At 59.6% G+C, this 57012-nt stretch carries 52 protein-coding genes, 2 tRNA genes and 3 pseudogenes (2 of these 57 running past the window's edge); 40 read left to right on the plus strand and 17 right to left on the minus strand.

Annotated elements, in window-relative coordinates; all coding sequences use genetic code 11:
- The 8 genes and pseudogenes from J5289_RS08870 to J5289_RS08905 form a co-directional block, all read right to left on the minus strand.
- Positions 1-71, minus strand: the beginning of a protein-coding gene (locus tag J5289_RS08870) for a sulfite exporter TauE/SafE family protein (protein ID WP_209183455.1). It extends 721 nt beyond the left edge of the window; the window shows 71 of its 792 coding nt (coding positions 1-71); it begins with the start codon at positions 69-71; its stop codon lies off the left edge, out of view.
- A 22-nt stretch (positions 72-93) separates the two neighbouring features.
- On the minus strand, positions 94-1026 hold the full coding sequence (argC, locus tag J5289_RS08875) for an N-acetyl-gamma-glutamyl-phosphate reductase (RefSeq protein ID WP_209183457.1): 933 nt from the start codon (positions 1024-1026) through the stop codon (positions 94-96).
- 82 nt (positions 1027-1108) lie between these two features.
- Positions 1109-2062: an agmatinase gene (gene speB, locus J5289_RS08880; RefSeq protein ID WP_209183459.1), complete on the minus strand. Its 954-nt coding sequence runs from the start codon at positions 2060-2062 to the stop codon at positions 1109-1111.
- Positions 2063-2185: 123 nt separating this feature from the next.
- Positions 2186-2482, minus strand: coding sequence for an addiction module antidote protein (locus J5289_RS08885; RefSeq protein ID WP_209183461.1), 297 nt, complete (start codon positions 2480-2482; stop codon positions 2186-2188).
- A pseudogene (locus J5289_RS08890) lies at positions 2483-2773 on the minus strand (type II toxin-antitoxin system RelE/ParE family toxin).
- A gap of 123 nt (positions 2774-2896) precedes the next feature.
- Positions 2897-3367, minus strand: coding sequence for a 30S ribosomal protein S9 (rpsI, locus tag J5289_RS08895; RefSeq protein ID WP_111220548.1), 471 nt, complete (start codon positions 3365-3367; stop codon positions 2897-2899).
- A 2-nt stretch (positions 3368-3369) separates the two neighbouring features.
- Positions 3370-3834, minus strand: a complete 465-nt coding sequence (gene rplM, locus J5289_RS08900) for a 50S ribosomal protein L13 (protein ID WP_111220549.1) — start codon at positions 3832-3834, stop codon at positions 3370-3372.
- Positions 3835-4427: 593 nt separating this feature from the next.
- On the minus strand, positions 4428-4754 hold the full coding sequence (locus J5289_RS08905) for a hypothetical protein (protein ID WP_142829518.1): 327 nt from the start codon (positions 4752-4754) through the stop codon (positions 4428-4430).
- Between the two features lie 109 nt (positions 4755-4863).
- Between J5289_RS08905 and J5289_RS08910 the strand changes: the two genes are divergently transcribed.
- Entirely contained in the window at positions 4864-5295 is a 432-nt protein-coding gene (locus J5289_RS08910; protein ID WP_209183463.1) for a CoA-binding protein, read from the plus strand.
- Between the two features lie 118 nt (positions 5296-5413).
- Entirely contained in the window at positions 5414-6697 is a 1284-nt protein-coding gene (locus J5289_RS08915) for an O-acetylhomoserine aminocarboxypropyltransferase (protein WP_209206585.1), read from the plus strand.
- Positions 6698-6732: 35 nt separating this feature from the next.
- Here the strand turns inward: J5289_RS08915 and drt5 are convergent.
- Positions 6733-8034, minus strand: a pseudogene (drt5, locus tag J5289_RS08920) (antiviral reverse transcriptase Drt5); the annotation flags it as partial.
- A gap of 482 nt (positions 8035-8516) precedes the next feature.
- On the opposite strand from drt5, the gene J5289_RS08925 reads away from it, so the two are divergent.
- The 5 genes from J5289_RS08925 to pstB all read left to right on the plus strand — a co-directional run bounded on the left by J5289_RS08925 (position 8517) and on the right by pstB (position 12965).
- Positions 8517-8861 (plus strand): cupin domain-containing protein, encoded by a 345-nt coding sequence (locus tag J5289_RS08925; RefSeq protein ID WP_209183469.1) that lies wholly within the window; start codon positions 8517-8519, stop codon positions 8859-8861.
- 301 nt (positions 8862-9162) lie between these two features.
- Positions 9163-10188, plus strand: coding sequence for a phosphate ABC transporter substrate-binding protein PstS (gene pstS, locus J5289_RS08930; protein ID WP_209183471.1), 1026 nt, complete (start codon positions 9163-9165; stop codon positions 10186-10188).
- A 76-nt stretch (positions 10189-10264) separates the two neighbouring features.
- Positions 10265-11236, plus strand: a complete 972-nt coding sequence (gene pstC, locus J5289_RS08935) for a phosphate ABC transporter permease subunit PstC (protein ID WP_142829508.1) — start codon at positions 10265-10267, stop codon at positions 11234-11236.
- An 11-nt stretch (positions 11237-11247) separates the two neighbouring features.
- Entirely contained in the window at positions 11248-12099 is an 852-nt protein-coding gene (pstA, locus tag J5289_RS08940) for a phosphate ABC transporter permease PstA (RefSeq protein ID WP_142829506.1), read from the plus strand.
- A 29-nt stretch (positions 12100-12128) separates the two neighbouring features.
- Positions 12129-12965: a phosphate ABC transporter ATP-binding protein PstB gene (gene pstB, locus J5289_RS08945; protein WP_142829504.1), complete on the plus strand. Its 837-nt coding sequence runs from the start codon at positions 12129-12131 to the stop codon at positions 12963-12965.
- A gap of 109 nt (positions 12966-13074) precedes the next feature.
- Here pstB and J5289_RS08950 read toward each other — a convergent pair whose 3' ends face one another.
- Genes J5289_RS08950 through J5289_RS08965 form a run of 4 tightly spaced genes read right to left on the minus strand, consistent with a single transcriptional unit; the run spans position 13075 to position 16284 of the window.
- Positions 13075-13461 carry a type II toxin-antitoxin system VapC family toxin gene (locus J5289_RS08950; RefSeq protein WP_209183474.1) on the minus strand — a complete coding sequence of 129 codons (387 nt, stop codon included), beginning with the start codon at positions 13459-13461 and terminating at the stop codon, positions 13075-13077.
- Positions 13458-13667 (minus strand): hypothetical protein, encoded by a 210-nt coding sequence (locus tag J5289_RS08955; RefSeq protein WP_209183476.1) that lies wholly within the window; start codon positions 13665-13667, stop codon positions 13458-13460. Before J5289_RS08955 ends, J5289_RS08950 begins: the two co-directional genes overlap by 4 nt.
- 60 nt (positions 13668-13727) lie before the next feature.
- Positions 13728-14972: a cytochrome P450 gene (locus J5289_RS08960; RefSeq protein ID WP_209187386.1), complete on the minus strand. Its 1245-nt coding sequence runs from the start codon at positions 14970-14972 to the stop codon at positions 13728-13730.
- Between the two features lie 58 nt (positions 14973-15030).
- Positions 15031-16284 carry a GGDEF domain-containing protein gene (locus tag J5289_RS08965; protein WP_209183480.1) on the minus strand — a complete coding sequence of 418 codons (1254 nt, stop codon included), beginning with the start codon at positions 16282-16284 and terminating at the stop codon, positions 15031-15033.
- Positions 16285-16658: 374 nt separating this feature from the next.
- On the opposite strand from J5289_RS08965, the gene clpP reads away from it, so the two are divergent.
- The 4 genes from clpP (at position 16659) to J5289_RS08985 (ending at position 22185) form a co-directional block, all read left to right on the plus strand.
- Complete coding sequence (gene clpP, locus J5289_RS08970; protein ID WP_111220561.1) at positions 16659-17291, plus strand: ATP-dependent Clp endopeptidase proteolytic subunit ClpP; 633 nt, start codon at positions 16659-16661, stop codon at positions 17289-17291.
- 303 nt (positions 17292-17594) lie between these two features.
- Entirely contained in the window at positions 17595-18872 is a 1278-nt protein-coding gene (clpX, locus tag J5289_RS08975; protein WP_111220562.1) for an ATP-dependent Clp protease ATP-binding subunit ClpX, read from the plus strand.
- 410 nt (positions 18873-19282) lie between these two features.
- Positions 19283-21703, plus strand: a complete 2421-nt coding sequence (gene lon / locus J5289_RS08980; RefSeq protein WP_209183482.1) for an endopeptidase La — start codon at positions 19283-19285, stop codon at positions 21701-21703.
- Positions 21704-21909: 206 nt separating this feature from the next.
- Positions 21910-22185, plus strand: a complete 276-nt coding sequence (locus J5289_RS08985) for an HU family DNA-binding protein (protein ID WP_111220564.1) — start codon at positions 21910-21912, stop codon at positions 22183-22185.
- A gap of 82 nt (positions 22186-22267) precedes the next feature.
- Here J5289_RS08985 and J5289_RS08990 read toward each other — a convergent pair whose 3' ends face one another.
- Positions 22268-23254 (minus strand): aldo/keto reductase, encoded by a 987-nt coding sequence (locus J5289_RS08990; protein WP_209183484.1) that lies wholly within the window; start codon positions 23252-23254, stop codon positions 22268-22270.
- Between the two features lie 209 nt (positions 23255-23463).
- Here J5289_RS08990 and J5289_RS08995 point away from each other — a divergent pair, with 209 nt between their 5' ends.
- The 3 genes from J5289_RS08995 to J5289_RS09005 all read left to right on the plus strand — a co-directional run bounded on the left by J5289_RS08995 (position 23464) and on the right by J5289_RS09005 (position 29152).
- On the plus strand, positions 23464-24333 hold the full coding sequence (locus J5289_RS08995; RefSeq protein ID WP_209183488.1) for an aldose 1-epimerase family protein: 870 nt from the start codon (positions 23464-23466) through the stop codon (positions 24331-24333).
- Positions 24334-24454: 121 nt separating this feature from the next.
- The gene (locus J5289_RS09000) at positions 24455-25699 is read left to right on the plus strand and encodes a DNA repair exonuclease (protein WP_209183490.1); all 1245 of its coding nucleotides are present in this window, start codon (positions 24455-24457) and stop codon (positions 25697-25699) included.
- Between the two features lie 3 nt (positions 25700-25702).
- Entirely contained in the window at positions 25703-29152 is a 3450-nt protein-coding gene (locus J5289_RS09005; RefSeq protein WP_209206583.1) for a YhaN family protein, read from the plus strand.
- 2 nt (positions 29153-29154) lie between these two features.
- Here J5289_RS09005 and J5289_RS09010 read toward each other — a convergent pair whose 3' ends face one another.
- On the minus strand, positions 29155-29658 hold the full coding sequence (locus J5289_RS09010) for a DUF3833 family protein (RefSeq protein WP_209206582.1): 504 nt from the start codon (positions 29656-29658) through the stop codon (positions 29155-29157).
- Positions 29659-30062: 404 nt separating this feature from the next.
- On the opposite strand from J5289_RS09010, the gene J5289_RS09015 reads away from it, so the two are divergent.
- From J5289_RS09015 to J5289_RS09135, 25 genes and pseudogenes are all read left to right on the plus strand, one after another.
- Positions 30063-30139: transfer RNA gene (locus J5289_RS09015), tRNA-Asp, on the plus strand.
- 76 nt (positions 30140-30215) lie between these two features.
- Positions 30216-30292 (plus strand) — tRNA-Asp (locus J5289_RS09020).
- Positions 30293-30668: 376 nt separating this feature from the next.
- The gene (locus tag J5289_RS09025; RefSeq protein ID WP_111220802.1) at positions 30669-31034 is read left to right on the plus strand and encodes an NADH-quinone oxidoreductase subunit A; all 366 of its coding nucleotides are present in this window, start codon (positions 30669-30671) and stop codon (positions 31032-31034) included.
- Complete coding sequence (locus J5289_RS09030; protein WP_142829058.1) at positions 31025-31609, plus strand: NADH-quinone oxidoreductase subunit B family protein; 585 nt, start codon at positions 31025-31027, stop codon at positions 31607-31609. The genes J5289_RS09025 and J5289_RS09030 overlap by 10 nt, the downstream gene beginning before the upstream one ends.
- Positions 31610-31627: 18 nt before the next feature.
- Positions 31628-32245 (plus strand): NADH-quinone oxidoreductase subunit C, encoded by a 618-nt coding sequence (locus J5289_RS09035; protein ID WP_209183498.1) that lies wholly within the window; start codon positions 31628-31630, stop codon positions 32243-32245.
- Between the two features lie 99 nt (positions 32246-32344).
- Positions 32345-32671 (plus strand): four helix bundle protein, encoded by a 327-nt coding sequence (locus J5289_RS09040; RefSeq protein ID WP_209183500.1) that lies wholly within the window; start codon positions 32345-32347, stop codon positions 32669-32671.
- 66 nt (positions 32672-32737) lie between these two features.
- Entirely contained in the window at positions 32738-33928 is a 1191-nt protein-coding gene (locus J5289_RS09045) for an NADH-quinone oxidoreductase subunit D (RefSeq protein WP_142829055.1), read from the plus strand.
- On the plus strand, positions 33928-34230 hold the full coding sequence (locus J5289_RS09050) for a hypothetical protein (protein WP_209183502.1): 303 nt from the start codon (positions 33928-33930) through the stop codon (positions 34228-34230). Before J5289_RS09045 ends, J5289_RS09050 begins: the two co-directional genes overlap by 1 nt.
- Positions 34231-34246: 16 nt before the next feature.
- A pseudogene (nuoE, locus tag J5289_RS09055) lies at positions 34247-35113 on the plus strand (NADH-quinone oxidoreductase subunit NuoE); the annotation flags it as partial.
- A gap of 285 nt (positions 35114-35398) precedes the next feature.
- Positions 35399-36703 carry an NADH-quinone oxidoreductase subunit NuoF gene (nuoF, locus tag J5289_RS09060; RefSeq protein ID WP_142829051.1) on the plus strand — a complete coding sequence of 435 codons (1305 nt, stop codon included), beginning with the start codon at positions 35399-35401 and terminating at the stop codon, positions 36701-36703.
- A gap of 325 nt (positions 36704-37028) precedes the next feature.
- A complete protein-coding gene (gene nuoG / locus J5289_RS09065; protein WP_209183506.1) occupies positions 37029-39110 on the plus strand; it encodes an NADH-quinone oxidoreductase subunit NuoG in 2082 nt (693 codons plus the stop codon).
- Between the two features lie 12 nt (positions 39111-39122).
- The gene (nuoH, locus tag J5289_RS09070) at positions 39123-40166 is read left to right on the plus strand and encodes an NADH-quinone oxidoreductase subunit NuoH (RefSeq protein WP_209183508.1); all 1044 of its coding nucleotides are present in this window, start codon (positions 39123-39125) and stop codon (positions 40164-40166) included.
- 39 nt (positions 40167-40205) lie between these two features.
- Positions 40206-40697 carry an NADH-quinone oxidoreductase subunit NuoI gene (gene nuoI, locus J5289_RS09075; protein WP_111220581.1) on the plus strand — a complete coding sequence of 164 codons (492 nt, stop codon included), beginning with the start codon at positions 40206-40208 and terminating at the stop codon, positions 40695-40697.
- A gap of 153 nt (positions 40698-40850) precedes the next feature.
- Positions 40851-41465, plus strand: a complete 615-nt coding sequence (locus J5289_RS09080; RefSeq protein ID WP_142829048.1) for an NADH-quinone oxidoreductase subunit J — start codon at positions 40851-40853, stop codon at positions 41463-41465.
- A 30-nt stretch (positions 41466-41495) separates the two neighbouring features.
- Positions 41496-41804, plus strand: a complete 309-nt coding sequence (nuoK, locus tag J5289_RS09085) for an NADH-quinone oxidoreductase subunit NuoK (protein ID WP_004122490.1) — start codon at positions 41496-41498, stop codon at positions 41802-41804.
- A gap of 7 nt (positions 41805-41811) precedes the next feature.
- Positions 41812-43797, plus strand: coding sequence for an NADH-quinone oxidoreductase subunit L (gene nuoL, locus J5289_RS09090; protein WP_209187387.1), 1986 nt, complete (start codon positions 41812-41814; stop codon positions 43795-43797).
- Positions 43797-45305, plus strand: coding sequence for an NADH-quinone oxidoreductase subunit M (locus J5289_RS09095; RefSeq protein WP_209206581.1), 1509 nt, complete (start codon positions 43797-43799; stop codon positions 45303-45305). The genes nuoL and J5289_RS09095 overlap by 1 nt, the downstream gene beginning before the upstream one ends.
- Before the next feature lie 17 nt (positions 45306-45322).
- The gene (nuoN, locus tag J5289_RS09100; protein ID WP_209183512.1) at positions 45323-46762 is read left to right on the plus strand and encodes an NADH-quinone oxidoreductase subunit NuoN; all 1440 of its coding nucleotides are present in this window, start codon (positions 45323-45325) and stop codon (positions 46760-46762) included.
- Positions 46759-47523, plus strand: a complete 765-nt coding sequence (locus J5289_RS09105; RefSeq protein ID WP_247750662.1) for a biotin--[acetyl-CoA-carboxylase] ligase — start codon at positions 46759-46761, stop codon at positions 47521-47523. The genes nuoN and J5289_RS09105 overlap by 4 nt, the downstream gene beginning before the upstream one ends.
- Before the next feature lie 16 nt (positions 47524-47539).
- Positions 47540-49210 carry a ribonuclease J gene (locus J5289_RS09110; RefSeq protein WP_209187388.1) on the plus strand — a complete coding sequence of 557 codons (1671 nt, stop codon included), beginning with the start codon at positions 47540-47542 and terminating at the stop codon, positions 49208-49210.
- Positions 49211-49232: 22 nt separating this feature from the next.
- Positions 49233-49637 carry a methylmalonyl-CoA epimerase gene (gene mce, locus J5289_RS09115; RefSeq protein WP_209183519.1) on the plus strand — a complete coding sequence of 135 codons (405 nt, stop codon included), beginning with the start codon at positions 49233-49235 and terminating at the stop codon, positions 49635-49637.
- A gap of 116 nt (positions 49638-49753) precedes the next feature.
- Positions 49754-50029, plus strand: a complete 276-nt coding sequence (locus tag J5289_RS09120; protein ID WP_111220589.1) for a DUF1467 family protein — start codon at positions 49754-49756, stop codon at positions 50027-50029.
- A 603-nt stretch (positions 50030-50632) separates the two neighbouring features.
- Positions 50633-51955, plus strand: a complete 1323-nt coding sequence (gene proS, locus J5289_RS09125; protein WP_209183521.1) for a proline--tRNA ligase — start codon at positions 50633-50635, stop codon at positions 51953-51955.
- 17 nt (positions 51956-51972) lie between these two features.
- Positions 51973-53286: a lipoprotein-releasing ABC transporter permease subunit gene (locus tag J5289_RS09130; RefSeq protein ID WP_209183523.1), complete on the plus strand. Its 1314-nt coding sequence runs from the start codon at positions 51973-51975 to the stop codon at positions 53284-53286.
- A gap of 16 nt (positions 53287-53302) precedes the next feature.
- On the plus strand, positions 53303-53986 hold the full coding sequence (locus J5289_RS09135) for an ABC transporter ATP-binding protein (RefSeq protein ID WP_209184097.1): 684 nt from the start codon (positions 53303-53305) through the stop codon (positions 53984-53986).
- Between the two features lie 12 nt (positions 53987-53998).
- Here J5289_RS09135 and J5289_RS09140 read toward each other — a convergent pair whose 3' ends face one another.
- Together J5289_RS09140 and J5289_RS09145 are read right to left on the minus strand one after the other, a co-directional pair.
- Positions 53999-54463, minus strand: coding sequence for a DUF5680 domain-containing protein (locus tag J5289_RS09140; RefSeq protein WP_209183525.1), 465 nt, complete (start codon positions 54461-54463; stop codon positions 53999-54001).
- A gap of 108 nt (positions 54464-54571) precedes the next feature.
- The gene (locus J5289_RS09145; protein ID WP_257623365.1) at positions 54572-55159 is read right to left on the minus strand and encodes a hypothetical protein; all 588 of its coding nucleotides are present in this window, start codon (positions 55157-55159) and stop codon (positions 54572-54574) included.
- A 358-nt stretch (positions 55160-55517) separates the two neighbouring features.
- Between J5289_RS09145 and dnaE the strand changes: the two genes are divergently transcribed.
- Positions 55518-57012, plus strand: partial view of a DNA polymerase III subunit alpha gene (gene dnaE, locus J5289_RS09150; RefSeq protein WP_209206579.1) — the beginning only. It continues 2000 nt past the right edge of the window; 1495 of the gene's 3495 nt are visible here — the first part of the coding sequence; the start codon lies at positions 55518-55520; the stop codon falls past the right edge of the window.

Consider the following 57012-nt stretch of genomic DNA (forward strand, 5'->3'; position numbering starts at 1 on the left):
ACCAGACCATGTGCAGGCAGGGATGCGATAAACCAGGCGTCAACGGCAGCCCGCAGCGCATCCAGAGACATTTCTTGGCTTACTCCCGGGATTTCAGGCGGACAGCATCAGGTCCATGTTCTGCACGGCAGCACCTGAAGCGCCCTTGCCGAGATTGTCGAGCAGCGCCACCAGATTGACCTGGCTGCCACCCGGCGTCCCGAACACAAATAGCTTCATCGTATCCTTGCCGGCCAGTTCGACCGCATCGACGCGGGGCTGGGCGCGGCTGGCATCAAGCGACACCACCTCGACGATATCCTGTCCGGCGTAGTAATCCGTGAGCGCCGCGTGGATGGTTTCCAGCGTCGTTCCTTGCGCCAAGGCATCCAGATGCAACGGGACCTGGACGATCATGCCCTGCGGAAACTTGCCGACCGACGGCGAGAAGAGCGGTGCGCGGTCGAGCAGTCCATGGGTGGTCATTTCAGGCACATGCTTGTGATTGAGCGGCAGGCCATACAGGAAGTGCGGCGAGGAGATCGAGTCAGGCCGGCTCGGGTCTTCCATCTGGGCGATCATCTGCTTGCCACCGCCGGTATAGCCGGAGACCGCATTGACGGTAACGGGATAGCCATCAGGCAGCATGCCGGCAGCCCTCAGCGGCCTTATCAGCGCGATGGCACCGGTAGGGTAGCAGCCAGGATTGGCGACGAGACGCGCCGCCGCGATCTTGGCGTCCTGGCCCTTGGCCATCTCGGCAAAGCCGTAGGCCCAGTTCGGGTCTATACGGTGAGCCGTCGAGGTGTCGATGATGCGGACATTGTTGTTGCCGGACACCATGGCCACCGCTTCGCTGGAAGCATCGTCCGGCAGGCAGAGAATAGCGATGTCGGCGCTGTTCAGCATATCTTCGCGAATTGCCGCATCGCGCCTCTGTGCTTCCGGGATCGACAGCAATTCGACATCGCGACGATCGGCCATGCGCGTGCGGATCTGCAGGCCCGTGGTGCCGTGTTCGCCATCGATGAAGATTTTCGGTGCCATGATCGTCCTGCACTTTCAAAGGGTTCGCGTGATTTACGGAATCAATATGCCATCAACTTGATTCAGAATGATAACAACCGCCTCAGCGGCCTGTCGCCAGTCGCCCGGCATACGATCCGAGCATATACATTGCCACCGTGGCGCCCGCAATGGCGGTGATATCGGCGTGGTCGTAGGCTGGCGCCACCTCGACGACATCCGCGCCCCGGATATCGAGCGATGACAACCGCTGCAACACCGATAGTATTTTGGCGCTCGACGGGCCCCCGGCGACAGGCGTTCCGGTGCCGGGTGCATAGGCAGGATCGAGGCAGTCGATGTCGAAGGTTAGATAGGCCGGCGCACCGGCGGTGCGGGCGAGGATCCGGGCGGCGATGTCGGATGCTGTCATGTCCTCTACTTCGTAGCCATGGATCATCTCTATGCCGCAATCCTCCGGCGCCTGGGTGCGGATGCCGATCTGGATCGAGCGGGAGGCATCGATCAACCCGTCGCGTACCGCCCGCCCGACAAAGGAACCATGATCGATGCGCCCGGCCTCGTCAGTCCAGGTGTCCTGATGGGCGTCGAACTGCACCATTGCCAGCGGCCCGTGCCGCGCGACATGGGCTTTCAAGAGCGGCCAGGTAATGAAGTGATCGCCGCCGAGTGTCAGCAGGAAGGCACCGCTGTCGAGCAGCGTGTTGGCCTGGCGTTCGATGGCAGCAGGCGTGGCTGCGTGGTTGCCATAGTCGAGCAGGCAGTCGCCGTAGTCGATGACAGACATTTCGGCAAAAAGGTCGCGGGCGAACGGATACTGTGGATCGTTGTCAAAAATCGCCGAAGCTCGCCGGATCGCCTGCGGCCCAAAGCGGGCGCCGGGGCGATTGGAGGTGGCCGCATCGAAGGGGATGCCCCAGACGACGGCATCAGCGCCCGTCGGGTCCTTGCTGAAACGCCGGCGCATGAAGGAAAGGGCGCCGGCGAAGGTCGGGTCGCTGGCGGCCGAGGTGGGGGAGGTTGCGGTGAAAGCATGGTCGATGGATTTATTGGCCAAGCTAAGCCCCTGAAGTTCTTGTCTTGATTGTGGCGGTTGGATTTAAACAGCTTCGGTGCTGTTTTCACGTCAAGTTCGGACTGTAAATCAGCAACAGGGCAGCGACCAGTCATCGCTTCGGTGTTAGGCGGCGTTCTGATCTGCGGAGACGGATACTTTCAACCCGAGCGCCTTGATAACGCCGAAGAAGGTCGACAAACGCGGATCACCGGCTTCGCTGAGTGACTTGTAGAGCGCTTCCCGGCTCACGCCTGCGTCTTTGGCAACAGCTGTCATGCCGACGGCCCGCGCGACATCTCCGAGCGCATGCGCAATCACCGCTGGATCGCCATCTTCAAAAGCTGCCTCCAGATACATCATGCGGTCGTCAGCTGTTTTCAGATGGTCGAGGACATCGAAACGAGTGGTTTCCAAGGGCATTCAGATCTCCTTTGCCAGTTGCTGGGCGAGGGCTATGTCACGGCTTTGCGATGATTTGTCGCCGCCGCAGAGAAGAATGACCAGTGTCTCGCCGGACCTTGCGAAATATATGCGATAGCCGGGACCATGGGGTACTCGCATTTCGCTGACACCATAGCCGACAGGCTTGACATCCCCCGGATTTCCAAGCTCGAGTCGTCAGATGCGGACGACGATACGCTTGCGGGCCTGGTCGTCGCGGAGCGCATCCAGCCATTTCGCGAACATCAGGGTCTGACGCACCTCGATCATGCGTGAACTATAGTTCACGAAATTATTTTGTCAAAATGCCATTCACTGCCGATACAAGCTCACCACAACGAAAAAAGGCGGCGCCGAAGCACCGCCTTTCCGAAGTCCGAAGACCACAAGCGATTAACGCTTGGAGAACTGGAACGAACGACGGGCCTTCGCCTTGCCGTACTTCTTACGTTCAACAACGCGGCTGTCGCGTGTCAGGAAGCCACCCTTCTTCAGAACGCCGCGCAGGCCGGGTTCGAAGTAGGTGAGGGCCTTGGAGATGCCGTGACGTACGGCACCGGCCTGGCCGGAGAGACCGCCGCCAGCAACCGTGGCGATGATGTCGAACTGGCCGTCGCGGGCAGCAGCGACGATCGGCTGGCGCAGGATCATCTGCAGAACCGGACGTGCGAAATATGTTGCGAATTCGCGGCCGTTGATGATGATCTTGCCGGAGCCTGGCTTGATCCAGACGCGGGCAACGGCGTTCTTGCGCTTGCCGGTGGCGTAGGAACGGCCGAGCGAGTCGACCTTGCGAACGTGAACCGGAGCAGAAGGCTGTTCCGAAACCGTGCCGAGATCCTTCAGGGAAGAGAGGTCAGCCATACTCAGGCGCTCCTTGTGTTCTTGCTGTTCAGCGCGGCGACGTCGAGAACGGTCGGCTGCTGCGCTTCATGGGGATGGTTGGAGCCGGTGTAGACGCGCAGGTTCTTCATCTGGCGACGGCCGAGCGGGCCGCGGGGAACCATGCGTTCGACAGCCTTTTCGAGAACGCGCTCAGGAAAGCGGCCTTCGATCAGCTGGCGAGCGGTACGCTCCTTGATGCCGCCGGCATAACCGGTGTGCCAGTAGTAAACCTTGTCTTCGTACTTCTTGCCGGTGAAGACGACCTTCTCGGCATTGATGACGATGACGTTGTCGCCGTCGTCGACGTGCGGAGTGAAGGTAGCCTTATGCTTGCCACGCAGACGCATTGCGATAACAGAAGCGAGACGACCAACGACGAGCCCTTCGGCGTCGATGATGATCCACTTCTTCTCCACCTCTGCAGGCTTCTGGGAGAAGGTTGCCATGTTGTATACTCTCTTTTAGGACCCAGAACCCGAAGGTCAGGGCGTTTCTTGTTGCTTGAATTGGAAAGGCTTGGCCCGGCCAAAAAGAAAGCAGCCCGGAAAGGCTGCGTTTCTGCTGCGGCTTTTAGGGGAAAGCCCATCTCAGGTCAAGATTGGCATTTCGAGAGGGGGTTAAAAATAGTCAATGATATCAACGCTCTAGAGATGTGGTATATCAATACCACAAAATTCTCTGCGTCTGATATTTTCTGTGACTGAAGGTAAAGGCAATCATTTCATCAAAAGTAAGCTTGAAAAGCTTCCACCTCGCGACAACAAGCGTCTACCAAAGAGGGTAAGCTCGAGTGCTCTTGTCGCTAGGCGAGCAACAAAGAAACCTACGTTCGTCCACTGTCACAATGTTGCAATGCACCAAAGGCGGTAGCGGAATATCTGTGGCAACTATAAGATGTTACTGATGGATACCAGAACAAAAGTAGTCCGAAACGGGACAATTGATAGAACCTTGTCCCGCTCCAATTTGGCTCGCTCTTTATCACTCTCAGCTGCGCTCGCTGGCGGTTTCGGAGCTCAAGATAGGCGGCGTACCAAAATCAACGGTCGGGTATGATCTCGTCGTCGTCCAGTTCGCTTGTCGAGTGACAGGTGTAGACCGGACAGTTTTTCGTGTCCTTCGTCGGCAGCGTGTCTTCGAAAGCATATTCGCCAAAATTGCAGGCCCCGCGGTCGCTGACGTAGCGGTCGTAAAGCGTCAGGTTTTTCGTTCGTTCCGCAGGGTGACGGAAAATCACGGCGCGTTCGCGGCCGATCAGCGCCTGCGCTGCCGAGCAACTGTATGACATGGAGTTGTAGCGATTGATCGCCAGTGCGGGCGTGGCCATAGATGCTGCCAAAACGCCGAGTAGGATGATTTTTTGCATGAGACTGTCCTCACAGGTTCGGTTCATGCCTATATACGCACAAGCGGCGGGCTAGTTTCCGCTGGATACGACAAAAACGTAACTGTGATCGAAGCTGGAGATGTCAGCAATGAACCACGACCGTTATGACGATTCCTATATCGCCGACATTCTGCACAGCGTGAAGACCATCGCACTGGTCGGCGCGTCCCCGAATGCTGCACGCCCGAGCAATGGGGTGATGGGCTATCTGCTGGCCAAGGGCTATCACGTGATCCCGGTCAATCCCGGCCTGGTCGGCAAGGAAATCCTCGGCCAGCCGGTGTTCGGCAAGCTTGCCGACATTCCAGAGCCTGTCGATATGGTCGATGTGTTTCGCGCGCCTGAATACCTGGATGCCGTTGTCGAGGACGCGTTGGCGCTTCCGGCCAAGCCGCAGGTTATCTGGTCGCAGCTCGACATCCGCGACGACGCCGCCGCAGAAAAGGCCGAGGCGGCCGGCGTCAAGGTGGTCATGAACCGCTGCCCGGCAATCGAGATCCCTAGGCTTGCTGCCGCCTGATTGATTGCGCCTCGAGTGGTAGGATTTTCTCCGCTTCAGGCGGGATTGAGAAAAGATCGCGATGAATTTGCATCGCTGTCGCGCTATGGTCGCCCTTGAGATTTGAGGGAGGACTACCATGGCGACCATCAACCCAGGCTTCGATACGCTGGCAATCCATGCCGGTGCACAGCCCGACCCGACGACCGGCGCGCGCGCGACGCCGATCTACCAGACGACGGCCTACGTCTTCAGCGACGCGGATGCCGCAGCTGCCTTGTTCGGGCTGCAGCAGTTCGGCAACATCTACACCCGCATCATGAACCCCACCCAGGCCGTGCTCGAGGAACGCGTCGCCGCGCTTGAGGGTGGCACGGCGGCGCTGGCGGTGGCATCCGGCCATGCGGCTCAGCTTCTGGTGTTCCACACCATCATGCAGCCGGGCGACAATTTCGTTGCGGCAAACAAGCTTTACGGCGGTTCGATCAACCAGTTCGGCCATGCCTTCAAGAACTACGGCTGGCAGGCGCGTTGGGCCGATCCGCTGGAGCCCGAGAGTTTCGAGAGCCAGATCGATGATCGCACCCGCGCAATCTTCATCGAGAGCCTTGCCAATCCGGCCGGAACCTTCATCGACATTGCAGCCATCGCCGCCGTCGCCCATCGCCACGGCCTGCCGCTGATCGTCGATAATACGCTGGCCAGCCCCTATCTGATCCGGCCGCTCGAACACGGCGCCGATATCGTCGTGCACTCGCTGACAAAATTCATGGGCGGGCATGGCAATTCGATGGGCGGCGTCATCGTCGATGGCGGCACCTTCGACTGGTCCGCATCCGGCAACTATCCGATGCTGTCGGCGCCGCGCCCGGAATATAACGGCATGGTGCTGCATGCGACCTTCGGTAATTTTGCCTTCGCCATAGCCTGCCGCGTTCTTGGCCTGCGCGATCTCGGTCCGTCCATCGCCCCGTTCAATGCCTTCCTGATCCTCACCGGCATCGAGACGCTGCCGCTCCGCATGCAGCGCCATTGCGACAACGCGCTTGAAGTCGCCAACTGGCTGAAGCGACACCCCAAGGTCGCATGGGTCAAGTATGCCGGTCTTGCCGACGATCCCAACCATGCCTTGCAGCAACGCTATTCGCCTAAGGGTGCCGGCGCCGTCTTCACCTTCGGCCTGAAGAACGGCTACGAGGCGGGAAAGACCTTCGTCGAAAGCCTGACGCTGTTCTCGCATCTCGCCAATGTCGGCGACACGCGCTCGCTTGTCATCCACCCCGCGTCTACCACCCACAAGCAACTGACCGACGAGCAGAAGATCGCCGCCGGTGCCGGTCCCGATGTGGTCCGGCTGTCGGTGGGTATCGAGGATGTGAAGGACATCATCGCCGATCTCGATCAGGCGCTGGGGAAGGTGTAGTGGGGAAGAAGGTATAGTCACCCAATTGTTTGCGACTATTCTTTTATCACGACCGTTGCAATCAAGTGGTTTAGTTGAGAACAGTTTCCAAAATACTTAATTGCATGATTTCGGCTGCCTGCCTTAAGAACCCTACTACCAACGGCAGCCGACCAGCCAAGCCAGTCCGATTGCCCCGTGGACAGTACATTATGTCTCAATTCAGTTAAGCCATATCGAGAATCTGGAATTTCTAAAATTTTTGCTCGCGATATTGGGGTTGCAGATAAATGATTGTATAGAAGATCAATCAACGCCGACGCCCTACTTGTATTCATGAGGTGGTCCTCAAGTATAGATGCGAACCAAAACAGCTGGAACTCCAAAAGTCTAGGTGAGGAGTGGGTGATTTCTTCAATGGATTTGGCAAGAAATTCTTTATCGGCAACTCCGGAGCAAAAACTATAAACACTTTTCGTCAAGTTAGGAAAGTTTCTAATTATATCAGGCAATCTGCCTTCGACTTTTTCTGCGTGGTCGCGCATAATGGTGAGAATAAGCTCGGCATCTTCTTCCTCAATATCTGGTTGAGCGAGTATGTCATTTACATATGCGAGTTCCGCGTCGGTCAGCGAGAATTTTAAAGTAAAAGAATCCTCTTCGCCCTCGCCATCGTAGCCGGTGGCAATTGCTATTCTTCGACGTTTAAGCAATTTTTCCTTCACGGCATCAATTTTATCTTCACGATTTAGATGTTGTGCAGATTTTCGGCTTGTTTTTTGCGGATTTACTGACAAACCCTTGTCTGCCAGCAAATTTTGAACCATTATAAAGTCATTCGTTATTGTATTCTTATTGTCTGAAAATAAATATATGTCGTCCATAAATCTTATTATTTTACTCGATTTAAGCCCATGGTAATTTTCTACAAATCGCAGAAAGTCGTTTCCTATCATTTTGGCCGGATAAAGCCCCTGTGGAAGGCAATCAACTGATCGTCCTGAGTTGATTTCGCGGAGCATCTGTCCGAAGCCATTGACCTCGTTCTCTGGCGCTTGCAACTCCCTGAACCAATTTACGACGTCATGGTGATAGATATTGTTAAAATAGGAAGCTACGTCGATGCTGATAAAGTGCTTGTAGCTTTTTGAGTACTCAGAAATGGCGCCTTTGAAAGCTTTATATGCCACTGTAGCGCTAATAGGCGCTCCCTCGTCGAACCTATAGCCGAAATGCTCTCTATCTTTTGAAAAAGGCTTTCGAAAGCGCGATCTGTTTTTGTAGACAGTGTCGTATAGAAAGTATTCGCTTACGGCATCGAGCTTTACAGTTCGGCGGAGATGGTGACCCGGTTTTGCGGCGTAAACTCGACGTTGTGGGAGAAATGAAAAAGCTTTCTCTTTGTCATCGAGGCATTTTTAGATAAACTCTGATAGTTCCTGTTGCCCGTTCTCTATTAAAAAGAGATTTGTCTTCAATGGAAACAGTGTTTTAGGAAAATCATTTCTATAGAAGTCCGCCGTGGAATTCACCGTCGTGGCCGAAGTAGTTGTTGGTTTTGGCATTGTTTTCGACGGCGGAAAAAAAGACGGTCTTGTTGGTAATTTGGGCATTTAGCGCCTTCCAGACTGATCCTGATAAGGTTCCAGCAATACAGGTTTTCCTGCTTTATTCAATCATAAAGAGAATAATAGTTGCGTTGGCTACTTGAGGTGGCCAGTGGGCGTGGGTTGCGCGCGTGTCAATGGCACTGCTTGGGCACAGATTTCGGGAAGTGCAGTTACGATCATTTCGGACTACGCTATAGTAACGAGGCGACCCATCCATTTGCGAGATGCCCATGCCCAACGCCCTCCGCTTCGATCCCGAAACCGTCGCTCCCGAAGAGGGGGCGCCCGCCGCAGACCGCGTGCTTTCCGGCAACCCCCAGTTTCGGACATGGAGCCTCGACGAGGCCGAGGGTGGCATTTACGCCGGCATATGGGAGGCGACTCCCGGATCGTGGCGCATCGTCTACGAGGAGTGGGAATACTTTTCCATTCTGTCGGGGTACTCCATCGTGACAGAGGATGGCGGCGAGGCGCATCATCTTCGCGCCGGCGACCGCATGGTCTTGAAACCCGGCTTCAGCGGAAGCTGGGAAGTGATTGAAACGACTCGCAAGGATTATGTCGTGCGGCTTTAGGATAGGGCGCAGGCTCCCGCCTGGCCGTTGCACTCGACGACGATGGCCTAGCTTCCGTGACGAGCGGCAGTCGCTGTCTGCCCAGCCCCATTGGCGCGGTCTGCATTCTCGATCCACGCGGCCGCACACGCCCTGAAAACCGTGTCATTTGGCCATCATCAAACTGTCATCAAACTGAAACATTGCAACTATAGAGCCATCCATGTCGCCGGAAGTGGCGGCCGTGATGGATCGATGGACGGTCCGTTTGTGGCTCCCTTCCGCCCGCCATCCGATCATCACTCAAGGAAGTGAGACCCTTATGTTGAATTTGAAAATCCGCACCCTCTGCCTGAGCGCAGGCCTGGTCGTCACCATGACGGCTTCGGCCATGGCTGCCGACATCACCGGCGCTGGTTCGAGCTTCATCGCTCCGGTTCTGTCCAAGTGGGCCGAGGGTTACAAGGCTGCAACCAACAACTCCGTCAACTACCAGTCGGTTGGTTCGGGCGCCGGCATCAAGCAGCTCCTCGACAAGACCATCATCTTCGGCGCTTCGGACAAGCCGATGAGCGACGCCGATCTCGAGAAGAACGGCATTGCCCAGTTCCCGATGATCTCCGGCGGCATCGTCGTTTCCTATAACGTCGAAGGCGTAAAGCCGGGCGAACTCATTCTCGACGGCACGACGCTCGCCGACATCTTCCTCGGCAAGATTGCCAAGTGGGACGATGCTGCGATCAAGGCTCTCAACCCCAACGTAAAGCTACCTTCCACGGCGATCTCCGTCGTTTACCGCGCTGACAGCTCTGGCACGACCTTCAACTTCACTGACTACCTCTCGAAGGTTTCGCCGGATTGGAAGTCGAAAGTTGGTTCCAACACGGCTGTTGAATGGCCGGTCGGTTTCGGCGCCAAGGGTTCGGAAGGCGTTTCCACAACCGTCAACCAGACGGCTGGTTCGATCTCCTACGTTGAATACTCTTACGTCGTCGCCAACCACATCGGTTTCGCGAAGATGAAGAATTCCGCCGGCAAGGTTATCGAGCCTAGCCTCGAAACCTTCAAGGCTGCTGCTTCGAACGCCGATTGGGCACATGCCAAGAACTTCAACCTGATCCTCACAAACCAGCCGGGCGAAAACAGCTGGCCGATTGCAGCGTCTACCTGGGTCATGCTTTACAAGAAGCCTGCCGATCCTGCCGCAAACGCAGAAGCCCTGAAGTTCTTCAAGTGGGCCTACGAGAAGGGCCAGAAGTCGGCGACCGACATGTCCTACCTTGCTGTTCCGGAATCAGTCGCCAAGGTCGTGGAAGAGTCCTGGAAGAAAGACTTCGGCACCAAGTAATCTGTGCTGACTGAAAAACGAGCGGCGGACAGGGTATTGCCCTGTCCGCCTTTAATGACAGGACAAGGAGAAAGCGATGGCTGATGCGACTCAGACGGCTGGATTCCAGACCATGGAAACCTCCGCCGTCACCAGAAAATTCCGGACGCAGGATCGGATTTTCTATTTCATGACGCTCAGCTCGGCTTCTTTTGTCGTGCTTCTGCTGCTGGCAATCCTGACCGTTCTGGTCGTGGATGCCTTGCCAACATTCCAGGCCTTCGGTTTCTCGTTCCTCTGGGGCACAAGGTGGAGCGCTCCCCTGGAGATTTACGGAGCGGTGCCCGCCCTGGTCGGCACGCTGGTGAGTTCGCTCATCGCGATGCTGATTGCAGTTCCGCTGGGCATTGGTATCGCCATCTTCCTGACCGAGCTTTGCCCCGGCAGCCTGCGGCGCCCGATCAGCACCGCCATTGAGCTCTTGGCCGGCGTTCCCTCGATCATCTACGGCATCGTCGGTCTGTTCATGATCGTGCCGCTGATGCAGACTTATGTCCTCCCATTCCTCATGAACACCGTTGGCCAGGTGCCGCTGATCGGGTCGCTCTTCCAGCCACCTGCACCGGGCGTCGGCCTTTTGACGGCAAGCCTCGTGCTGGCCATCATGATCCTGCCGTTCATCACGGCGATTGCCCGCGACGTCTTCACCACCGTGCCGCCGATGCTGCGTGAATCCGCGTACGGCATGGGCATGAGCACCTGGGAAGTGGCGCGCAACATCCTGATACCCTACACACGCCGCGGTCTCGTCGGCGGCATCATGCTCGGCCTTGGGCGTGCGCTCGGCGAAACCATGGCCGTCACCTTCGTTGTCGGCTCCGTCAGCCGCCTGCAGTCGTCGATCATCTCGCCGTCGACCACCATTTCCGCCCAGATCGCCAATAATTTCGGCGACGCCGACGGTCTGCAATTTTCGAGCCTGATGGCACTCGGTCTGCTCCTGTTCGTCCTTTCCTTCTGCGTGCTTGCAGTGGCGAGATGGATGATCGGCCGCGTCGACTCGTTTTGAGGAAGAAAGCCATGGAAAACGCAATTCGTCAGAGGATCATCTCGCGCCGCCATATGACGAACCAGGTCATGATGGCCTTGTCGTTTCTCGCTGCCATCCTCGGCATACTGTTCCTGAGCGTCATCCTCGTGACCTTGGTTTATCGAGGTGTCACGGCACTCAGCCTCGACGTGTTTACGATGTCGATCCCGGCCCAGGGCTCGCGCGGCGGCCTGCTGAACGCCATATACGGTACCTTCATCGTGACCGGTCTGGCGACCCTGCTGGCAGCACCGATCGGCATTCTTGCCGGCACCTACCTGGTAGAATTCGCCAACGGCAGCAAGCTTGCCGAGGTCGCCAAGTTCATCAACGACATCCTGCTCTCCGCACCCTCGATCATCATCGGCGTGTTCGTCTACGGTGTCGTGGTCGTGCCCATGCATGGGAACTCCGCCATCGCCGGCATCCTTGCATTGGCGCTCATCGCCCTCCCGGTCATCAACCGCACGACGCAGGACATGCTTCTCCTGGTGCCGAACTCGCTTCGTGAAGCAACGGCTGCCCTTGGCGCGCCGCGCTGGAAAGCGATGACGACTGTGATATACAAGTCTGCCTGGTCGGGCATCCTGACGGGTATCCTGCTGGCCGTTGCCCGTATCAGTGGCGAGACCGCGCCGTTGCTGTTTACGGCCGGCTATAGCAAGTTCATGCAGGGGGGGCTAACCGGTCCGATCGCCACGCTGCCGGTTGCCATCAACACGCTGGCCGCTGATGCCGGTGAGGATCTGAAGCAATTGGCCTGGGCAGGCGCGCTGATCATCACTGTCGCCATTCTGGCCCTCAATATCATTGCCCGTTTTCTGAGTGGGCGCCGCCAGTGACGCAGCCGCCGAACGATAGGAATAAGACCATGAACATGAGCGACAACAATTTCCTGAGCGTTAACGCACAGTCGGGCAAGGGCGCAGTCTCCGCTTCGGATATTGGTGACCTTCCGAAGCTCGATGTGAAGAACCTCGATTTCACCTATCAGAACGGCCATCGCGTTCTGAAGGGTGTGAACATGAGCATCAGTAAGAATGCCGTGACGGCGTTCATCGGTCCTTCCGGCTGCGGAAAGTCCACGCTGCTGCGCACCTTCAACCGCATGTATGATCTTTATCCGGGCCAGACGGCTTCTGGGGAGATCCTGCTGGACGGTCGCAACATCCTCAGCAAGGACGTCGATCTGAACGATCTGCGTGCCAAGGTTGGCATGGTGTTCCAGAAGCCGACGCCGTTCCCGATGTCGATCTATGAAAACGTCGCTTTTGGCATTCGTCTCTATGAGAAGATTTCCAAGGCGGAGATGGATGCGCGCGTCGAACAGGCGCTGACCGTCACGGCGCTGTGGGGCGAAGTGAAGGACAAGCTGCACCAGAGCGGCCTCGGACTCTCCGGCGGCCAGCAGCAGCGTCTCTGCATCGCCCGCGCCATCGCTGTGAAACCATCCGTCCTGCTGTTGGACGAACCCACATCGGCACTCGACCCGATCTCGACCGCCAAGATCGAGGAACTGGTTGCGCAATTGAAGGGCGATTTCACCATCGTCATCGTCACGCACAACATGCAGCAGGCCAGCCGTATCTCCGACAAGACCGCCTTCATGTATCTCGGCGACCTGATCGAATACGGCGCCACCGACCAGATCTTCCAGGCGCCGAAGAACAAGCGTACCGAAGACTACATCACCGGCCGCTACGGCTGATATCTGCCTGTATCGTATTGCAGATGGCGCTCCGCAAGGGGCGCCATTTTTGTTTGCGGCTTGATAGCGGACAGTTAGGAGTGTGTTCGGAGGGGTCGGAAGGTGGAGTTTACCAGCGCGTTACAACGCCAAACAACGGGATTTTCTCGTCGAGGGTGATCAGCGCCATGTTTTCAAGAATCGCTTGGGCACTGAGAATGCGATCGAAAGGATCGCGATGCGCGCCCGGAAGAAGGGCGCTTCTGACCATGTGTGTACTGGTGATCGGCAAGTTGATAAAGCCGCCGTCTTCGACAGATTTTGAGAAATCCGGCAGCAAACTCAACGCAGTGTCCAGCTGGCCCTTTTGATATTTTGTGACTATCTCCCACGCGGAAGCTGCGCTGACGAAGATGTCGTTTTGCCCGTCAGTGATAAGTTCTCGGGCAGTAACTGAGAGCTTTTTGCTTCCGTTCAGCCACCAAATGAGCGTGTGCGTGTCGAGGAGATACCTCATCCGCCGGTTAACTCGTCAATCTCCTGGTCTGAAAGCGGATGGAAAAATTCCGGGCCGATCTTTAGTTTCCCTTTAAACCGACCTGGCTTGCGCTTCTTCGCACGTTCTGCCCGGGCTATTTCCTCGGATATCTGAGAGCGCTTCAAGAGAGCATTGAGCGTTTCTGTTTCTTGTGCGGTAAGTCTGAGACTGAAATCGTCGGTCATAGTCTCCTCCTCAAACGTCCAAGATTCAGGTCAACTTCTCAAAAATTATAGCTTGTTTTACTACCAGCGCAAATCCAGCCGCTCCAGCCCATGGAAATGGTAGACGTCCTTGACCACCGGCGTCTTTGCCAGCCGCAATCCCGGCAGCCGCTCGAACAGTATCGGCAGTGCGATATTAAGCTCGAGGCGGGCAAGCGGTGCACCGATGCAGAAATGGATACCGGCGCCGAAGGAGAGGTTGGGCGCTTCGCGGCGGTCGGGCTTGAATGTCAGCGGGTCGGAGAACTTTTTCGGGTCAAGGTTGGCGGCAGCAAGGATCATTGCCACCTTCTCGCCGCGCTGGAAGGTGACGCCATCGATGTCGACAGTCTCCAGTGCCCAGCGCTGGAAGATGTGCACCGGCGCGCAGAGCCTGAGTGTTTCCTCGACCGTGCGCTCGGTCGCGGCTTCGTCGGCAAACAGCGTCTTCGGGGACAGCCCGCTTTCGAGGATGACGCGAACCGAATTGCCGATCTGGTGGACGGTTGCCTCGTGGCCGGCGTTGAGCAACACGATCGTCGTCGACACCAGTTCCTCGTCGGTGAGATACTGGCCTTTATGCTCGGTGGTGATCATGTGGCTCAGCAGGTCGTCGCGAGGCTCCACGCGCCGCTCCCGGATCACCGATCTGACATAGTCGGCAAATTCCTTTGCGGCCGTGTCTGCGGCATCCTCGTCGGCACGCGTCCTGCCGAACATGTACATCCGCACATAGGCATGCGACCACTTCAGCAGCTGCGGCCCCATCTCGTCGGGAATGCCGATCATCCGGGCGATCATCGTCACCGGAATGATATCGGCAAAAGCCGTGAGCAACTCGACTTCGCCGTTCCTTGCAAAATTGTCGATCAGCCGGTTTGCCAGTTCTGCAATTTCCGGCTTCATCTTCTCGACGTGGCGCGACACGAAGGCCCGGTTGATCAGCGTCCGCAGTCGCGTGTGCTCCGGCGGCTCTATCTCCAGCAGCGAATGCAGCTCGGCGGCATCGAAGTTGCGCAGATGGGGCAACGGTTCGGCAAGGCCAATCTCGGCCCGGCTGGCGACGTGCAGGATCTGGCGGCCGAAGCGACGGTCCCGCAAAAGAGCGTTCACGTGGTCGTACCCGGTGACCGTCCAGAGCTTCTGCTCCTCCCAGTAGAAGGTCGGACACTGCTCGTGCAGCGCCGCGTAGACGGCATTCGGGTTGCCGTAGAATGCGGGATCTTTGCCATCGAGGGAAACGTGGCGGGTGGCAGGATCGATATGGAGCATGGGAGGGATCTTCATGATACTGGCATTAGCCCAAACCGGCCGGCCCGGGAAGCGTGTCGGAGCCCCTTTTATACTAGCTTCGCGCCAGCGTGCCGATCCGTTGCAGCGCCTGGATCTGGTCGTCGACCGTCGGCACCAGTTCGCCGGCTTCCTGTTCGCTGGACGCATTATTTGCGCTTTCGGTAGCAGCCTCGCTGAATACCACCGTGCAATTGCGTCCTGCTCGCTTGGCAGCGTAAAGCGCCCGGTCCGCAGCCCCGGTGAGCTTGTCCCAGTCTGCAGCCTCGGCAGTCGCAAGTGCCACGCCGACGCTGACGCTGGCACTGACGGCAGCACCCTCGATCTGCAATGGCGCACGGCAAAATTCGCTGCGGATCGTTTCCGCCACTGCTTCGGCTTCCGTCTGATCTGTCACGGTGATGAAAGCCATGAATTCCTCGCCGCCCATTCGACCCAGGGCACCGCCGCGTGGAAGGCACTTTCGCGTGATGGTGACGAATTCGCAAAGCACCTGGTCGCCTGTCTGGTGGCCATAGCGATCGTTGATGCTCTTGAAGTGATCGAGATCGAACAGAAGGGCGGCAATCCGCCGAGACGGCGATGTCGTCTCGCGTCTCAGAAGCCCGAAGAATTCAAGCAACCCGCGCCGGTTGAAGGCCGAGGTCAGCGAATCGTTCAGCGACAATGCGCGCCAGCGGCGCTGCGACCGCTGGACCAGCACATGGCCGGTCAGCACGACACCGATCGTGATCAGCAAAGCATTCACGAGTACCGTGACGGTGCGGTAGGTGAGGGCGGCCTCTGGCGAGGGGCGGAAAATGACTGCCGAGAGTGCGATGACGAAGCAAAGGGAGGCGAGTGTCATCAGGACGAAAGCCAGCGGCATGCGGGCCGCCTCGGGACGGCTGGTTGCTGGACGGACGGCCGCCGCAAGGAGGGTTGCGCTGGCAGCACTTGCCAGCAGGAAAAGGACAACGCGGTTGGCGAGATCGTCATGCACCCAGGGAAGACTGATGCCGATCAGCCAGATGGCCGGCGGCAACAGCGCAGTCCACTCCGGCCGGCGTTTGTCGAACAGGCTGAAGCCGGCGATCCAGGCGCTCTGGCCGAGGAAGGTGAGTACGTTGCCGAGATCGATTGTGAGAATATTAGGCATCAGGCCCTGGAGGCTGATCAGCACATAGCCGACGGCGCGCAAGGCGAAGCCCACCGACCAGAGCAGGTAGAAGGACGATCTGCGGTCGCTGCGCCAGGCGAAGAACAAGACGACGGCAAGCGTCGTCGCTTCCGAACACCAGATCGTCAATCCCGTCGTGATATTGAACACAGGCTGCGCAACTCCATCTCGCGCAGCACCATGCCGCAAGAAACTGGCCAGCCGGTTAACGTGGACCTCAAATAACGCCCATCGCTCGTCAAATCGCGGCACGGTTGCGTCAATACGGAGGGCCGCGATCAAACATTCATCGTTTCTTCACTCTGCCATGTCGAAAAGCTGTGAGCGCCCTCTGGCGTAACGCCGCATTAATAGCCATCTGTGACAAACAGCCGTAACTGCAGCGTGAACTTCATTCGCATCCGCTTCTTGACGTTATCCTCTGGCGCGTCTTGAAGTACAGGGCGGTGACACTCTATGTAGGGGTGACGATTTTATTCGATTCCCGGTATTTCGCCGCCGGGCAAGTTTGACAGAGGACGCACATGAGAAATCCAGTCGATACCGCAATGGCTCTGGTCCCCATGGTTGTGGAGCAGACCAATCGGGGCGAACGGTCCTACGACATTTATTCGCGCCTTCTGAAAGAGCGCATCATCTTCATGACGGGTCAGGTCGAAGATCACATGGCGACGCTTGTCTGCGCGCAGCTGTTGTTCCTTGAGGCTGAGAACCCGAAGAAGGAGATTGCGATCTATATCAATTCTCCGGGCGGCGTCGTGACTGCCGGCATGGCCATCTATGACACCATGCAGTTCATCAAGCCGGCCGTATCGACCCTGTGCATCGGTCAGGCGGCCTCGATGGGCTCGCTGCTGCTGGCGGCCGGGCATAAGGACATGCGCTTCACCACGCCGAATTCCCGCATCATGGTTCACCAGCCCTCCGGCGGTTTCCAAGGGCAGGCATCGGACATCGAGCGCCACGCCCGCGACATCATCAAGATGAAGCGCCGCCTGAACGAGATCTATGAAAAGCATTGCGGCCGCACCTATGAGGAAGTCGAGCAGACACTCGATCGCGACCACTTCATGACCGCCGAAGAGGCAAAGGACTGGGGTCTGGTCGACAAAGTCCTGACGTCGCGCGCCGAAATGGAATCAGACGCCGAAGCGTGATTATTCGCGGGGCGGTGTCTTCTAAGCCACAGTTCTATCCCATTTGTGATCAACGAGGGGGTTTCAACTGCGGTAGAAGAAGCTAATAGTAGGCTTTAACGCTATGTTTTGATTTTATGACATAGCGTTCGGATTCGACGGGGAATTCGTTGCCGCCGTGGCCCGTGCAGTGTGCGGACCACGTTCAGTACCCCTAGGAGCGCCTGAACCGGCTAAGCTCCAGTCCATGGAGTGGCGCAGGCGAGCGCAGAGAGTGGACCGCCATTTCGATTTGGAAATGCGGCGTGCTGGAAGGAAAGTGATATGAGCAAAGTCAGCGGCAGCAACGGCGGTGACTCCAAGAACACCCTGTATTGTTCTTTCTGCGGCAAGAGCCAGCACGAAGTCCGGAAGCTTATCGCCGGACCGACCGTCTTCATCTGCGATGAATGCGTCGAGTTGTGCATGGACATCATCCGCGAGGAAAACAAATCCTCGATGGTCAAGTCCCGCGACGGCGTTCCCACGCCCCAGGACATCATCAAGGTCCTCGATGAATACGTGATCGGCCAGCGCCAGGCAAAGAAGATCCTTTCGGTCGCCGTCCACAACCATTACAAGCGTCTGGCGCATTCTTCGAAGAATGGCGACATCGAATTGGCGAAGTCGAACATCCTGCTCGTTGGCCCGACCGGTTGCGGCAAGACCTACCTTGCCCAGACGCTCGCCCGGATCATCGACGTGCCCTTCACCATGGCCGATGCCACGACGCTGACGGAAGCCGGCTATGTCGGTGAAGACGTCGAAAACATCATCCTGAAGCTTCTGCAGGCTGCCGACTACAACGTCGAGCGCGCCCAGCGCGGCATCGTCTATATCGACGAAGTCGACAAGATCTCGCGCAAGTCCGACAACCCCTCGATCACCCGCGATGTCTCAGGCGAGGGCGTGCAGCAGGCGCTGCTGAAGATCATGGAAGGCACAGTCGCTTCCGTGCCTCCCCAGGGCGGTCGCAAGCATCCCCAGCAGGAGTTCCTGCAGGTCGACACGACCAACATCCTGTTCATCTGCGGCGGTGCGTTTGCCGGTCTCGACAAGATCATCTCTGCGCGTGGCGAGAAGACGTCTATCGGCTTCGGTGCTTCCGTCAAGTCGCAGGACGATCGTCGCGTCGGTGAAGTGCTCCGCGAACTCGAGCCGGAAGACCTGGTCAAGTTCGGCCTGATCCCGGAATTCATCGGCCGCCTGCCTGTCTTGGCGACGCTGGAAGACCTAGACGCCGATGCCCTGATCCAGATCCTGTCCGAGCCTAAGAACGCGCTGGTGAAGCAGTATCAGCGGCTGTTCGAGATGGAAGACGTGGAACTCAACTTCCACGAGGACGCTCTTCGCGAAATCGCCCGCCGGGCAATCACGCGAAAGACCGGCGCTCGTGGCCTGCGGTCGATCATGGAGAAGATCCTTCTCGACACGATGTTCGATCTGCCGGCACTCGAAGGTGTTCGCGAAGTTGTGATTTCGGACGAAGTCGTGCGAGGCTCCGCTCGGCCGTTGTACATCTATGCTGATCGGCCCGATGAGAAGGCCAATGTGTCGGCCTGATGTCTGACGCAATAGTGTAGCAATCTTGAGGGGCTCGTCGATGACGAGCCCCTTTCTGTTTGAAATACCATGCAGTTTGCTGTTAGACTTTCGAATATGGTGGTCACTGATCCGGCGTAGCCGTTGCACTTGAGATCACCGGCGGCCATGATGGCGTGATTCTTCGAGCGTTCTCGCATCAGCCATTCCGTTCCGTACCGGTGGACATGGCAGGGAGGCGAGGCGCCGGACGAGCCCGATTTGTTTTGCGTTGATCGTTGTAATAAGCCTGTCACATCTGCCACGGCCGGCAGGCGGCATGGCTTGAAATTGCCAAGGTGAAACTCCACTTCTACATCAAGTGAGAGAGGCCGGCGCACTGAATACTGCCGGCGCTTATCCCGGAAACGGGACGATGGAAAGGAATTGAAATGTCGAAGAAAACGTCTGCTGCACACGAGAGCACCGCCTATCCGGTACTTCCGTTGCGCGATATCGTGGTCTTCCCGCACATGATCGTGCCGCTGTTCGTCGGTCGCGAAAAGTCGATCCGCGCTCTGGAAGAAGTCATGGGTTCCGACAAGCAGATCATGCTCGTCACCCAGATCAATGCCAGCGACGACGACCCCGCGCCGGAAGCCATTCATAAGATCGGTACGATCGCCAACGTGCTGCAGCTGCTGAAGTTGCCAGACGGAACCGTCAAGGTTCTCGTCGAAGGCCGCTCGCGCGCCGAGATTGATAACTACACCAATCGCGAAGACTTCTACGAGGCCATGGGCCACGCTCTCGAAGAGCCGGTCGAAGATCAGGTAGAGCTTGAAGCGCTGAGCCGCTCGGTCGTTTCCGAGTTCGAAAGCTACGTGAAGCTCAACAAGAAGATCTCCCCGGAAGTCGTTGGCGCGGCTAGCCAGATCGAGGATTACTCGAAGCTGGCCGACACCGTTGCCTCGCATCTTTCGATCAAGATCACCGAAAAGCAGGAGATGCTGGAAACCACCAGCGTCAAAGGTCGCCTCGAAAAGGCGCTCGGCTTCATGGAAGGCGAGATTTCGGTCCTGCAGGTCGAAAAGCGTATCCGCTCGCGCGTCAAGCGCCAGATGGAGAAGACCCAGCGCGAGTACTATCTGAACGAACAGATGAAGGCGATCCAGAAGGAACTCGGCGACGGCGAGGAAGGCCGCGACGAGATGGCCGAGCTGGAAGAGCGCATCAACAAGACCAAGCTTTCCAAGGAAGGCAGGGAAAAGGCCGATGCCGAGCTGAAGAAGCTGCGGCAGATGAGCCCGATGTCGGCGGAAGCCACCGTCGTGCGCAACTATCTCGACTGGCTGCTTGGTATTCCGTGGAACAAGAAGTCCAAGGTCAAGACCGATCTCGCCGCTGCCGAGAAGATCCTTGAGGACGACCACTTCGGTCTCGACAAGGTCAAGGAGCGCATCGTCGAATATCTCGCCGTGCAAGCGCGTTCGTCGAAGCTGAAGGGCCCGATCCTGTGCCTCGTCGGTCCTCCCGGCGTCGGCAAGACATCGCTTGCCCAGTCGATCGCCAAGGCGACCGGCCGCGAGTATGTCCGTATGGCACTCGGCGGCGTGCGCGACGAGGCCGAGATCCGCGGTCACCGCCGCACCTACATCGGCTCGATGCCCGGCAAGGTCATCCAGTCGATGAAGAAGGCCAAGAAGTCCAACCCGCTCTTCCTGCTCGACGAAATCGACAAGATGGGCCAGGATTTCCGTGGCGATCCCTCTTCCGCCCTGCTGGAGGTGCTCGATCCGGCGCAGAACGGCACATTCCAGGACCACTATCTGGAAGTCGAATACGATCTTTCGGACGTGATGTTCATCACCACGGCCAATACGCTGAACATCCCTGCACCTTTGATGGACCGCATGGAAGTGATCCGTATTGCCGGCTACACCGAGGATGAAAAGCGCGAAATTGCCAAGCGGCACCTGCTGCCGAAGGCTATCAAGGAACATGCGTTGCAGCCGCACGAATTCTCGGTCAGCGACGATGCCCTGATGGCGATCAGCCAGCAGTACACCCGCGAGGCCGGCGTCCGCAGCTTCGAGCGTGAATTGATGAAGCTCGCCCGCAAGGCGGTCACCGAGATCATCAAGGGCAAGGCAACCTCTGTTGCCGTGACCGCAGACAATATCGACCAGTATCTGGGCGTTCCCCGGTTCCGCCATGGTGAAGCCGAGCGCGAGGATCAGGTTGGCGTTGTGACCGGTCTGGCATGGACGGAAGTCGGTGGCGAGTTGCTGACGATTGAAGGCGTGATGATGCCGGGCAAGGGCCGCATGACGGTCACCGGCAATCTGAAGGAAGTGATGAAGGAATCGATCTCGGCAGCGGCGTCCTACGTCCGTTCGCGAGCCGTCGATTTCGGTATCGAGCCGCCGCGCTTCGACAAGTCGGACATCCACGTCCACGTTCCGGAAGCGGCAACGCCGAAGGACGGTCCGTCTGCAGGCGTCGCTATGGCCACCGCCATCGTGTCGATCATGACCGGCATCCCCGTCAACAAGGATGTGGCCATGACCGGTGAGATCACGCTGCGCGGTCGCGTTCTGCCGATTGGCGGCCTGAAGGAAAAGCTGCTCGCTGCCCTTCGCGGCGGTATCAAGACGGTGCTTATCCCGGAAGAAAACGCCAAGGACCTGGCGGAGATCCCGGACAACGTCAAGAACGGCATGGAGATCATTCCGGTGTCGCGCATGGGCGAGGTGATCAAGCATGCGCTGATCCGCCAGCCTGTGGCTATCGAGTGGGATGGATCGATCGAAACGCCGCTAATTGCGACCGTCGAAGGCGTCGATGACTTCGGCAATGCGATTGCGCATTGATGTTGGCTTTTGCCATACTTGTGCCGAATTGACATAATTCACCAAAAAGGCCGGCTTAATCGCCGGCCTTTTCTGTGAAAACAACGCAGGAATGCTTGCTTTTCCTTGCTTTGCAGGGCTTTTGGGTTGCGACGGGCCAGAGCTTACGTATTCTGCGCCCGGCTTAAACGATTGAGTCGTTTCATACCGAAGAAAGGGTTGGAAACATGAACAAGAATGAACTCGTGTCTGCTGTGTCCGAGAAAGCCGGCATCACCAAGGCTGATGCAGCATCCGCTGTTGACGCTGTTTTTGAGGTTGTGCAGGGCGCACTGAAGAGCGGTGGCGACGTTCGTCTCGCCGGTTTCGGTAGCTTCACCGTTTCTCACCGTGCAGCGTCCAAGGGTCGTAACCCGTCGACCGGCGCTGAAGTCGACATTCCGGCTCGCAACGTGCCGAAGTTCACGCCCGGCAAGGGCCTGAAGGAATCCGTTAACAGCTGATTTCGCTTTGCCGGCCGGATCACGGCGATCCATGCTGGCGGCGCTTATAAGAGGGTCCGGTTTTTGCCGGACCCTTTTTCGTTTACCAGCGCTGATGCACGTGCGGTGCGACGAGCCTGTCGTAGACGTCGCGCGTGGCCGCCATGACATCGGCCGATAGCGGCGCCAGATCGGCTGCGGCGGCATTTGCCTTCGCCTGCTCGCCGTTTCTAGCCCCCGGAATGACCACCGTCACGGCGTCGCTCATGAGGATCCAGCGCAGTGCGAAGGCCGCCATGGTCGTCCCCTCCGGCACCAGCTTGCGGACCTCCTCTACGGCCTGCAGCCCGACTTCGAACGGCACGCCGGCAAAGGTCTCGCCGACATCGAAGGCCTCGCCGTTGCGGTTGAACTTGCGGTGGTCGTCGTCAGCGAATGCCGTGGCGGAGTTGATCTTGCCGGAGAGCAGGCCGCTTGCCAGCGGCACGCGGGCGATGACGGCAACATTCCGGCGTCGTGCCTCTGCGAAAAACAGGTCGGACGGACGCTGGCGGAAAATGTTGTAGATGATCTGGATGCTGACGACGCCCGGGAATTCGATAGCCTTCAGCGCTTCTTCGACCTTTTCGACGCTGACGCCATATCCCTTGATCTTGCCCGCCGTCTGCATCTCGCTCAGAGCCTCGAAAACCTCAGGCCGATAGAGGACTTCCGTCGGCGGGCAATGGAGTTGCACCAGATCGAGGCTGTCGACGCCAAGGTTCTTCAGGCTCCGGTCGACAAAGGCCTCGATGTTGGCCTTGGTGTAGCCGTCTGCGACATGTGGATCGAGCCGCCGGCCGGCCTTGGTGGCGACCATCGGCCGCTCGCCGCCACGTGTCTTCAGCACTTCGGCGATGATTTTTTCCGAGCGACCGTCGCCATAGACGTCGGCAGTATCGATGAAGCTCATGCCGGCATCGAGCGCTGCGTTTAATGCGGCCCGCCCATCGGCCTCGCTGACGTCGCCCCAGGCGCCGCCGATCTGCCAGGCGCCGAAACCGACGTCGCTGACGATGAATGGTGTGCGTCCAAATGGATGGTATCTCATGGTATTCCTCCTCCGGTGGATGGGTGTCGGCGTAGCAGGCGGCTTCGTGTGCAGCAAGCGGATCTCGTGTACGACCGAGACGCAGATAGAGGCGGGGTGCGGCGCGGCAACCAACGTCGTGGTCGGCGCCGGTAAATTCGTCTCCTCGCTGGAAATCCCGAGGTCGCCCCGGTAAGCTCCATCTCGACTCGAAGTCATGAGTATCCGCCATGCCGACGCCCATTCGCCTCTCCAACGAATTCCTCACCGTCGACATTTCGTCTCTCGGCGCTGAAATGCAGGCACTGACATCAGACGATGGGCGTTCCTATCTCTGGAATGGCGATGCCGCGTTCTGGACCGGTCGCTCGCCGATCCTGTTTCCCATCGTCGGCAGGGCTCCTGACGACCAGCTGACGATCGATGGCAAGACCTATCCCATGGGGCAGCACGGCTTTGCCCGGCGCAGCGAGTTTGTCCTCGCAGCATCGACCGCGACCATGAGCCGGCACGAACTTGCAGCCTCGGCAGAAACGCGGGCGGTATACCCCTTTGAATTCCGGCTCGCCGTCGAGCATCGGATCGCGGGGCGGGCGGTGACGGTTTCTGCCGAAGTCAGTAATCTCGGCAACACGCCGATGCCGTTCGGCCTTGGCTTCCACTCAGCCTTCGTCTGGCCGCTGCCGGGATGCGAAGGGCAGCCACACGGCGTTACCCTCGATAATGGCGCCGAACCGGCGCTGGTGAGGCTCCAGGGCGGTCTCGTAAAGCCCGGCACCCTTCCATCGCCGTTCAAGGCCGGCCATCTGCAGCTCGATCATGCAATGTTCGATGCGGATGCGATGATCTTTCCGGAGGGTGCAGGGCAGGGGCTTACCTATGGCGCGGAGGGCGGGCCACATCTTCGTTTCGCTTTCGAAAATCTCCCGAACCTCGCGCTGTGGTCCAAACCCGGTGCCCCGTTCCTGTGCGTCGAACCCTGGCATGGCACGGCAGCGAAGATCGATGGCTCGAAGGAACTGGCCGACAGGCCATACTCAGAGATCCTCGCCCCTGCGGCAACCGCACGCTTTTCGTTGACTGTCGAAATCCCGGCATAGGCAGCGTGCCGGCGGCAAGCCGTTAACGCTGGATAACCCCGGGACGAGCGACCTGTCGCCATAGCATTCGCTGCCGAAGACGCTTAAAAAAGGTGCTCGACGCCTTTGCTGTCTGGAGAGCATGTCCTCATTCACCTTTATCCACGCCGCCGACCTCCATCTTGGCAGTCCCTTCCAGGGGCTGGCACTGAAGGATGCCGACATTGCAGCTGTGTTCGTCGATGCCAGCCGCAAGGCCTTCTCGACGCTGGTCGATCGAGCGGTCGAGCGCAGGGTGGATTTCTTCGTCATCGCCGGTGACGTCTACGACGGCGACTGGAAGGACAACAAGATCGGGTTGTTCTTCAACCGCGAGATGGCGCGGCTGGAGCGGGCTGGTATCCCCGTCTATCTGCTGAAGGGCAACCACGACGCCGAAAGTGTCATCACCCGGACGATCACGCTGCCCGATAACGTCCACCAGTTTCCGACTGGCAAACCCGGCACGTTCAAGCTGGAGGCCCTGAAAGTCGCGCTGCACGGGCAGGGCTTTGCCGACCGCTCGGCGACCGACAACCTGGCGCTCGGCTATCCGGCCGCGGTCCCCGGCTGGTTCAACATCGGCGTGCTGCACACCTCGCTGACCGGCCGCGAGCCGCATGCCAACTATGCCCCCTGTTCGCTCGACGACCTGCGCTCGCGCGGTTACGACTACTGGGCGCTCGGCCATGTTCACGAATACGAGTTGCTGGCTGAAAACCCGGCGATCCTGTTTCCCGGCAACCTGCAGGGACGAAGCATCCGCGAATGCGGCCCAAAGGGCGCGCTGCTGGTGAGTGTCGAGGATGGTATCGTCACCCACACCCGGATCATCGTCGACGAGGCACGCTTCGGCGAACTCGCCGTCCTTGTCGATGTCGATGACGATCAGCAGGCGATCCTGCGTCGTATCCAGCAGGCAGTCGAGCCGCTGGTCGAGGCTATGGAGGAACGCATCCTGGCTCTACGCATCCGGCTTTCCGGCGAAAGCCACGTCCGCAAGGCGATCATTGCCCGCCGCCGGGATTTTCACGATGAAGTACAGGCAGCCTGCCATCGTGCGCACGCCGACATCTGGCTGGAGAAGCTTGAGATCAGGCTTGAGGATCCGGCAGGTCGCGCTGTCACCGCCAGCGCGACTGCCGGGCTGGACCTGGACGCCTTGATCCCGCCGGCGTCAGACTTGCCGCCGGCCGTGATCTCGGAGGCTGAGGCCCGTCTATCGGAAATCGTCGCCAAGCTGCCGGGCGGTCTCGGCGCCCAGGAACAGCCGCTGGACGTCGATCTGCAATCGCTGCTGGCCGAAGCCCGCGACCTGCTGGTTGCCCGGTCCGGAGGGGCGGTCTAGCCGATGCGTTTCAAGAGCCTGGAAATCCTGCGTTACGGCGCACTCACAGACCGCACCCTGAAATTCCGGCCGGACGCGCGGCTGCACATCATCTACGGGCCCAATGAGGCCGGAAAGTCGTCGGCTCTGGCTGCGATTTCCGATTTGATGTTCGGTTTCCCGACGGCTGCCGAGTACAGTTTCCTGCACGAGGCCAACACATTGCGGGTCGGCGCCGAAATTGTCAGCCAAGGCGGCCAGAGCCTTGCCTTCCGCCGCCGTCGTGGCCGCAAGAACACGCTGCTGTCGGCAGACGCCGCGGAAACCGCATTGCCGGAGGATGCGCTTGCAGCCTTTATCGGGAGTCTCAACCGCGATGTTTTCGAGCGTGCCTTCGGGCTGAATTCCGATCGCCTGCGCCTTGGTGCTGCCGCGATGCTGAAAGGTGGCGGCGAGATCGGCAGCCTGCTGTTTTCGGCGGCCTCCGGTCTGCTCGGCCTGACGCAGCTGAAGCAGTCGCTGGAGAATGAGGCCGATCTCATCTTCGGGCCGCGAAAATCCAAGGATCGGTCGTTCTACCAAGTGCTCGAGCGCCATGACGAGGCCAAGCGCGCCGAGCGGGACAGCGAGCTGAAATCCGGCGACTGGAAACGGCTTTTGGCCGATGCTGCCGATATCGAGGCCCAGCTGGCAGCGCTTCAGGCGGAGCGACAGGAGACCAGGCACACCCTCGATCGCCTCACCATGCTGAAAACGCTGGAGCCGGTGCTGGCGGAAATCGATGCGGAGCAGGATCGGCTAGCCGAGTTCGTCGACCTTGCCGCCCTGCCGCAGCCTTTTGCAACGGAGCTGGCGCAAGCGCTGGCGCGTCGTCAGGCGGTAGAGGCTGCGATCCGCGTTGCCGATGCCGAGATGGGCCGCATTGCCGACGACATCAGCGCCACCCCTGTAGATGAGGCGATACGGGCAGCGGCGCCGGCGATCATGGCCCGCTACGCCGAGACAGCCGATTATCGTTCCAAGACCAAGGACATGCAGCGCGTATCGGGCGAGATCGATGAGTTCGACGCCCGTCTGGTGCAGTTCGCCCGCAGGCTTGGCCTCAGCGATGTGGCCGAGGTCGAACGCGTTCAGCCAAGCGACGCGGAACTCGCGCGCATCCGCAGGCTCACCAGCGAGGGCATGGCCCTGCAGCGCGATCATTCGGATGTCGGCCAGAGACTGGCCGAGGCGCGTGACCAGTTGCGGCGCCTTGAGGAGACGGCGGCGAGCGGCAGGCTCATCGACCCCAAGCCCTATCAGGAGCAGATGACCGTTCTGCAGCCCGATCTGTCTGAACTGTCGCGTCTGGATGCCGTTGCTGTTCAGGTGGAGCGTCTGGAGAGAGACCTCGAGGCGGCCACCGCCCGAATGTCGCCTGCGATAGACGACCTCGAGCGGCTGCTGTCCGTTCCCCTGCCGGATATCGCAGCACTCGCCAAGCAGGGCGACACCCTGGCAGAGGCCGAGGCCGATAGCCGCGATGCTGCCAACCGACTGGCGGCGCTGGAGAACGAGGCCAGCGAGATCGTCGCAAAGATCGCCGGTATGCAGCACGAGGGCTCGATCGTCACCCGCGAAGAGATCGCCGAGGCGCGCATCCTGAGAGACGGGGTTTGGCAATCCTTCGCTGCCGCACCGAAATCTACCAAGGATAATGCAGAAGTGGTGTCGCAAGCCATCCGCGAAGCCGACAGGTTGGCCGACCTGGCGCTGGCCAACGCCGACCGTGTCTCGCGTCACACGCAGCTCCGTCTGCGGCAGGCCGAACTCGACCCGCAACTGGAGGCCGCACGGTCCGAGAGCTTTACCAAAGACAAGGCGCTCGAGGCTGCGCGTAAAACATACCGGCAGCTGTTCGAGCCGGCCGGTGTCAAACCGTTGTCGCCGGACCGCATGATCGACTGGCGCCGCGCCGTCGACGCTCTCTCCAGGCAGCGTGAAACCCTCGACGACATCAGGGACGAACTGGCTGAACTGAAACGCAAGGAAGCGCGGCTCGGACCGGTGCTTGCAGACCTCGCCGATGCGACCGGATACAGCGCCGCCGCCTCCCTTGCGCCATCGGCGCTGGCTCGTGGCCTGTCGCGACACATCGAGACGATAGCCGAGCGCTGGACCGATAGCCGGTCGCTCGAGGGCAAGCGCGCTGCGGCGCGGGAAAACATCGCCAGTCTCGAACAGCGCCAGTCGGATATCAACGTCTCCATCGCCAAATTCGAGGCAGCCTTTGCCAACGCCGCGCTGGCGATAGGGCTACCGGAAGGCACCACCGTCGATATGGCGGAGGCGGCGATCGAGATATGGAAGTCGCTGCCGGAAACGCTGACGGAGCGGGAAAACCGCCGCCGCCGCGTCCGTGGCATGCAGCGCGATACGACAGCCTTCGAGCACGCCGTACGGGATCTCGTGAACGCCATCGCGCCGGACCTGAAGCCGCTGGCGCCCGATGCCGCCGCAGAAGCGCTGCACGAGCGGGCCGTGTCGGCCAATGCCGGCGACCAGCGCCGCGCGGCTCTGGAAAAGGCCCGCCAGCAGGCCGGGTTACGGCTGGCACGATGCCGGTCGGATATGGAGGAGGTCGAGGCCGAACTCGCCGCACTTTCAATACAGGTGCCGGGTGAGCATGACCTCGATGCGCTTCTGGCGCGGCTTGAGGAGCGCCGCCGCCTGCAAAGCCGGCTCGCTGAAAGCCGGGCGCGATTTGCACTGCAGGCAAACGGACAGGATGAGGCACATGTCCGGGCCGGCCTATCGGGTTTCGACCGGGTTGTAGCGGAGCTCGAAATCGAGCAGCTGGCTGCCCGAGACCAGACCCAGCTGAGCCGGTTTGCGGACTTGAACGTGCGGCTCGCGGAAAACCAGCGGCAACGCCAGCTGCTCGAGAACGGTGCGGGCGCGGAATTGGCCGTCTTCCAGAAAAACGCGGCGGAGGCGGAGGCCAAGGCGCTCGCCCGCGAATGGCTGGTCCTCAAGCTGGCATCGAGCCTGCTGGCGTCATCCATGGAAACCTACCGAGAGCGGCAGGCAGATCCTGTGATGCGCCGGGCAGGGGAGTTGTTCTCTGTGCTGACCGGTGGCCGTTTTTCGCGCCTGGTGCAGCTGTACGACGACAGGGACGAGCTGCAGCTGCAGGCGGAGCGGACGGGTGGCGAGAAAGTGCCGCTCGACGGCCTCAGCGAAGGCACCGGCGACCAGCTGTACCTTGCTCTGCGGCTTGCCTTCCTCGAGGACTATTCAGCGCGCAACGAGCCAGCGCCGCTGATTGTCGACGACATTTTCCAGACGTTCGACGATGATCGCACCGCATCGGGCCTCAAAGCTCTCTGCGGTACGGCTGATCGGTTCCAGACGATTCTCTTCACCCATGAAATGAGTGTCGTCGATATCGCCACCCGCGAGATCGGCAAGGAGCTCGATCTCATCAGGCTTTAGGCTCAGGGGCGCGTGAAGACCACATGCGTGCGCGCAACGGGGAAGCCATATTTCGTTACCCAGGCGTTGTTGATAATGCTGCCATCCGGTTGGACGACCATCGAATCATGGAACCGGACGATGTTGGGTTTGCCCTTCGGTTCGAGGTTGACCAGGTACGTGAATCTCGCGGTCTGGCCGGTAATCTTCACCTCGGTGTCGCCGACCACATCCTCTCGCGTACCGCGATAAGTGTTGGGTCCGGTGCGCGTGAAGCGCCAGGTCTTGCGGTCGGTCTCGCCGTCCGCATAGCGAAAGTCCTCGCGCAGGGAAAAATGCTTGCCCGACGATGTGCCCGTAAGCTTGACCTTGAAATCGCGGCTGACGCCGTTGATTGCGCCAAAATGCCCGGTCGCCACGGTGTGCCCCGCAAAGTACTGTTCAAGCCGCAGATCGGCGGCGGATGCTCCGGCCACGCCCACCAGCTGCAGCAGGGCGGCGGCGATAAGGGTTCGTCCAAAACGCATCTATTCTCTCCCGTGATTGCCGGCGTCACCCGTTGGCACGCCGTTGCAAGACATACGCCGGCATCCCGGGCATGGATCATAGCAAGGGCTCCGCACACGAGGTGCCGCGAGCCTGCGGGGAGGGCTGTATTCGAACCAACCAATGCGGCGAGCACGAATCGGCTCCGGATTTCGGCCGAGGGCAAAGGCAACGCTGCTTCGGGCTCGATGGTTTTGGCGGCAAACGGCGGCTCCAACGTGCTTTGCGGGAAGCCCCGGATGGTCATCCAAAACAAATCACCGGCGGTCATGGAATTGTCTTCAAAGCTGCTTGACACCAAAAGGCGAACCTCGTAGTTAGCCGCTCATCGAACGGCGAGCCGCTCGGTTGGATACGCAAGTGTCCGGAATGCTTGAAATGAATTGCGGGTGTAGCTCAGTTGGTTAGAGTGCCGGCCTGTCACGCCGGAGGTCGCGGGTTCGAGCCCCGTCACTCGCGCCATTTCAAGTTAAGCAGATCTTCTGAAGATCGCCTTTCCGGTTGTTTGGGGTCACGGCTTTAGGGCCACATAATATGCGCGGGTGTAGCTCAGTTGGTTAGAGTGCCGGCCTGTCACGCCGGAGGTCGCGGGTTCGAGCCCCGTCACTCGCGCCATTAGCCAACGCTGATGACCCCTCCCAGAAAACCTTCGAAAGTGCGGCATAGTGGCATCGAAGCCATGCGGTTTCTCCTGCTACGTGATCCGATGTCTGGTCGCGCAAGACATTGCAGCTTCCGATAAGTCGTTATTTTCAATGATAATTCAGTAGCCTGCCGACCTGTGCTGCCCCGTCGTTTGCTCTGTCTGCGCGCATAGGTATTATGCTTTGCAGCCGACGTGTCCTGACGCGCGTCCAAATCCCCCGTCAAAGCTCTTGCACCGGCGCGTCGCCTGCGCTAACCACGGCGTGTTGCAATGCTCTTTCGCTTGCTGGGCAATCGCCCCGAGGTGCCGCCCCGGCGCTTCCCCCCGCAGGCAGGGATGGACACCATGACTGGACTTCTGAGCGCCTATATTCCGATCGCAATCTTCATCGGAATTGCCCTGATCATCGGCCTTGCGCTGCTGGTCACGCCTTTTGCCGTCGCCTTCAAGGCACCGGATCCGGAAAAGCTTTCGGCCTTCGAATGCGGCTTCAACGCCTTCGACGATGCCCGCATGAAATTCGACATTCGCTTCTACCTTGTGTCGATTCTCTTTATCATCTTCGATCTGGAAGTTGCCTTCCTGTTTCCGTGGGCAGTGTCGTTCTCATCGATCGGCTGGTTCGGGCTGTGGTCCATGATGGTATTTCTCGGCGTGCTGACCATCGGATTCGTCTATGAATGGAAAAAGGGAGCCCTGGAATGGGAGTAGGCAATAGCAACGCGACGCTGATCGCGCCGCAGCCGAAGGGCCTTGTCGATCCGTCGACCGGCCGTCCCATCGGCAGCAACGATCCGTTTTTCGGCGAAGTTAACAACGAGCTGGCCGACAAGGGCTTCTTGACGACAACCACCGACAACCTCATCACCTGGGCTCGTACCGGCTCGCTGATGTGGATGCAGTTCGGGCTCGCCTGCTGCGCCGTGGAAGGCCTGATGCAGGTCTCCGGTCCACGCTACGACATGGAGCGCTTCGGTGTTGCACCGCGCGCCTCTCCGCGCCAGTCCGACGTGATGATCGTGGCGGGCACGCTCACCAACAAGATGGCCCCGGCGCTCCGCAAGGTCTACGACCAGATGCCTGAGCCGCGCTATGTGATCTCGATGGGATCCTGCGCCAATGGTGGCGGCTACTACCACTATTCCTACTCGGTCGTGCGCGGCTGCGACCGCGTCGTGCCTGTCGATATCTACGTCCCGGGCTGTCCTCCCACGGCAGAAGCGCTCCTCTACGGCGTGCTCCTGCTGCAGAAAAAGATCCGCCGCACCGGCACGATCGAACGCTAGATCGAGGGACAAAGTATAATGACTGAAGCCCTGAGCGAACTTGCAGCCTACATCGGCGAAGCGCGCGGTACGCTGGTTTCCTCGTCGGAGATCAAGTTCGGCGAACTGACGCTCGTAACCGATGCAGACAACATCGTTGCGCTCCTGACATTTCTGCGCGACGATCCGAAATGTGCGTTCATCGCGCTCACCGATATCTGCGGCGTAGACTGGCCACAGAGGCCGGAGCGTTTCGACGTGGTTTACCACCTTATGTCGCCGACGAAGAACCTGCGCATCCGCATCAAGCTCGTCACGACGGAAGACCGTGCCGTTCCGTCCGCCGGCGGTGTATTTCGCGGTGCAGACTGGTTCGAGCGCGAGGCATGGGACCTGTTCGGGATCACCTTCTCCGGCCACACGGACCTTCGCCGTATCCTGACCGACTACGGTTTCGAGGGCCATCCGCTGCGCAAGGATTTCCCGACAACCGGCTTCGTCGAAGTACGCTACGATGATCTGGCCAAGCGGGTCGTCTACGAGTCGGTGGAACTGAAACAGGAATTTCGCAATTTCGACTTCCTCAGCCCCTGGGAAGGCACGGACTACGTCCTCCCGCCCGTGGTGCTGCCGGGTGACGAGAAGGCGAAGCAGTAGGCAGTAGGTTAGGCTTTGGGGAATAGGCAGTAGGCAATAGTGGGGGAGACTGCGACGGCGATTAACTCTTATCAGGATCTGATAGTGTGGAAGCGCTCGATGGATATTGCAGTTGACTGCTACAGCCTGACCAAGACTTTTCCCAAAGACGAAATCTACGGCCTCGTTTCGCAGATAAGACGTTCCGCGGCCTCTGTTGCGGCGAATATTGCCGAAGGTTACGGACGAGAAACGACGGGCGCGTACGTTCATCATCTGAAGATCGCGCAGGGTTCGCTGAAGGAATTGGAAACGCATCTCATACTGTGTTCACGCGTGGGATTGATTGAGGCGCATCAACTTGAAACGGCGCTTTCCACAAGTGAAGAAATCGGAAAAATGCTTCGCTCTCTCGTGCGGCGCCTGCAGGAGGTACGGAGCAAATGAAGGCTAAGACTGAACCGACTGCCTATTGCCTAATGGCTAATGCCTGCAGGAGCGGAGCGACGAGCAATGACTGAACACAACGTCCGTAATTTCACGATCAACTTCGGTCCGGAGCATCCGTCTGCGCATGGCGTGCTGCGTCTGGTGCTGGAGCTGGATGGGGAGATTGTCGAGCGCGTCGATCCGCATATCGGCCTGCTGCATCGTGGCACCGAGAAATTGATCGAGACCAAGACCTATCTGCAGGCTGTGCCCTATTTCGATCGGCTGGACTACGTTGCGCCGATGAACCAGGAGCACGCCTTTGCGCTCGGCGTCGAAAAGCTGCTTGGCCTCGAGATACCCATTCGCGGGCAGTTGATTCGTGTGCTCTATTCGGAAATCGGCCGCATCCTGTCGCACATCATGAACGTCACGACACAGGCGATGGACGTGGGTGCCATGACGCCGCCGGTCTGGGGCTTCGAAGAGCGCGAAAAGCTGATGATCTTCTACGAGCGCGCTTGCGGCGCTCGGTTACACGCAGCCTATTTCCGTCCGGGCGGCGTCCATCAGGACATTCCACCGGAGCTCGTCGAAGACATAGGCAAGTGGTGCGATCCCTTCCTGAAGATCCTCGATGACATCGAAGGTCTGCTCACCGGCAACCGCATTTTCAAGCAGCGCAACGTCGATATCGGCGTAGTGAAGCTGGAAGACGCCTGGAACATGGGCTTTTCCGGCGTCATGATCCGTGGCTCCGGTGCCAAGTGGGACCTGCGTCGCTCGCAGCCCTACGAATGCTATTCCGATCTCGAATTCGACATCGCCATCGGCAAGAACGGCGATTGCTTCGACCGCTACCTGATACGCATGGAAGAGATGCGCCAGTCGGTGCGGATCATGAAGCAGTGCGTCGACCGTCTTCTCGGCGTCGCCAAGACCGGTCCTGTGTCGTCGCTGGACGGCAAGGTCGTGCCGCCGAAGCGCGGCGACATGAAGCGCTCGATGGAAGGCCTCATCCACCATTTCAAGCTCTACACCGAGGGCTACCACGTGCCGGCCGGCGAAGTTTATGCGGCCGTCGAGGCGCCGAAGGGCGAGTTCGGCGTCTACCTGGTGGCTGATGGATCTAACAAGCCATACCGCTGCAAGATCCGTGCTCCGGGCTTCGTTCACTTGCAGGCAATGGATTTCCTCTGCCGTGGGCACCAGCTGGCCGACGTCACCGCAGTTCTCGGGTCGCTCGACATCGTCTTCGGCGAGGTCGACCGCTGATGCAGCGTCTTCCCCTCGTCATTGCCGCTTTGATGTTTGCGTCGGCTGCCTCTGCGCAGCAGACGACGACCAAGCTTGGCTCGATGGGGCAGGTGGTGGGCAAGCCGATTACCGGCGACAGCACCGGCTCGGGAGCAGCCTCTGGCGAGCAGACCATGGCAGAGCTTCTGAACAAGGGTTATGATATCAAGGCCGCCGTGCCGAATGGCGGCAAGTTCATCGTATTTATGCAGAAAGACCAGTCGGCCTATGCCTGCGAGTTCCAGTCCCTGACGGGCGCGCGGTGTGGTTCCATAAACTGAGATAAGGCGTGAAAGTATGTCCGTTCGTCGACTAGCAGAAAATCAGTTCCAGCCTGCCGGCTTCGCGTTCAGCGACGAGAATTCCGCATGGGTGGACCGGACTATCCAGAAATATCCGGAAGGTCGCCAGCAATCGGCGGTGATCCCGGTGCTGATGCGCGCGCAGGATCAGGAAGGCTGGGTGTCCAAGGCTGCGATCGAAAAGGTCGCCGATATCCTCGGCATGGCCTATATCCGCGTCCTGGAAATCGCTACCTTCTACACCCAGTTCCAGCTGCAACCGGTCGGCACCCGCGCCCATGTGCAGGTATGCGGCACGACCCCTTGCATGCTGCGCGGCTCGCAGAAGCTGATGGATGTCTGCAAGAGCAAGATCCACGAGCACACCTTCGCCCGCAATGCCGAGGGCACGTTGTCCTGGGAAGAGGTCGAATGTCTCGGGGCCTGCGTCAATGCACCGATGGTGATGATCGGCCGCGATACCTACGAAGACCTGACACCGGAACGGCTTAGCGAGATCATCGACACGTTCGAGGCCGGCAAGGGCGCCGAGATCAAGCCGGGTCCGCAGATCGACCGCTGGTTCTCCTCCCCCGAAGGTGGCCCGACGGCTCTTCTCGGCGAATACCAGCCCTACACCAAGGCAGAGGACAAGCCGCCGGAGCCTGCTGCCCCTGCCGCTGAAGGCGCGACAACGCCGCCGTCTGAGGCAGCAAAGCCGAAAAGCACGGATGCCGAGACCAACGCTGCGCTGAAGAGCCCGGCCGATGGCAAGTCGGCAGCGCCAGCGGGTACTCCGAACGCACAGCCGGCAAAGGCGGACAACACAGCGTCCGGTCCGGCCAAGGCCGGCGCCACAGAGCCGGCTGAAGCGCCTGCAGCGCCAACGCCCAAGAAGCCGCAGTGATGATGACAGGAATGGCCAACGTCACGAATGATCGTCTCCAGATGAGCATGAAGCCTATTCTGGCCGACATGGTTCTCGGAAACGCCGAAGCGTATGAATGCGTCGCGTCGACCCGTGGTCGGCTTACAGTCCACACGCTAAACGCAAACGCTGCTCGCGGCGACGTTGCCAATCTGTATAGATCTGTTGGACGTATGAACATGCGACTGTCATGCATCGAAACACGTCTCGAAATAATCGACGAACCGGCGGAATAAGCACATGCTGAACGATCAGGATCGCATCTTCACAAACATCTACGGCCTTCGCGACAAGTCGCTGAAGGGCGCCATGAGCCGTGGCCACTGGGACGGCACCAAACAGATCCTCGAAAAGGGTCGCGACTGGATCATCAACGAGATGAAAGCCTCCGGCCTGCGCGGTCGTGGCGGCGCCGGCTTCCCGACCGGCCTTAAATGGTCGTTCATGCCGAAGGAAAACGACGGACGCCCGCACTACCTCGTCGTCAACGCCGACGAATCGGAGCCGGGCACCTGCAAGGACCGCGACATCCTGCGCCACGATCCGCACACGCTGATCGAAGGCTGCGTCATAGCCTCCTTCGCCATGGGCGCCAACCACGCCTACATCTACGTGCGCGGCGAATACATCCGCGAGCGCGAGGCGCTTCAGGCGGCGATCGACGAATGCTATGATGCCGGCCTGCTCGGCAAGAATAACAAGCTCGGCTACGACATCGACATCATCGTCCATCACGGCGCCGGCGCCTACATCTGCGGCGAGGAAACCGCGCTGCTCGAAAGCCTCGAGGGCAAGAAGGGCCAGCCGCGCCTGAAGCCGCCGTTCCCGGCCAATATGGGCCTCTACGGCTGCCCGACGACGGTCAACAACGTCGAGTCAATCGCCGTTGCGCCGACCATCCTGCGCCGTGGCGCTGCATGGTTCTCCGGCATAGGTCGCCCGAACAACGTCGGCACCAAGCTTTTCATGCTGTCCGGTCACGTCAATAAGCCGGTCACCGTTGAAGAAAGCATGGGGATCACCTTCCGCGAGCTCGTAGAAAAGCATGCCGGTGGCATCCGCGGCGGCTGGGACAATCTGCTGGCGGTCATTCCCGGCGGCGCATCCTGCCCGATCGTTCCTGCCAAGGACATGATCGACGGCATTATGGATTTCGACGGCATGCGGGCCGCAGGTTCGTCCTTCGGTACCGGCGCCTCTATCGTCATGGACAAGTCCACCGACGTCATCAGGGCGATTGCCCGCATCTCGGCCTTCTTCAAGCACGAGAGCTGCGGCCAGTGCACGCCGTGCCGCGAAGGTACCGGCTGGATGTGGCGGGTGCTCGAGCGCATGGCGAAGGGCAATGCCCAGAAGCGCGAGATCGACATGCTTCTGCAGGTCACCAAGCAGATCGAAGGCCACACGATCTGCGCACTTGGCGACGCGGCATCATGGCCAGTGCAGGGCCTGATCCGGCATTTCCGTCCCGAGATCGAAAAGCGTATCGACCAGTACAGTGCCAACGCGCTGGACCACGGCGCCGTACTCGAGGCGGCGGAATAGGAATAACGGTAATGGCGACGCACGAATAGGCGCCGCCCTCCGACTGTTGCGGGGCAGCGAAAGCGGTGACCCGACGAGATGGCGACAGATACGCGGTTGACCCGGGCAACTGTCGGTAGAATGAAGGAAGCAGCCGTGTTGCGGATCGTCTCCGTTGATTCGGGTGCTTGGGGGCAGCGGGCGACCGGGTGGTGGTCTCTGTAGGCGGAATGCTAGGCAATTGCATCGCGCGCGGCTTCTCGGCCGTTTGACGGCGAGGCTGTTGCGGTCATGAATTTGTTGCAGCCGGGTCCGGCGGCAAATGCGAAACAGGACTGAGTGGACGATGGCAAAACTGAAGATTGACGGCAAAGAGATCGAAGTCCCGGATCACTACACGCTCATCCAGGCGTGCGAGGAAGCCGGCGCCGAAGTTCCGCGCTTCTGTTTCCACGAACGCTTGTCAGTCGCCGGCAACTGCCGCATGTGCTTGATCGAGGTCAAGGGCGGACCGCCGAAGCCGCAGGCTTCCTGCGCTATGGGCGTGCGCGATATCAGAGGCGGCCCGAACGGCGAACTCCCGGAAATCTTCACCAACACGCCTATGGTCAAGAAGGCCCGCGAGGGCGTGATGGAATTCCTGCTCATCAACCATCCGCTGGATTGCCCGATCTGCGACCAGGGTGGCGAATGCGACCTGCAGGACCAGGCGATGGCCTTCGGCATCGACTCGTCGCGCTACCGCGAAGACAAGCGTGCGGTCGAGGACAAATATATCGGCCCGTTGGTCAAGACCGTGATGAACCGTTGCATCCACTGCACGCGCTGCGTCCGCTTCACCACCGAAGTCGGCGGCATCTCCGAGCTAGGCCTCATCGGCCGTGGCGAGGATGCAGAAATCACCACCTATCTCGAGCAGGCAATGACCTCCGAGCTGCAGGGCAATGTCGTGGACCTCTGCCCGGTCGGCGCGCTGACATCAAAGCCATTCGCCTTCACGGCCCGTCCGTGGGAACTCAACAAGACCGAATCGATCGACGTCATGGACGCGCTCGGTTCCGCCATCCGCGTCGATACCCGTGGTCGCGAAGTCATGCGCATCCTGCCGCGCACCAACGATGCTATCAACGAGGAATGGATCTCCGACAAGAGCCGGTACATCTGGGACGGCCTGAAGACGCAGCGTCTCGACAAGCCCTATGTCCGTCGCGACGGTCGCCTGCAGGTCGCTACCTGGGCGGAAGCCTTTGCCGCGATCAAGTCGGCAGTCGCCTCCACGTCGGGCGACAAGATCGGCGCAATCGCCGGCGATCTCGCCTCGGTCGAGGAAATGTACGCCCTTTCCGAACTGATGAAGGCGCTCGGGTCTGAAAACCTCGACTGTCGCCAGGATGGGGCGGCATTCGATCCGTCGCTTGGTCGCGCCAGCTATGTCTTCAATCCGACCATCGAGGGCATCGAGGCGGCAGACGCGCTGCTCATCGTCGGCGCCAACCCGCGTTATGAGGCTGCTGTCCTCAACGCGCGTATCCGCAAGCGCTGGCGTCGAGGCAAGTTCCCGATCGGCGTGATCGGTGAAGGCGGCGAGATGCGTTACAAGTACGATTATCTCGGTGCAGGTCCGGATACGCTGCTGGACGTCGTCAACGGCGGCCACGCTTTTGCAGAGATCCTGAAGAATGCCGAACGCCCGATGATCATCGTCGGATCCGGCGCGTTCATCCGCGAAGATGCAGCTGACATCGTTGCAAACGTCGCTAAGCTTGCCGTCGGAGTTGGTGCAGTCACCGAGGGCTGGAACGGGCTTGCCGTTCTGCACACGGTTGCCTCCCGCGTCGGTGGCCTCGATCTCGGCTTTGTGCCGGGTGAGAAGGGCGTCAACGCGGCCGCCATGCTGACGGCGATGGATGTTCTGTTCCTACTCGGCGCCGACGAGATGGATTTCTCGGCCAAGACCGCCAAGTTCACCGTCTACATCGGGTCGCATGGCGACCAGGGTGCCCACACCGCCGACGTCATCCTGCCCGGCGCGACCTATACCGAGAAGTCGGGTATCTGGGTCAATACCGAGGGCCGTGTCCAGATGGGCAACCGCGCCGGCTTCGCACCGGGCGATGCGCGCGAGGATTGGGCGATCCTCCGGGCTCTCTCCGACGTCCTCGGAAAGAAGCTGCCATTTGATTCGCTGAGCCAGTTGCGGTCGAAACTCTACGCTGCATTCCCGCATTTCGCTGAGATCGACGAGATCGCCGTGGCTGACAGTGCCAGAATTGTCGCTTTGTCGAAGAAAGCCGGGAAGATGGGCAAATCCGCGTTTGCGTCGCCGATCAAAGACTTCTATTTGACGAACCCGATAGCCCGCGCCTCCGCTGTTATGGCGGAGTGCTCGGCATTGGCCCGCAACAACTTCCAGGCTGCGGCAGAGTAAGGGTAGGGGACGATGGATTCATTCTTCATGGCCTACGTCTGGCCGACGATCATCATGGTTGGACAGTCGCTCCTGCTGCTCGTCTGCCTGCTGGTCTTCATCGCCTTCATCCTGCTTGCCGACCGCAAGATCTGGGCCGCAGTGCAACTGCGTCGCGGCCCCAACGTCGTCGGTCCTTTCGGCCTGTTTCAGTCGTTTGCCGACCTTTTGAAGTTCATTTTCAAGGAGCCGCTGATCCCGGCGGGCGCCAACAAGGGCGTCTTCCTGCTGGCGCCTCTGGTTTCGGTGACGCTGGCGCTGATGACCTGGGCGGTTATTCCGCTGGCCAACGGCTGGGTCATCGCCAACATCAATGTCGGCATCCTCTACATCCTGGCGATCTCGTCTCTCGAGGTCTACGCCATCATCATGGCCGGCTGGGGATCGAACTCGAAATATCCGTTCCTCGGCGCGCTGCGTTCTGCGGCACAGATGGTCTCCTACGAAGTCTCGATCGGCCTCGTGATCGTTACCGTGCTGCTCTGCGTTGGCTCTCTCAATCTCTCCGACATCGTGCTGTCTCAGAAGATCGGCCTTGGCACCAAGATCGGCTTGCCCTCGTCCTTCCTCGACTGGCATTGGCTGTCGCTGTTCCCGATGTTCATCATCTTCTTCATCTCGGCGCTGGCCGAGACGAACCGTCCTCCCTTCGATCTTCCTGAAGCGGAGTCCGAGCTGGTGGCCGGCTACATGGTCGAGTACGGCTCGTCGATGTACATGATGTTCATGCTCGGCGAATATTGCGCCATCGTCATGATGTGCTCGCTGACGACGATCCTGTTCCTCGGCGGCTGGTTGCCTCCGCTGGATGTCTGGTTCCTGAACTGGGTTCCCGGCGTCATCTGGTTCCTGATCAAGTCGTGCCTGGTGTTCTTCATGTTCGCCATGGTCAAGGCCTTCGTTCCGCGCTACCGCTACGACCAGCTCATGCGCCTCGGCTGGAAGGTATTCCTGCCGCTGTCGCTCGCCATGGTCGTCATCGTCGCATTCGTCCTGAAGCTGACGGGATGGGCATGATCATGTCCGTCTCGCTTTCATGCAGATTTGGAGTTTAAAATGGCCGGATTATCCAACGCCATCGGCTCGCTGTTTCTGAAGGAATTCGCCGGCGCCTTCCTGCTGACGATGCGCTATTTCTTCAAGCAGAAAGCGACCATCAACTATCCCTTCGAAAAGGGACCGGTCAGCCCGCGCTTCCGGGGCGAGCATGCGTTGCGCCGCTATCCGAACGGCGAAGAGCGCTGCATCGCCTGCAAGCTGTGCGAAGCGATCTGTCCGGCGCAGGCGATCACCATCGAGGCTGGCCCGCGCCGCAACGACGGAACCCGCCGCACCGTTCGTTATGACATTGACATGGTGAAGTGCATTTATTGCGGCTTCTGCCAGGAAGCCTGCCCGGTCGACGCCATCGTCGAGGGGCCGAATTTCGAGTTTGCCACGGAAACCCGCGAAGAACTGTATTTCGACAAGCAGCGGCTTCTGGATAACGGCGATCGCTGGGAGCGCGAAATCGCTCGCAACATCGCAATCGACTCGCCCTATCGCTGAGCCGTTGCGCCTGAATATGCCATGACGGCCGGCGGCACTTTTCGCCATCGCCATGGTTCAAGATAGACCGGGGCTTCGCGTCATTGTTGCGAAGCCGGATCGGGCCGGGGGTTTTCTCCCGATTGCCCGGGGGAAGATGAAAAAGGCACCAACATGGGTCTGCAGGCTCTATTTTTCTATCTGTTCGCCTTCATCGCGGTAGCGTCGGCGTTCATGGTCATTTCGGCGCGGAACCCGGTTCACTCGGTCCTGTTCCTCATCCTGACATTCTTCAACGCGGCCGGCCTGTTCTTGCTTCTGGGTGCCGAGTTCCTGGCGATGATCCTGCTGGTCGTTTATGTCGGCGCCGTGGCGGTGTTGTTCCTTTTCGTCGTCATGATGCTCGACGTCGACTTTGCCGAACTGCGCTCCGGGCTTTTGAGCTACGCGCCGATCGGGGCGATAATCGGGATCATCCTCGCTGCCGAACTGATCGTCGTGGTCGGCGGCAGCGTCATTTCGCCTGAGATCGCCAAGACCGTGGCGATGCCCATCCCCGATCTTGCCACCCGCACGAACACCGCAGCGCTCGGCGACGTCCTCTATACAAACTACGTCTTCTTCTTCGAGATCGCCGGCCTCGTGCTGCTGGTGTCGATGATCGGCGCCATCGTGCTGACGCTGCGCCATCGGGTGAACATCAAGCGCCAGGATATTTCCAAACAGGTTGCCCGTACGCCGGCGACTGCCGTCGAGGTAGTTTCCGTCAAGCCCGGGCAGGGCATCTGAGCTGAGACGCGGGGATAAAGGAACAACACTATGGTCATCGGTCTTTCCCACTACCTGACGGTCAGCGCCATCCTCTTCGTGCTCGGCGTCTTCGGCATCTTCCTGAACCGCAAGAACGTCATCATCATCCTGATGTCGATCGAGCTGATCCTGCTTGCGGTCAACATCAACATGGTTGCCTTCTCGTCTTTCCTGAACGACATCGTCGGCCAGGTCTTCGCGCTGTTCATCCTGACCGTCGCTGCTGCTGAAGCTGCCATCGGCCTTGCAATTCTGGTGGTCTTCTACCGAAACCGCGGCTCCATCGCCGTGGAAGACGTCAATGTGATGAAGGGCTGATCGCGCTATGTTGTTGTATAAGGCAATCGTCTTTCTTCCCCTGATCGGTGCCCTGATCGTCGGCTATTTCGGCAGGCAGATGGGCGCCAAGGCGTCGGAATATCTCACATCCGGCCTGATGATCATCGTCGCCGTGCTGTCGTGGATCGTCTTCTTCCAGGTTGCCCTTGGCACCCAGGAAACGCTCGTCGTAGACCTGTTCCGCTGGATGCAGTCCGGCCGCTTCGATGTCTCCTGGCAGCTCCGCATCGACACGCTGACTGCCGTCATGTTCGTCGTGGTCAACACGGTCTCGACACTCGTGCACATATACTCGATCGGCTACATGCACGACGATCCCAACCGTCCGCGCTTCTTCGCCTATTTGTCGCTGTTCACCTTCATGATGCTCATGCTGGTGACTGCCAACAACCTGCTGCAGCTGTTCTTCGGCTGGGAAGGCGTCGGCCTGGCATCCTACCTGCTGATCGGCTTCTGGTTCCAGAAGCCTTCGGCGAACGCCGCCGCCATCAAGGCTTTCGTCGTCAACCGCATCGGCGACTTCGGCTTCCTGCTCGGCATCGCCGGCGTCTTCGTGCTGTTCGGCTCGGTCAGCTTCGACGTGATCTTCTCGAACGCCCAGTCCTTTGCTGCAAATAGCCGCGCCGATCAGGTCGTGCTCAGCTTCCTCGGCATGCACCTCAATCACACCAATGCCCTGACCGCCGTCTGCCTGCTGCTGTTCATGGGTGCCATGGGCAAGTCGGCGCAGTTCCTGCTGCACACCTGGCTGCCGGATGCCATGGAAGGCCCGACACCGGTGTCGGCGCTGATCCATGCCGCGACCATGGTGACGGCCGGTGTCTTCCTCGTCGCCCGCATGTCTCCGTTGTTCGAACTGTCGCCGGATGCGCTGGTCGTCGTCACCACCATCGGCGCCATCACCGCGTTCTTCGCGGCAACCGTCGGCCTGGTCCAGAACGACATCAAGCGCGTCATCGCCTATTCAACCTGTTCGCAGCTCGGCTACATGTTCGTGGCGCTGGGCGTCGGCGCCTATGGCCCGGCGATCTTTCACCTCTTCACCCACGCCTTCTTCAAGGCGCTGCTGTTCCTCTGCGCCGGCTCTGTCATCCACTCCGTCGGCGGCGAGCAGGACATGCGCAAGATGGGCGGCCTGCGTCCGCATATCCAGAAGACCTTCTGGATGATGATCGTCGGCACGCTGGCAATCACCGGCTTCGGCATTCCGTTCACCTCGATCGGCTTTGCCGGCTTCTTCTCCAAGGATGCCATAATCGAGGCCTCCTTCGCCTCGAACAGCCCGGTCGCAGGCTTCGCCTTCACGCTGCTGGTCATTGCCGCGCTGTTCACCAGCTTCTACTCCTGGCGCCTGATCTTCCTCACCTTCTTCGGCAAGCCACGCGCCTCGCACGAGGTCATGCACCATGTGCATGAATCTCCGAACGTCATGCTGGTGCCGCTCTACGTGCTGGGCCTTGGCGCACTTGCCGCCGGTTTCCTGTTCCATACGGAGTTCGTCGGCGAAGGTTTCGAACATTTCTGGAAGGGTGCCCTGTTCATGGCGCCGTCCAACCATATCCTGGAAGAAATGGAGCACCTGCCCACCTGGGTCGAGCTCAGCCCGTTCATCGCCATGGTCATCGGCTTCGTGCTGGCCTGGTACATGTATATCAAGTCGCCCGAGACCCCGAAGGCGCTGGCGCGCCAGCAGCGCGTGCTCTACCAGTTCCTGCTCAACAAGTGGTACTTCGACGAACTCTACGACTTTCTGTTCGTCCGGTCCTCCAAGGCGCTCGGCCGCTTCCTGTGGCACGGCGTCGATGAAGGCACGATCGATCGGTTCGGCCCGAACGGTGTTGCCGCCCGTGTCGTCGACCTTGCCAACCAGGTCGTTCGCCTGCAGACCGGCTACCTCTACCACTATGCCTTCGCGATGCTGCTCGGCGTTGCAGCCCTCGTTACCTGGATGATGCTCGGGAGTTCTATCTGATGACCGATTGGCCAATTCTTTCCACGGTCATTTTCCTGCCGCTGGTCGGCTGCCTGCTGTTGTTGTTCATGCGTGACGACACACCCGCCGGCCGCCAGAACATCATGATCATCTCGCTCGTGACGACGCTCGTCACCTTCGTGGTCTCACTCTTCGTCTGGATCGGCTTCGACAACGGCAACGCCGGCTTCCAGATGGTCGAGAAATACAACTGGCTTGCCCGCGGCATCTCCTATCATGTCGGTGTCGATGGCATTTCCATGCTGTTCATCGTGCTGTCGACCTTCCTGATGCCGTTCGGCGTGCTGACCTCATGGAATGCGATCACCTACCGCGTCCGCGACTACATGATCGCCTTTCTGGTGCTCGAAACGGTCATCCTCGGCGTGTTCGCGTCGCTCGATATCGTGCTGTTCTACGTATTCTTCGAGGCCAGCCTGATCCCGATGTTCCTGATCATCGGCGTATGGGGTGGCCCACGGCGCATCTATGCCTCGTTCAAGTTCTTCCTTTATACGCTGCTCGGCTCGATCTTCATGCTGGTCGCGATCATCGTCGTCTACAACGAGGTCGGCTCGACGGCGATTCCGGACATCCTGGCGCATCACTATACGGAGCGAATGCAGTTCTGGTTGTGGCTGGCGTTCTTTGTTTCCTTCGCGGTGAAAGTGCCGATGTGGCCGTTCCACACGTGGCTCCCCGACGCCCACGTCGAGGCGCCGACGGCAGGCTCGGTCGACCTTGCGGCGCTGCTTCTGAAGTTCGGCGGCTACGGCTTCCTGCGCTTCTCGCTGCCGATGTTCCCGGATGCCTCTGCCTATTTCGCGCCGATGATGATGGTGCTCTCGGTCATCGCCATCATTTACGCGTCCTACGTGGCCCTGATGCAGACGGACATCAAGAAGATGATCGCCTACTCCTCGGTCGCCCACATGGGCTACGTGACGATGGGTATCTTCGCGGTCAATCAGCACGGCATCCACGGCGCCCTGTTCCAGATGCTGTCGCACGGTCTTATCTCTGGCGCGCTGTTCCTTTGCGTCGGCGTTATCTATGAGCGCATGCACACCCGCGACATCACCGCCTATGGCGGTATCGTCAGCACCATGCCGAAATACGCAGTGGCGTTCATGTTCTTCACCATGGCCAATGTCGGTCTGCCCGGCACGTCCGGTTTCGTCGGCGAGTTGCTGACTACGATCGGCGTCTTCCGCATCAGCACCTGGACAGCGTTCTTTGCCGCTACCGGCGTTATCCTGTCGGCTGCCTATATGCTCTGGCTCTATCGCCGAATGATCTTCGGCGCGGTCACCAACCCGAAGATCAAGGACCTCCTCGACATCTCGATCCGGGAAAAGTTCATCGTCTATCCGATGATCCTGGTGACGCTGTTCTTCGGGATTTATCCGCAGCCTGTTTTCGACGTCTCCGCTGCGTCTGTCGACTTGCTGATACATAACTACAATGCTGCGCTGCACGTCACGCCGCTTGCACCACAGCCGAAGTAAGAACGGGACGTATTGACATGATCGCGGAAACAATTTCAGCTAGTCTTTATCTCTCCGTCCCGGAGATCATCCTTGCTATCGGCGCGCTGGTGCTGCTGATGGTCGGCGTGTTCGCAGGTGAACGCTCGGGGCGGCTGGTCACTGGACTTGCCATTCTGGTGCTCACCGCCGCAGCGCTGTGGATCCTGTTCGTCCAGGGCACCGGCTCAGCCTATGGCGGTGCCTACGTCGCCGATGGCTACGCGCGCTTCATGAAGATCACGGCGCTGGTGGGCTCTGGCGTCGCCATGTTCATGGTGATGGGCGAGGGCAGCGACGAGCAGCTCGACCGCTTCGAATATCCGGTCCTGCTGCTGCTGGCGACGCTGGGCATAGTCCTGATGATCTCGGCCCACGACCTGATTTCGCTCTACCTTTCGTTGGAACTGCAGTCGCTGGCACTTTACGTGGTCTGCGCCATCAATCGAGACAGCCTGCGCTCGACGGAAGCCGGCCTCAAATATTTCGTCCTCGGCGCCCTTTCGTCCGGCATGCTGCTTTACGGCATGTCTTTGGTCTACGGCTTCACCGGCCACACGACGTTCGATGGCATCGCCACGGCGTTGGCCGGCGGACGCTCGCTCGGTCTGGTGTTCGGCCTGGTCTTCGTGATCGCCGGTCTCGCCTTCAAGATCTCGGCCGTGCCGTTCCATATGTGGACGCCCGATGTATACGAAGGTGCACCCACCGGCGTAACCGCATTTCTGTCAGGCGCACCCAAGGTTGCCGCCATGGCGCTGCTGGTGCGTATCACCACCACTGCTTTCCACCCTGTCATCGGCGACTGGCAGCAGATCATCATCTTCGTCGCAATCGCCTCGATGCTGCTCGGTTCCTTTGCCGCTGTCGGCCAGCCAAACATCAAGCGGCTGATGGCCTATTCGTCGATCGCCAACATGGGCTATGCACTGGTCGGCCTTGCCGCCGCAAATGCACACGGCGTGTCGAGCGTGATGATGTATATGCTGATATACATGATCATGACGCTTGGCGCTTTCGCTTGCATCATGGCCATGCGCCTTAAGGACGGAACACGCGTCGAGAAGGTTAGCGATCTCGCCGGCCTGTCGGTGACCAATCCTTTCATGGCATTCGTGCTCACGATCCAGATGTTTTCCATGGCCGGCATTCCGCCCATGGCTGGCTTCTTTGCTAAGTATTTCGTCTTCACGGCGGCCGTCGAAGCAAAGCTCTATGCCCTGTCGGTCATCGGCCTGATGGCCTCGGTCGTCGGTGCCTACTACTATCTGCGCGTCGTCCGCGTCATGTGGTTCGACAAGGCGACTGTCGAGTTTGCGCGGGTTCCCGGCACGCTGCGCATCGTCTTCGGCGCTTCATGCATCTTCGTGCTCGCCTATGCCTTCTTCGGCGGCGCGCTTGGCACGGCGGCAGACGTCGCGGCCACGACGCTGTTTTGACGGCGGCGGATACAGGACGTCGGCGGGAGGTCGACTATCGGCACGTGGCGCTTGGCGAGACGATCTCTACCAACAGCGAGTGCTTGTCGCGGGCACGGGCCGGCGACAGCGGCAATCTCTGGGTCACGGCTTCAAGGCAGACAGGTGGGCGCGGGCGTCGTGGCCGTGCCTGGGCGTCCGAGCCTGGCAATCTCTATTCTTCCCTTCTGCTCATAGATCTCGCGCCGATGGAGCGGATTGGGTCGCTTCCTCTGGCAGTCGCGGTTGCGGTCCAGGAGGCAGTGCGATCGGTGATGCCAGCCGGCGGTAACCCGGTCGAAGTCAAATGGCCGAACGATGTCCTCATCGGCCGCAAAAAGACCAGCGGCATCCTGATCGAGGGCGAGGCGCTGTCTGACGGCCGCTACGCACTTGTCATAGGCATCGGCATAAATGTTGCGGTCATGCCCGACAACCCGCTATACCCGGTGACTTCGCTTGCCGAGCAAGGTGCTGCAGTTTCACCGGAAGAGTTGTTTGCGCACCTCTATGCGGCGATGGCAGAGGCTTTGAAGGAATGGAACGGCGGCCACGGTGTGGCGGAAACGGTGGCGCGTTGGCGAAGGGTCGCCTGCGGCATCGGTGAGAAGATAACGGTAAACCTGCCTGACCGGTCGATTTCCGGCCATTTCGCAGGGATAGATGATAGTGGCTTGCTCAAGCTCGATACCGGCGATGGCCGGCTGATGACGATCGCCGCAGGCGACGTCTTTTTCGGATAATGGATTAAAGAACAGAATGGCTAATCAAGACGAACTGGTGTTCCTGCCGCTGGGCGGCGTTGGCGAGATCGGTATGAATCTCGCGCTCTACGGCTACGGCCCCAAGGACCATCGTCAATGGATCATGGTCGATTGCGGCGTGACTTTCCCCGGTCCGGACCTGCCGGGCGTCGATCTCGTGCTGCCTGACATCCGTTTCCTCGCCAAGGAACGCAAGAACCTCAAGGCGATCATCATCACCCACGCCCACGAGGACCACTACGGCGCCCTCAACGATCTGTGGCCCGGCCTGAATGTCCCGGTCTACGCCTCCGGGTTCACCGCCGGCCTGCTGGAAGCCAAGCGCAACTATGAGCGCAACACAATGGGCCAGATCCCGATCACGCCGTTCAAGGCCGGCGACCGGGTGAATATCGGTCCGTTCGAAGTCGAGGCTATCGGCGTGAACCATTCCATTCCCGAGCCGATGTCGCTGGTCATCCGTACGCCGCTCGGCAATGTCGTCCACACCGGCGACTGGAAGATTGACCACGAGCCGTCGCTTGGACCTTTCACCGATGAAGCCCGCTTCCGCCAGGTTGGCGACGAGGGCGTTCTGGCGCTGCTCTGCGATTCTACCAACGCCATGCGCGACGGCGTTTCCCCTTCCGAAAGATCCGTGTCCGAAAGTCTCGGCAGGATCATCGCCAGCGCCGAAGGCCGCGTGGCGATCACCACCTTCTCCTCGAACGTCGGTCGTATCCGCACCGTCGCCCAGGCTGCGGAAGCAGCCGGACGCGAGATCCTGCTGCTTGGTTCGTCGCTGAAGCGCGTCGTCGAGGTTGCCCGCGACAATGGCCTGATGGAGGGCATTAAGCCATTCATCGCCGAAGACGAGTATGGCTACATCCCGCGCGACAAGGTCGTCATCATCCTGACCGGTAGTCAGGGCGAGCAGCGCGCGGCACTCGCCAAGCTCTCCCGCGACGAGATGCGCAACGTCGCGCTGTCGTCCGGCGACATCGTCGTGTTTTCGTCGCGCGCCATTCCCGGCAACGAAAAGGCCATTGGCGATATCAAGAACGGCCTGATCGAGCAGGGCATCCAGATCATCACCGACAACGATGCCCTCGTGCACGTCTCCGGCCATCCCCGCCGCAACGAATTGCAGCAGATGTACCAGTGGGTTCGCCCACAGGTGCTCGTGCCTGTGCACGGCGAGGCCGCCCATCTCGTCGCCCAGAAACTGCTCGGCGAGCAGTCCGGTATTCCGCTCGTGCCGAAGGTTCGCAACGGCGACATTCTGCGCCTGGCGCCAGGTCCCGTCGAAGTCATCGGCGAAGCGCCGCACGGCCGTATTTTCAAGGACGGCACGCTGATCGGCGACTACGATGAAATGGGCATCGGCGACCGCAAGAAGCTCTCCTTCGTTGGCCATGTCACCATCAACGTTCTGCTCGACAGCAAACTGGACATCGTCGGAGACCCCGACCTCGTTGCGATCGGCCTGCCGCAGTTCGACGTCGAGGGCGAAGAGATGGAGGACACGCTGTTCGACGCGGTCGTCAGCGCCATCGAAAGCATTCCGCGCGCTCGCCGCAAGGATATCGCCATGCTGCAGGAAGCGGTACGCCGCGCCGTTCGCTCGACAGCCAATGCCGTCTGGGGGAAGAAGCCGATCGTCACCGTCTTCATGAACAAGATCTGAGGCATCACACACGGAGGCAGCCATGCTCGGGCGGGTCAATCATATTGCCATTGCCGTTCCCGACCTGGCTGCCGCTGCCGCTGTCTACCGGGACACACTGGGGGCGGCGGTGTCTCAGCCGCAGGCGCTCGCTGACCACGGCGTGACAGTCGTCTTCGTCGAACTTCCCAATACCAAGATCGAATTGCTGGAGCCGCTCGGCACCGGTTCGCCGCTTTCGGCATTCCTTACCCGAAATCCGGATGGCGGCATGCACCATGTCTGCTACGAGGTGGACGACATCATCGCGGCCCGCGACCGGATGCTTGCCGGCGGGGCGAGGGTGCTTGGCGACGGTCAGCCGAAGATAGGCGCCCATGGCAGGCCGGTGCTCTTTCTTCATCCAAAGGATTTCATGGGCACGCTGATCGAGCTCGAACAGATCTGACAAGACGCACGCGGCAGTGCTTGGCGCCGCCCCGCGTTGCCCTTATAGTCGGAGCGGGAGAGTGTGCAGTCCGGCTTTGATTTCCGCTGGCTGCCATCTGTGGTGAGGAGCGCAGCATGATACAGCCTGTTCTATCGGCAATGGCAGTCTATTTTGTAGTGTGGTGGATCACGCTCTTCGCCATTCTGCCAATCGGCCTCCGGACGCAGGAGGAAGATAACCATGTTGTGCTCGGCACCGTGGCAAGCGCCCCAACGAAATTCAGGGCTGCAAGGGTGGTGATGCTGACGACGCTGACATCCGGTATTCTCTACGGCACGTGGTATATCTGTTCCACCTATCTGGGCCTCAGCATCGACGCCATTCCGCAGATCGTTCCGCGCTTCGAATAGTGGAATTGGATATCGCAGCGCTTTGCGCGCGATAATCGGCAGGGTTGCTGTCATCGCTGCAACCCATCCCGTGTGTCATACGCCCGTCATCTATCGGATGCATAGACGGCACTGCGCGAAGTGTAATCCGCCGCCTTGCTGTTAATATTTCGGGCTTCGTGAAAGGCCAAAAAAAAACAAGGCCAGAAGCCTTGTTTTCAAAGTATCGCGTGATCCGTAACCGTTACCGGGGCTGCGACTAAGCGCGCCTAAGATCTAATCCTCCCAAGACTTGACCGCGAGATCGACAGGAATTTAATCATCCTGCCTCTTTTGTGAGCTGAAACTAGCCCAAGGAGGGGGCTTTGTCATCTGTTTTTTTGCATATTTGTTACACCCGCGCAAATTTTTTCTGTTGACAAGTTTTTACTAAAGTCGTCAATCGTGCGTCATTTTGGCGCGGTCCGCCGAAAGGTGGGGATGGTGCATGCCGGTCCCCCGATGCGCCGTGAAGGCGGGCAAATGCGGGTTTCTTTCCGTCCGCGAAGCAGCTATGAACGCCCCCAGCGTTAACTTTTTTGCGATTCCGCCAGTAGTGGATTCGTACAACCTCTGGAATATGCGATGCGCCTGTCCCGATACTTCATGCCTATCCTCAAGGAAAATCCCAAGGAAGCGGAAATCGTCTCGCATCGACTGATGCTGCGCGCCGGCATGATCCGCCAGCAGAGCCAGGGCATCTACTCGTGGCTGCCGCTCGGCAAGCGTGTTCTCGACAAGGTCAACAACATCATTCGCGAGGAGCAAAACCGCTCCGGCGCCATCGAGCTGTCGATGCCGACGCTTCAGTCGGCCGAACTCTGGCAGGAAAGCGGACGTTACGAAGCGTATGGCAAGGAAATGCTGCGCATCAAGGACCGTCAGGACCGGCCCATGCTCTACGGCCCGACCAACGAGGAAATGATCACGGACATTTTCCGTTCGTCAGTCAAATCCTACAAGGATTTGCCCCTCAACCTCTATCACATCCAGCTGAAATTCCGCGATGAGATCCGTCCGCGCTTCGGCACCATGCGCTCGCGCGAGTTCATGATGAAGGACGCCTATTCCTTCGACCTGACCAAGGAGGGTGCCGAACATTCGTACAAGAAGATGTTCGCGGCCTACCTGCGGACGTTCGAGCGGCTTGGCCTGCGCGCCATCCCGATGCGCGCCGACACCGGCCCCATCGGCGGCGACCTCAGCCATGAGTTTATCATTCTGGCCGACACCGGCGAGTCGGAAGTCTTCAGCCACCGCGACTTTGTGAAATTCGACATCCCTGCCGAGGACACTGACTTCGACGATATCGCCGGCATCAACGCGATCTTCGAAAAGTGGACATCGGTCTACGCCGCCACTTCCGAAATGCACGATGAGGCGGCCTTCGATGCCATCCCCGATAGCGAGCGCCTGTCCGCGCGCGGTATCGAAGTTGGCCACATCTTCTATTTCGGCACCAAATACTCCGAGCCGATGAACGCCAAGGTACAGGGTCCCGATGGCAAGGAGCACCTCGTTCACATGGGCTCCTACGGCATCGGACCGACACGTCTGGTGCCTGCCATCATCGAAGCGTCGCACGATGAAAACGGAATCATCTGGCCAGCATCCGTATCTCCCTTCGATGCCATCATCATCAACATGAAGGCGGGTGACGAAGCCTGTGATTCTGCCTGCGAAAAGCTTTATTCGACGCTTACCAAGGCGGGCAGGGACATCCTCCTCGATGACCGCGACGACCGGGCCGGCACGAAATTCGCGACGGCAGACCTGATCGGCGTGCCGCTGCAGATCATCGTCGGTCCACGCTCCGTTGCGTCGGGCGAGGTGGAGGTCAAGGATCGCAAGACCGGTGCGCGCGAGACCATGACCATGGACGCTGCAATCAACCGGCTTCTGGGCTGAGCGAAGGACGACAGGGTATGGCGGTAAGCGGCGCAGCAGTGGCCAAACAGGAAAAGACGTCTGGCGCTCGCTCGCCGTCGCGTGCATTTTCTGCATTCGAACGGCTCGTTGCCTGGCGCTACCTGCGCGCCCGGCGCAAGGAAGCCTATATCTCGGTGATTGCGGGCTTTTCCTTCATTGGCATCATGCTCGGCGTCGCGACGCTGATCATCGTGATGGCGGTCATGAACGGTTTCCGCACCGAACTGATTTCCCGTATCCTCGGCCTTAACGGCCATGTCATCGTCCAGCCTATCGACACTCCGTTGAACGACTACGCGGCACTTGCCAAGAAGTTTGCGGCCGTTCCCGGCGTGACCATGGCCCTGCCGCTGGTGGAGGGCGAAACGCTCGCCTCCGGCCGGGGTGGCGTCGGTAGCGGCGCGCTGATCCGCGGTATTCGTGCCGAGGATCTTGAGAAGCTGAAGACCGTCTCCGGCAACATAAAGAACGGTGACATGGTGGGCTTTGCCGCCGGCACCGGTGTGCTGATCGGCTCGCGCATGGCGCAGCAGCTGGGTCTGGCCGCCGGCGACCAGATCACTCTCATTGCCCCCGACGGCGACGTCACGCCATTCGGCGTCAACCCGCGCGTCAAATCCTACACGGTGTCCGGTATCTTCGAGATCGGCATGTCCGAATACGATTCCTCTATCGTCTTCATGCCGCTCGAAGAGGCGCAGCTTTATTTCAACTCGCCCGGCATCGTCCAATCCATCGAGATCTTCGTCACCAAGCCCGACGATGTCGATACCATCAAGCCTTTGATTGAGGCTGCAGCCGGACGGCAGGTCTATCTCACCGACTGGCGCGCCCGCAACGAGACTTTCTTCTCGGCACTCCAGGTCGAGCGCAACGTCATGTTCATGATCCTGACGATGATCGTGCTGGTCGCGGCGCTGAACATCATCTCCGGCCTGATCATGCTAGTGAAAGACAAGGGCAGCGACATCGCCATTCTCAGGACGATGGGGGCGACATCCGGCTCCATCATGCGGATATTCTTCATGACCGGGGCAGCCATCGGTATCGTCGGCACTTTTGGTGGCGTCGCGCTCGGCGTTCTCGTTTGCATCAATATCGAATCCATTCGCAAATTTTTCTCCTGGGTATCCGGTACCGTCCTGTTCGATCCGCAGCTGTATTTCCTGAGCAAGCTGCCGGCGGAGATGAACCTCAGCGAAACTGTCACCGTCGTCGTCATGGCGCTTGGTCTGTCTTTCCTCGCCACGATCTTCCCCGCCTGGCGAGCCTCGCGGCTCGATCCGGTCCAGGCGCTGCGCTATGAATAAGGATGCCAGCATCTCCATGAAATCCAACGTCGTGCTTCAGCTGACCGGCATCGATCGCCACTATGGCGAGGGCGAGACCATGCTCTCTATCCTGAAGGACGCAGATTTCGCGCTCCATCGCGGCGAAATCGTTGCGCTCGTCGCCCCGTCCGGCACCGGCAAGTCAACGCTGCTGCACGTCGCCGGCCTGCTCGAGCAGCCGGATGCTGGCGATGTGACGATCAACGGCAATCCCTGCAACAACCTCACCGACGAGAAGCGCACGGCCATCCGTCGCAACGACATTGGCTTCGTCTACCAGTTCCACCACCTGCTGCCTGAATTCTCGGCCATCGAGAACGTCATGATGCCGCAGATGATCGCCGGACTGACGCAGAAGGAAGCCCGGGTCAGGGCAAGCCAACTGCTCGATTACATGCGCGTCGGCCATCGCGGCGAGCACCGCCCAGCCGAACTCTCCGGCGGCGAACAGCAGCGCGTCGCCATCGCCCGTGCCGTCGCCAATGCGCCACTGGTGCTTCTCGCCGACGAACCGACGGGCAATCTCGACCCCGGCACCGCCCACTACGTCTTCGATGCCCTGGAGGCGCTGGTGCGCCAATCTGGTCTGGCGGCGATGATTGCCACCCACAATCACGATCTCGCTGCCCGCATGGACCGTCGCGTTACAATCTCGGGCGGCAAGGTCGTCGAATTCTGATCGTCGTGCCGGTCAAGGCACGATGAGGCCGCCGCGATAATCGAGTTCATAGGCGGTGCGGCCGTCTACGATGATATGCTCGCGCCCGCTGAAATGGGTGCAATCACCGCTACTCTCGTCCGTGTAGCGACCGAAGTCATGGTCGAACTGCAACCCACCGAGGAACCGCTTCTCCTCGACATACAGATGCCGCAACGCTGCCTTGATGACGCAGCCTGCCTTCACTGCATCGATCAGTGCGGGCTCGATGATCTTCCCGAAATAATTCATTGCCCAGACGGGCTTGCCTGATAACCACGCCACCTCCTGGCCGGCAAAATCGGAGCCTCCAAAATAGCTGTCGAGATAACGCCACCGACCGCGCTCATAGCCGATGTCGTGAGACCCCGGACGACAGGAAGATAGTTTCGCCGCATCGGCCACATAAGTCTGCGATTTCGCCACGACGATAAAGTCATTCAGCAGCGCCGGATCCATAACTTCTCCCCCAGGATGCATTCTCAGGGTTGCATTTTCACGCGGCCATGTAAAGAACAAAATAAGAACAAAGGCATCTGACTGCAGGCGCTGTAATTGTCCCGACGCTCATTCATCGCGGATGCCACACGCGTCCATGGCGGTTTGATCCGCCCAGTCGGCAACTGCGGCTGTCCTCGCGTCGACTTTGCGTTCCTTGCCACCGCTGCTGACCTTGCCGCTGAGCACATTATAGTCGCAAGTGCCGCTGCTTTCGGGATCCAGCGTGTCGTGATGCGTGTAGGTGAAGCCGGCGACGACGAATGTCGCGTTGCGATAGGCGATCGTCAGCGTCTGCTCCCAGCGGTCGCGTCCGCCACCGCTGTTTTCCGAATGGACGGAGATCGATCCGTTGGGCAGCGCTGATATGCCCGGGTCCCGGCCGAACATACCGTCGAGACTGGTATTGCCGGATACCTTGTTCGGTGCTGCTGCGGCGAGATGTAGAAGAAGATGCTCCTTGTCGCGCAGGTAGATGTAGATGCCGATGTCGTCGCCGTCTTCCTCAGGGGCGATGAGCAGGGCGAGGTCAGCATTGCCGTCCCTGTTCCAGTCGCCGATCGCAGCTCCGATGATCTTTCCCGGCCCGATATCGCCGGCAAACGCACTCGACACGCATAAGGCGGCACTGAGCAGCGCCAAGGCCAAATTTTTCATAATCATCTCCTCCACGCACGCTCATAGCATGGCGTCGGTGCGCGTCCCAGTCATGGGGCCTAGCATGGCGGCATTTGAATCAAGCTCGCAGAAAATACTGTTGACAGGTGAATATAAAGGGAACATATAAGGAACATAACAACACCGGAGAGGCCCAATGACCGATATTATTCGAGACGTCGCCGCTTTCGCCTCCATCGTCATGTTCGTCACCAGCCTGTCGATCATCGTCATGGCGATGTAAGTTTTCGGGTACGACCACCGCCACGTGGTCTTGCCGACCTGAGTTGTTCTGGACTTTGCCAGCCGCTATGCCGACAATAGGACCGATTCATTCGGGCATGCGGAAGGGCTTATCATGGCAGAGGCAACTGACAGGCAGGGCGGACATTCTGGATCGTCGCCGGAGTTCGTGCACCTGCGTGTGCATTCGGCATATTCGCTTCTAGAAGGCGCTTTGCCGCTTAAGAAGATCCTCGCCAAGGCTTCAAGCGACAGCCAGCCGGCTCTGGCGATCACCGATACCAATAACCTGTTTATCGCGCTCGAGTTCTCCCAGAAGGCAATGGACGAGGGTCTGCAGCCGATCATCGGCTGCCAGGTTTCGATCGACATGGAAGATGCCGTCGAGGGCGAGAAGCGCAACGGCCAGCAGGGGCTCGCCAAGCTGCCTGCCATCGTGCTTCTTGCGGCTAGCGACGCCGGCTACGAGCGCATGGTCGATCTCGTCAGCCGCGCCTATCTCGGCGGCGACAATAATCAAGCTGTGCACGTCAAGGCGTCCTGGCTGGAGGAGATCGGTACCGACGGCCTGATCGCGCTGTCCGGCTCCGTTGGTGGGCCCGTCGATATCGAAATCAAGGAAGGCCATCCGCAGAAGGCGGTGGCGAGGCTGCTGCGCCTGAAGGCGCTTTTCGGCGACCGGCTCTATGTCGAGTTGCAGCGCCACGGCACCTATGATCGCCGCCACGAACAACGCATGATTTCACTCGCCTACGAGCACGAATTGCCGCTGGTCGCCACCAACGAGGCCTTCTTTCCGACCCGCGACGACTATGATGCCCATGATGCGCTGATGGCCGTCGCCCATAATGCGATCGTCTCGGACGACAGCCGGTTTCGCCTGACACCGGACCACTATCTGAAAAGCCGCGCCGAGATGGCGAAGCTGTTTGCCGATCTGCCGGAGGCGCTGGCTAACACCGTCGAGATCGCCGAGCGCTGTGCCTTCGTACTGCAGACCCGCAAGCCGATCCTGCCGCGCTTTACCGGTGCCAGCGATGATCCGAAGGAGGCCGAACGCGCCGAGGCGCTTGAATTGCGGGCCCAGGCTGTCGAAGGGCTCGACATGCGGCTGGCGACGCTCGGCACGGCGCCGGGCTATGACGAACAGGTCTATCGCGACCGGCTGGAATTCGAACTCGGCGTTATCGAGCGCATGGGTTTTCCGGGCTACTTCCTGATCGTTGCCGACTTCATCAAGTGGGCGAAGAACGAGGATATCCCGGTCGGTCCCGGGCGCGGATCGGGTGCGGGCTCGCTGGTGGCCTATGCCCTGACCATCACCGACGTCGATCCTTTGCGTTTCTCGCTGCTGTTCGAACGCTTTCTCAATCCCGATCGTGTGTCGATGCCAGACTTCGACATCGACTTCTGCCAGGACCGGCGCGAAGAAGTCATCCGCTACGTCCAGAAGAAATACGGCCGCGAGCAGGTGGCGCAGATCATCACCTTCGGATCCCTGCAGGCCCGCGCTGCCCTGCGCGACGTCGGCCGCGTGCTGGAAATGCCCTATGGCCAGGTCGACAAGATCTCGAAGCTGGTGCCGAACAACCCGGCCAATCCGGTGACGC

The organism is Rhizobium sp. B230/85 (genome assembly GCF_019355735.1).
In the GTDB taxonomy this organism is placed as follows: Bacteria; Pseudomonadota; Alphaproteobacteria; order Rhizobiales; family Rhizobiaceae; genus Rhizobium; species Rhizobium rhododendri.

Coding starts and splice junctions, on each gene's coding strand:
- argC (WP_209183457.1), bottom strand. CDS start 1,026: ATGGCACCGAAAATCTTCATCGATGGCGAACACGGCACCACGGGCCTG.
- J5289_RS08885 (WP_209183461.1), bottom strand. CDS start 2,482: ATGCCCTTGGAAACCACTCGTTTCGATGTCCTCGACCATCTGAAAACA.
- rpsI (WP_111220548.1), bottom strand. CDS start 3,367: ATGGCTGACCTCTCTTCCCTGAAGGATCTCGGCACGGTTTCGGAACAG.
- rplM (WP_111220549.1), bottom strand. CDS start 3,834: ATGGCAACCTTCTCCCAGAAGCCTGCAGAGGTGGAGAAGAAGTGGATC.
- J5289_RS08905 (WP_142829518.1), bottom strand. CDS start 4,754: ATGCAAAAAATCATCCTACTCGGCGTTTTGGCAGCATCTATGGCCACG.
- J5289_RS08910 (WP_209183463.1), top strand. CDS start 4,864: ATGAACCACGACCGTTATGACGATTCCTATATCGCCGACATTCTGCAC.
- J5289_RS08915 (WP_209206585.1), top strand. CDS start 5,414: ATGGCGACCATCAACCCAGGCTTCGATACGCTGGCAATCCATGCCGGT.
- J5289_RS08925 (WP_209183469.1), top strand. CDS start 8,517: ATGCCCAACGCCCTCCGCTTCGATCCCGAAACCGTCGCTCCCGAAGAG.
- pstS (WP_209183471.1), top strand. CDS start 9,163: ATGTTGAATTTGAAAATCCGCACCCTCTGCCTGAGCGCAGGCCTGGTC.
- pstC (WP_142829508.1), top strand. CDS start 10,265: ATGGCTGATGCGACTCAGACGGCTGGATTCCAGACCATGGAAACCTCC.
- pstA (WP_142829506.1), top strand. CDS start 11,248: ATGGAAAACGCAATTCGTCAGAGGATCATCTCGCGCCGCCATATGACG.
- pstB (WP_142829504.1), top strand. CDS start 12,129: ATGAACATGAGCGACAACAATTTCCTGAGCGTTAACGCACAGTCGGGC.
- J5289_RS08950 (WP_209183474.1), bottom strand. CDS start 13,461: ATGAGGTATCTCCTCGACACGCACACGCTCATTTGGTGGCTGAACGGA.
- J5289_RS08955 (WP_209183476.1), bottom strand. CDS start 13,667: ATGACCGACGATTTCAGTCTCAGACTTACCGCACAAGAAACAGAAACG.
- J5289_RS08960 (WP_209187386.1), bottom strand. CDS start 14,972: ATGAAGATCCCTCCCATGCTCCATATCGATCCTGCCACCCGCCACGTT.
- clpP (WP_111220561.1), top strand. CDS start 16,659: ATGAGAAATCCAGTCGATACCGCAATGGCTCTGGTCCCCATGGTTGTG.
- clpX (WP_111220562.1), top strand. CDS start 17,595: ATGAGCAAAGTCAGCGGCAGCAACGGCGGTGACTCCAAGAACACCCTG.
- lon (WP_209183482.1), top strand. CDS start 19,283: ATGTCGAAGAAAACGTCTGCTGCACACGAGAGCACCGCCTATCCGGTA.
- J5289_RS08985 (WP_111220564.1), top strand. CDS start 21,910: ATGAACAAGAATGAACTCGTGTCTGCTGTGTCCGAGAAAGCCGGCATC.
- J5289_RS08990 (WP_209183484.1), bottom strand. CDS start 23,254: ATGAGATACCATCCATTTGGACGCACACCATTCATCGTCAGCGACGTC.
- J5289_RS08995 (WP_209183488.1), top strand. CDS start 23,464: ATGCCGACGCCCATTCGCCTCTCCAACGAATTCCTCACCGTCGACATT.
- J5289_RS09000 (WP_209183490.1), top strand. CDS start 24,455: ATGTCCTCATTCACCTTTATCCACGCCGCCGACCTCCATCTTGGCAGT.
- J5289_RS09005 (WP_209206583.1), top strand. CDS start 25,703: ATGCGTTTCAAGAGCCTGGAAATCCTGCGTTACGGCGCACTCACAGAC.
- J5289_RS09010 (WP_209206582.1), bottom strand. CDS start 29,658: ATGCGTTTTGGACGAACCCTTATCGCCGCCGCCCTGCTGCAGCTGGTG.
- J5289_RS09025 (WP_111220802.1), top strand. CDS start 30,669: ATGACTGGACTTCTGAGCGCCTATATTCCGATCGCAATCTTCATCGGA.
- J5289_RS09030 (WP_142829058.1), top strand. CDS start 31,025: ATGGGAGTAGGCAATAGCAACGCGACGCTGATCGCGCCGCAGCCGAAG.
- J5289_RS09035 (WP_209183498.1), top strand. CDS start 31,628: ATGACTGAAGCCCTGAGCGAACTTGCAGCCTACATCGGCGAAGCGCGC.
- J5289_RS09040 (WP_209183500.1), top strand. CDS start 32,345: ATGGATATTGCAGTTGACTGCTACAGCCTGACCAAGACTTTTCCCAAA.
- J5289_RS09045 (WP_142829055.1), top strand. CDS start 32,738: ATGACTGAACACAACGTCCGTAATTTCACGATCAACTTCGGTCCGGAG.
- J5289_RS09050 (WP_209183502.1), top strand. CDS start 33,928: ATGCAGCGTCTTCCCCTCGTCATTGCCGCTTTGATGTTTGCGTCGGCT.
- nuoF (WP_142829051.1), top strand. CDS start 35,399: ATGCTGAACGATCAGGATCGCATCTTCACAAACATCTACGGCCTTCGC.
- nuoG (WP_209183506.1), top strand. CDS start 37,029: ATGGCAAAACTGAAGATTGACGGCAAAGAGATCGAAGTCCCGGATCAC.
- nuoH (WP_209183508.1), top strand. CDS start 39,123: ATGGATTCATTCTTCATGGCCTACGTCTGGCCGACGATCATCATGGTT.
- nuoI (WP_111220581.1), top strand. CDS start 40,206: ATGGCCGGATTATCCAACGCCATCGGCTCGCTGTTTCTGAAGGAATTC.
- J5289_RS09080 (WP_142829048.1), top strand. CDS start 40,851: ATGGGTCTGCAGGCTCTATTTTTCTATCTGTTCGCCTTCATCGCGGTA.
- nuoK (WP_004122490.1), top strand. CDS start 41,496: ATGGTCATCGGTCTTTCCCACTACCTGACGGTCAGCGCCATCCTCTTC.
- nuoL (WP_209187387.1), top strand. CDS start 41,812: ATGTTGTTGTATAAGGCAATCGTCTTTCTTCCCCTGATCGGTGCCCTG.
- J5289_RS09095 (WP_209206581.1), top strand. CDS start 43,797: ATGACCGATTGGCCAATTCTTTCCACGGTCATTTTCCTGCCGCTGGTC.
- nuoN (WP_209183512.1), top strand. CDS start 45,323: ATGATCGCGGAAACAATTTCAGCTAGTCTTTATCTCTCCGTCCCGGAG.
- J5289_RS09110 (WP_209187388.1), top strand. CDS start 47,540: ATGGCTAATCAAGACGAACTGGTGTTCCTGCCGCTGGGCGGCGTTGGC.
- mce (WP_209183519.1), top strand. CDS start 49,233: ATGCTCGGGCGGGTCAATCATATTGCCATTGCCGTTCCCGACCTGGCT.
- J5289_RS09120 (WP_111220589.1), top strand. CDS start 49,754: ATGATACAGCCTGTTCTATCGGCAATGGCAGTCTATTTTGTAGTGTGG.
- proS (WP_209183521.1), top strand. CDS start 50,633: ATGCGCCTGTCCCGATACTTCATGCCTATCCTCAAGGAAAATCCCAAG.
- J5289_RS09130 (WP_209183523.1), top strand. CDS start 51,973: ATGGCGGTAAGCGGCGCAGCAGTGGCCAAACAGGAAAAGACGTCTGGC.
- J5289_RS09135 (WP_209184097.1), top strand. CDS start 53,303: ATGAAATCCAACGTCGTGCTTCAGCTGACCGGCATCGATCGCCACTAT.
- J5289_RS09140 (WP_209183525.1), bottom strand. CDS start 54,463: ATGGATCCGGCGCTGCTGAATGACTTTATCGTCGTGGCGAAATCGCAG.
- J5289_RS09145 (WP_257623365.1), bottom strand. CDS start 55,159: ATGAAAAATTTGGCCTTGGCGCTGCTCAGTGCCGCCTTATGCGTGTCG.